The organism is Serratia symbiotica (Periphyllus acericola) (genome assembly GCF_964019515.1).
Lineage (GTDB): Bacteria > Pseudomonadota > Gammaproteobacteria > Enterobacterales > Enterobacteriaceae > Serratia > Serratia symbiotica_D.
On sequence record NZ_OZ026452.1, the window covers coordinates 807,400 to 865,070 of the forward strand.

The following is a 57,671-nucleotide window of genomic DNA, read 5'->3' on the forward strand; positions in this document are numbered from 1 at the left end:
GCCTGGTACCCTTGTTGGGGTCGGCACCGGTTCTACCGCCAGCCACTTTATTGATGCGCTTGGTTCTATCAAGCACCAAATTGAAGGCGCGGTCTCTAGTTCCCATGCTTCCACCGCCAAGTTGAAAAGCCTCGGCATCCCTGTTTTCAATAGCAATGAAGTGGACTCGTTGGATATCTATGTCGATGGGGCCGATGAAATAAACAGATATATGCAGATGATTAAAGGCGGCGGTGCGGCGCTGACGCGCGAAAAGGTGATTGCCGCCATCGCACGTAAATTTATCTGCATCGTCGATGCCAACAAGCAGGTCGATGTACTGGGCAAATTCCCGCTGCCAGTGGAGGTGATCCCGATGGCCCGATCCTATGTGGAGCGCGAACTGGTGAAGTTGGGCGGCCTGCCGGAGTATCGTCAGAACGTGGTCACCGATAACGGCAACGTGATCCTGGACGTGCATTATCTGATCATTACCGATGCTGTGGAATTAGAGAATAAAGTTAACGACATCGCTGGCGTGGTTACCGTAGGTTTGTTCGCCAACCGCTGCGCTGATGTGGCGCTGGTTGGTACGCAGGATGGCGTGAAGGTCATCGTATAAATCCCTGCGTTTTCCGGTGTTATGCGGCCTGGGAAATCTCCTGGCCGTATTATTCCTCGATTAAAATACCTTTTATTGAAATCGCTAAATTTATTTATTTATATAACTTTTTTGGTGTTGAAACCCTAAAATTGATGCATAAACCTTCCCCTTTGGTACTTTATACCAAAAAACGTCGGCATGGCTGTGCCTTGTGCTGGTGGCCAGGCAATCGTTTGTATTGCCGCCCGCGTTATTTTTGTTATGTTGGGTAGGGCTGCTTCACCGTAGCGACTTCTGAAGTCTGAACATAGTGTTGGGTAAATGGCAAAAGTATCATTGGAGAAAAAAAAGATTAAATTCCTGTTAATATAAGGGGTTAATAAAATTTCGCCGTTGCCGAAAAGCTGGTGGCAGTGGGCTGTTTTTGCATCGGTACTAATCAGGTTGAATTAAAAGCGGCGACTAAATGTGGTATTCCGGTGTTTAACGCGCCATTTTCCAATACCCGATCTGTGGCTGAGATCGTTCTGGGCGAATTGCTGCTGATGTTACGCGGTATTCCCGCCGCTAACGCCAAGGCGCACCGTGGCTTCTGGCACAAATTAGCCGTGGATGCATATGAAGCGCGCGGCAAGAAGCTGGGCATTATTAGCTACGGCCACATCGGCACCCAATGTGGCATTCTCGCAGAAGACTTGGGTATGAAGGTGTTTTTCTACGACATTGAGAACAAGCTGCAGCTGGGTAACGCTCAGCAGGTGCATCACCTGTCTGATCTACTCAATATGAGCGACGTGGTAACGTTGCATGTGCCGGAGACCCCGTCTACTAAGAACATGATTGGGGCAGAAGAACTGGCATTAATGAAGCCGGGTGCCATCCTTATCAACGCCTCGCGAGGCACTGTGGTGGATATTCCCGCGTTGTGCAAGGTGTTGGCTAGCAACCACTTTGCTGATGCGGCGATCGACGTGTTCCCAGAAGAGCCAGCGACCAACAGCCATCTATTCAACTTGCCGTTGTGTAAGTTCGATAACGTGCTGTTGACGCCGCATATTGGCGGTTCCACTTAGGAAGCGCAGGAGAACATTGGTGATGAAGTTGCTGGCAAATTGGCTAAATACTCCGACAACGGTTCGACCCTATCGGCGGTCAATTTCCCGGAAGTGTCGTTGCCGGCGCATGGGCCAAACGCCAGCCGTCTACTGCATATTCATCAGAACCGCCCTGGTGTGCTGACGCAGATTCACTAAATCTTCGCCGAAGAAGGGGCTAACATCGCTGCGCAGTATTTGCAAACCGGCTCGGAAATCAGCTATGTGGTGATCGACATCGAAGCGGAAATTGAACGTGCCGATATTGCTCTGCGACGCATGAAGGCTATCGAAGGCACCATCCGCAAACGTTTGCTGTTCTGATAGCGGAAGTGCGTAATGTAAAAGGCTGGGTTTATACGGCCTTTTGCTATTCGCTGTGCGGCCACGTCCAACTTCGTGTTGGGGTCAGGATCTCCGGCAGTGAAATATCCCAGTGTTCAGTCGGTAGTTGTGCCACTTGCTGGCAGTCGTGAGCTAGCCCTATAGGGTAAGGGCCGCCGCACCGCCAGTGGTGCAAAGTACGGTCATAAAAGCCGCCGCCCACACCCAGCCTTTGGCCGGTATCATCAAACGCCACCAACGGCGTCAGCATCACATCCAATTCGCCAAGCGGCAGCACGCCACGCAGTTCTAACTGCGGCTCCAGAATATTGAAGCGGTTGCATACCAGCGGCGTATTTGGGGTATAACGCAGGAATAACAGGTAGCCAGGGCTAAACGGGTGCAACACTGGCAGATAAATCTGCTTGCCCGATAGCCACAGCCGTTCGATCAGCGCAGTGGTGTCAAGTTCGCCATCGAAAGGCAAAAACACCGCAATGCTACGTGCAGCTAAAATGCGTGGGTGCACAGTTACGCATTCGGCTATTTTTTTGGCAGAGATGTGCTGTTGCTCGGACGTAATGTCACGTCGTCGTCGACGAATTTGTTGGCGAATAGTCTGGCGTTGCTGTAAAAAATGGGACTGAAAGGGCATGATGTCGTCAGGTTTGCTCAGTGTGGGTTTCAGCACACATAAACCGCTGAGGCTGAGGAAGAGGGATCTCCAAGATCCCGTCGCAGGTTGTAACCCTTGAACCCATGGTTTAAGGTGAACGTGCCATCGCAATCTTAAGGCTTCCCGGTGCACAGAGCATGCTCACCGATCGCAGAGTAACACATTCTATTTGTACTAAATATCGGCTCAGGGGATACCCGCTGATAAACATCTCAGAGAATTTTTACCCACTATCGAAAATTTTATATTTCAATAGACTAAGTTATTCAAACTGTGCATCCTGGCGCTCAGAGATACGGCCTTATTCAAGCAATGCTCGCTCAATTGTCTGTTGCAGCATACGAATGCGTTGCTCCATGTTGGATGCATACTCTTGGATTTTCAACTGCTCTTGAGCAAGTTCGTGACAGACGTTCAATGCTGCGATAAAAACCAGTTGCTCAGTATTTGTGACTCTAGTGCGAACTTTAAGATCTTGCAACCGTTGGTTAAGAGCATCCGCCGCCATGTTCAACGCATCTTGTTGTTCTGGCGGACAGTTGATTTTTAACGAACGGCCAAAAATTTGAATATCTACCGGTCGTGGAGACATGCCACCTTCCTGCCTAAATTTCACGCCAGCCCCAGCTTGCCTTTGTCGGCTTACCAAAACGGACGCCACTAAAATACCTCAGTATCAAGTATACAACCCCTTCCAGTTTATGGTTGTAATCTACCGCGGCGTAAGTTACCAGCTAAAACAAGGTTTCGAAATGCCTCATGACAGCCATTTTATCCCCGACTGACGCTGCGTGAGACTTGCCACATCAAGATGATAACTTACCACCGGGGTGTTGCGCTTATCTGGTATAACAATGGATCTTGGTGGTAGCATAACACGAACCTATCCTGCCAACGATGACGAATGTGCATGTCTACACATAACATATTTCCAAATTATTCATCTTTGACCGTGGTCCTCAACCAGCAGGCTGTAGCGCTGACTGCAGCAGAATTGCACGGCCCCTGATCAGTGGCCTGTCGTGCGGCTGTAGCCGTGACGCTAGCTGGCTGGCGTTAATTCACGATCTGACCAACGACGGTGTGGCTTTCCCGCAATCGCTCAGCCAGCCACTACAGCAACTGTACGAAATAACGCATAAAATGCTAGAAGATGACGGGTTTATGTTCCATCTGCTGCTGGCGGAAGGTGAAACCGTCAGAGTGTTTGAACGCGCCGATGCACTGGCTTGCTGGGTTAACCATTTCCTGCTTGGATTGGGCATAATGCAACCGAAATTGGCGCAGGTGAAAGGCGAAGTCGGCGAGGCCATCGATGATTTGAGCAATGTTGCTCAATTAGGCTATGACGAAGATGAAGATCAGGAAACGTTGAAACAGTCGCTGGAATAGGTGGTGGAATATGTACGGGTTGCTGCCATTCTGTGCCATACCGAGTTCACCCATCAGTCGCTGATAGCGCCAGAAAACATCAAACCGATGTTACATTGAACGTCATATTGCCGTTCTGCAGGCGGTGAACGCGGAAGGATTGATTTCAGGAGAAGGTTATGACTCAGCAGAAATTCAACACCCGCCGCCAGGCGTTGTTGGCGAAAATGGCTCCGGCCAGCGCGGCAGTTATTTTCTCTGCGCCGGAAATGACGCGTAGTGCAGATTCCAACTATCCCTACCGCCAGAACAGTGACTTTTGTTATCTGACCGGTTTTAACGAGCCGGAAGCGGTGCTGGTTTTGATCAAAAGCGACGAGACTCATAACTATAGCGTGCTGTTTAACAGAGTGCGTGATCTGACATCGGAAATATGGTTTGGCCGCCGCCTGGGACAAGATGCTGCACCGGCTACATTGGGGGTGGATCGCGCGCTGCCGTTCGATGACATTAACCAACAACTGCACTTACTGCTCAACGGTCTGGATGTGGTCTACCACGCGCAGGGTGAGTATGATTATGCCGATCGGATCTTGTATGGCGCGTTGGATAAACTGCGCAAGGGAAGCCGCCAAAGCTTTCAGGTGCCGCTGACACAAACTGATTGGCGTCCATGGTTGCACGATATGCGGCTGTTCAAATCGTCGGAAGAACTGGCGATAATACGCCGCGCTGGTGAAATTAGTGCGTCAGCTCATACCCGCGCGATAAAAAAATGCCGTCCTGGTATGTTTGAATACCAACTGGAGGCGGAGATCCACCACGAATTTACCCGCCTCAGTGCCCGTTACCCGTCTTACAATACCATTGTCGGCAGTGGCGAAAACGGCTGCATCCTGCATTACACCGAGAACGAATGTGTCATGCGTGATGGCGATCTGGTACTGATCGACGCTGGCTGCGAATATCAAGGATACGCGGGTGATATTACTCGCACCTTCCCGGTTAATGGCAAGTTCAGCCAGACGCAGCGCGCGGTGTACGACATCGTGCTAGCTGTGCACTTGCGTGCGTTGCAGTTGTTTAAACCGGGTACCAGCATCCGCGAAGTTAACGACCAAGTGGTGCGCATCATGATTACCAGGCTGGTGGAGCTAGGGGTGATGAAGGGCGAGGTGGAACGACTGTTTGCCGAGCAGGCACACCGTCAGTTCTACATGCATGGCTTGAGTCACTGGCTGGGCCTTGACGTGCATGATGTCGGTTCTTACGGCACGTCGAGCCGCGCTCGGGTGCTGGAGCCGGGCATGGTGCTGACCGTGGAGCCGGGGCTGTATATCGCGCCGGACGCGGACGTGCCAGCAGAGTATCGCGGCATCGGCATCCGCATTGAGGACGATATTCTAATCACCGCCGATGGTAATGAAAACCTGACCGCTGGCGTGGTGAAAGACGCCGCATCCATCGAAGCGTTGATGGCGGCGGCAAGGTAGAGCGAATGAGCGTAATTATTGCTGGCGGTGGTATGGCGGGGACGACCTTGGCGCTGGCTATTTCGGTGCTAACCCAGGGCTGCATGGCGGTGGATCTGGTTGAAGCTAAACGCCCGGATGACCGTAGCCACCCAGGCTTTGATGCCCGCACTATCGCGCTGGCGCAAGGCACCTGTCAGCAGTTGATGCGCATTGGCGTCTGGTCAGCGCTGCGCGACTGCGTCACGGCTATTACCCAGGTTCATGTTAGCGATCGAGGTCACGCTAGCTTTGTTAATTTGCATGCGCAGGATTTTCAGGTCGCTGCGCTCGGCCAGGTGATCGAACTGCACGATGCCGGTCAGCGGCTGTTTGCGCTGCTGGCTAGGGCACCTGGCGTGACGCTACACTGCCCGGCGCGGTTGGTTGATGTATTCCGCAGCGCTGAGCAGGTGGAGGTGCTGCTGGACAGCGGCCAGCGTATCAGTGGGCAACTGCTGGTGGCGGCTGACGGTTCGCGTTCTACGCTGGCACAGGCTTGCAATATGCAGTGGCAGCAGAGCGATTACCCGCAGTTTGCTACCATTGCTAATGTCACCACTTCGGAAGATCCACAGGGGCGCGCTTTTGAACGCTTTACCCGCTATGGGCCGCTGGCAATGCTGCCAATGTCGCAAGGCCGCAGTTCGCTGGTGTGGTGTCATGCGCGGGAACAACACGAGCAGGTTGATGCTTGGGACGATAAGCGCTTTATCAGCGTGCTACAACAAGCTTTCGGCTGGCGGTTGGGGCGTATCCTAAAATCTGGCAAACGTCATAGCTATCCGCTAAGCCTGCTGACAGCCAACCGGCACGTCAGTCACCGGTTAGCGTTGGTGGGTAATGCTGCACAGACGTTGCACCCGATCGCCGGGCAGGGGTTTAACCTCGGCCTGCGCGATGTGATGTCACTGGCGGAAACGCTGGCGGAAGCAGCGTATAATGGCGAAGATCCCGGTGGCTATGCATGGCTGAACCGTTATCAACAACGGCGGCAACAGGATCAGAAAGCCACAATTGCGGTGACCGATGGTTTGATCCGTTTGTTCGCTAACTGCTACGGTTCGCTGGTCGTTGGCCGCAATCTGGGTTTGCTGGCGATGGCGCGCTTGCCAGCGATGCGCAATGCCTTCGCCAAGCGCACGTTGGGCTGGGTGGAACGTTAGACTGACATCAGCGCGAGCGCGCAGCCCTGTGTGGTGCGCTATTTTACGCTATTTAAGGAAAGTAGCATGCAATCATTTGACTTGGTTATTGCCGGTGGTGGTATGGTAGGGCTGGCGCTGGCCTGTGGCCTAAAGGGCAGTGGTCTACGCATTGCGGTGCTGGAAAAGCGGCAGCCGGATATGACACCGCCGCAGGAATTGCCTGCGTTACGCGTCTCAGCCATCAACGCTGCCAGTGAGTGTTTTCTGCAACATATCGGTGTCTGGCAGGACATCCTCCAACTGCGCGCCAGCACTTACCACGCGATGGAGGTTTGGGATGGTGATAGCTTCGGCAAAATCACCTTTCGCGGTGATGAGTGTGGCTTCAGCCATCTCGGCCATATTATCGAAAACTCGGTGATCCAACAGGTATTTTGGAAACGTGCCGAAAGCTTTTCTAATATCACCCTGATCACCCCAGCCGCGCTCAAGCAGGTGGATCGGGGCGAAAACGACGCTTTTATCATGCTGGAAGACGGCCGTATGTTGAGCGCCCGGTTGGTGATCGCTGCCGATGGTGCCCATTCATGGCTGCGTCAGCACGCCGACATCCCGCTGACCTTTTGGGATTATCGTCACCATGCGTTAGTAGCCACCATCCGCAGCGAAGTGCCACATCTGGCCACGGCGCGGCAGATATTCCATGGCGATGGCATTCTGGCATTCCTGCCGTTCAGCGATCCGTATTTGAGTTCGATCGTCTGGTCAGTGACGCCGCTCAATGCAGAACGACTCAAGCAATTATCACCGGAGCAATTTAATCGCCAATTAGCAATGGCCTTCGACATGCAGATGGGCAATTGCCGCTTGGAGAGTGAGCGCCTGACCTTCCCGTTGACGGGACGCTATGCGCGCAGTTTCGCCGCGCATCGCTTGGCGCTGGTTGGCGATGCGGCGCACACGGTGCATCCGTTGGCTGGGCAGGGGGTGAATCTGGGCTTTATGGATGCTGCAGAATTAATCTGCGAACTGCGGCGCTTACAGCACCAAGGGAAGGACATCGGCCAGCATCTGTATCTGCGCCGCTATGAACGCCGCCGCAAGCACTGTGCGGCGGTGATGTTAGCCAGTATGCAAGGTTTCCATGAGTTGTTCGACGGCAATCATTCGGCAAAAAAGTTGTTGCGTGGCATTGGCCTACGGCTGGCGGATAGCCTGCCGGGTGTCAAACAGAAACTGGGGCGTCAGGCGATGGGTCTGAATGATTTGCCAGAATGGCTGGCCAAGAACCAATTCCAGTAGGCGTAGATTGTTGCAGCCAGTTTGGATAAAGGACAGCTTGGAACAAGCTGAGCGTACAGAGAGTCTGTGAGGATGGTGAGCATTGCCCAGGTTCAAAATGGGCTAACGGGATAGGTTCTTAATTTTTTCTAATCCGCAGGTCGGTTATCAAAAGGCGGAACTCTGCGTGTGGTCACCGGTATATTATATAACTCCGTATTTTTTCCTGCTGATTGTTGATTTTGTGCCTTTAAGCGCATTTTTTTAGTGAAAAACTCTACACACTAGCCCAGCATTTTTCTGTACCTGAACATTGTCGAGCCTATTCTAACTGATAGTTAATGGGGCCGATCAGTCGTAAGTTCGAGGACAGGTAACGTTTGCGTTATCAGGGTTGGCCGCAATTTTGGGTTGTACCAGCGCAGCGTTTCTGCTGAGCAGTCAGTGCGCCATGGCAACAGTGGCGTATTGCGTGGCTGCCCCCTATCTTCTAGCGATCAAATGGAAAAAGGGAAAAGATGACAAAGCAAACCCCATTGTACGACCAGCATATGACGTGTGGAGCGCGCATGGTGGATTTTCATGGTTAGATGATGCCATTGCATTATGGCTCCCAAATTGGGATGCTGGCATGTTAGATGTCTCCTATATGACTACGGTGGATCTGCACGGAGCCTATACCCGTGAGTTCCTGCGTTACCTGCTGGCGAACGATATCGCCAAGCTTACTCAACCCGGTAAAGCGTTGTATACCGGCATACTGAATGACTCCGGTGGTGTGATCGACGATCTGATCGTCTATTTCCTCGCTGAAGATTATTTTCGCCTGGTAGTGAACTCCGCCACGCGCGAAAAAGACCTGTCCTAGATCGAAGCGCATGCCGTGCCGTGATAGAGTATCGCTGACGGTGCTTGACGATCTGGCGTCGATCGCGGTGCAAAGTCCACAGGCTCAAGAGCGCGCTGCCACCCTATTTACCCCGGAGCAAAAAAGCGCGGTGGAAGGCATGAAGCCGTTCTTCGGCGTACAGACCGGTGATCTGGTTATCGCCACTACCGGCTACACCGGCGAAGCTGGTTATGAGATCCGCCATGCCTAAAGAGCAGGCGGCAGCCTTCTGTCAGCAGCTACTGGCCGCTGGCGGCAAGCCAGCAAGGTTGGGAGCACGTGACACCTTGCGTCTGGAAGCGGGCATGAACCTGTATGGTCAGGACATGGACGAAGGGCGTTTTACCGTTGGCCGCCAACATGTGTTGGACCATTACTTGGCTACCGGAAGATCGTCAGTTCACCGGCCGCGCTTCCCTGGAACAGCAGCGTGAGCTGGGCAGCGAATAATTGGTCGGCTTGATCATGACGGAAAAAGGCGTATTACGCCATGGGCTGCCAGTGCGTTTCACCGACGAAGTGGGGCAGACACGCCAAGGGGCGATCACCAGCGGTTTGTTCTCTTCGACTAGATCGATGGCGTGACCACCCAGCGGGGTGCAGTATCCGCAGCGCCGTTTGGCAGTGCATCGATCTTGCCAATCAGTTGGATGTACATCCGCATGATGGGGGCGGAGGGCTTGAAACAGGCCAGCCAGGTGGTGATCCTCAACGCTAACTTATAACGTTACCCGCCTGAAAGACGCCTATCCGGTGCTGTATACCGGCCGCGATCATCGCGTGGCGCACGAATGCATACTCGACATACGTCCACTTTAAGAAGAGACCGGCATCAGTGAAATGGATATCGCTAAACGTCTGATCGACTAAGGTTTCCATGCACCGACGATGTCGTTACCGGTTGCTGGCATATTGATGGTTGAGCCGACCGAATCGGAAAGCAAGGTGGAGCTGGATCGCTTTATCAATGCCATGCTGGCTATCCGCAGCGAGATCGACCGCGTTGCGCAAGGTGAATGGCCGCTGGGAGATAACCCGCTGGTGAATGCGCCACACGTTCAGGCGGAACTGGTCGGCGACTGGCAGCATGCTTACAGCCGTGAGCTGGTGGTCTTCCCAACCGTTAGCGTACGCGAAAACAAGTACTGGCCAAGCGTCAAGCGTCTGGATGACGTGTACGGCGATCGCAACCTGTTCTGTTCCTGTTTGTCAGTGTGCGAATACTAGGCTGTGCCTGGTCATTGACTGCCAGCAGCGCCTTACCTGCATAGCCTGATAACAGTTTCGGCGAAATTTGTATTCGGAGGGCATTGCATCATGCGGTGCCTTTTTGTGCGGCTTACCCACATTCACATTTTTATTTTAGCCTACACGTGTACACTGGAATTATTCTTAACTTAAGCCGCGATGCGGAAATCTTGAGCAATATAGGTTTGAAAGGATTTTGCTATATGGGAAAAAAGGGCATAGAAAAAATTGGCGACCAGAAAATCTCCGCCGTACCTTATCCTTGGGCTGAGGAGATTACAAACAGCATCAGCCACGGCATTGGGCTGGTGTTCGGCATTGTTGGCCTGGTACTGCTGCTGGTGCAGGCGGTGGACACTGGTGAAGACGTAACGGCCATCACCAGCTACAGCCTGTATGGCGGCAGCATGATCCTGTTGTTTCTCTCCTCCACGCTCTACCATGCTATTCCTCATCAAAAAGTGAAGCACTGGCTGAAAAAGTTTCACCACTGCGCGATTTATCTTTTGATTGCCGGGACTTACACGCCATTTTTGCTGGATAGGTTTGAACTCGCCGCTGGCCAATGGGCTGATGGTGGTAATCTGGGGGCTAGCTTTGCTGGGCGTATTGTGCAAACTGGTCTTTGCCCATCGCTTGAAGTGCTATCGTTGGTAACTGACCTGGCCATGGGCTGGCTATCGCTGATCGTGATTTATCAACTGGCGATACATCTGGCGCTCGGCGGTGTGACTTTGTTGGCGGTTTTTGGGGCGGTCTACACCCGGGGGGTGATTTTCTACGCCTCTAAGCGCATCCGTTTCGGCCGCGCAATCTGGCACGGCTTTGTTCTCTGTGGCAGTGTTTGCCACTTTATGGCTATTTACCTGTACGTTTGATCCCCGTTTTACGACCACCACATATCGTGTTGAACTCATACCTTATTGCAGCCAGTTTGCATACGGACAGCGTGCAACAATCGACGCGTACAGGGAGTACATTCGGTGCCCAGGTGTAAAATGAAAAATCAAATCGCCTAGCGGGATAGATTTCTAAGTGCCGCAATTACTCATCCAGCAAGCGTGATGTTACGGTTGCACTACGCCAGCTATCGGTTAATCACAGACTGTTACGCAGTATTGGATCGCTGGCCCATGCCTGGGTTAAGCATGCTAACGTCTAGGACTCCAGCTTATAGGGCAGCGGCTTGATCGCCAGCTGGCTGTTGGCGTCAGCACGCACTCGCAGCTTACTGTTGGCGTCTAGATCGTTATTCATCACCACTTGTACCCACAGCTTGCCATCGGCAAGTGTGCTGGCTGCCAGCACAGTGCCGGTACGCCGCCAGTTCTCACCCAATTGCAGTTCCAGATCCTCTGCCGCCTGCGGTGTGCGCCCAGCCATACCTTCTAGCCAGTACAGTGCGCGTTTGTTAGCACCGCGAAACTTGGCGCGTGCCACCATCTCCTGACCGGTATAGCAACCTTTGCTGAAGCTGATGCCCTGTAACGCTTGCAGGTTGGTGGCCTGGGGGATCAACTGTGCACTATTAGCGTTGTCGATAATCGGGTAACCGGCTTCGATATCTAGCGCTAGCCATTGGCGGCTGTCGTTCAACTCCGCCTGATCATGAAGTTTAGTCACTAGCTGCTCGGCAACGGCGGTGGTAGTCACCAGCAAGAAACGCTCAGCCGGTTCGGTGAACTGTAACAGGGTGGTATCACCTTCTTGCACCACCTGATGCTTGGCATCCGGCAAGATAGCGAAGGTAATTGCCAGTGCCGCGCGCGCCTGGAAACCGGCCACGCCCAGCAGTACCGCATCATTGTCGGCGGCGATGGTGACCTTGGAGAACACCGCGTACTTCTTGATTTCCGCCAGTTGATTGGCCAGCACGCTACGGCGCTCCAGATAGGCAAAGCCCTCCCCGCGATGGAAAAGGCGCAGGGTGCTCCACATTTTCCCCTTAGTATCGCAGTGGCCGCACGGCACATGCTGGTCAGCCGCCAGTGCATCAATGTCTGCCGTCACCTGGCCCTGAAGATATTTCACAGTATCCGGCCCCTCTAGCGTCACTAACGCCCAATCTTCCAACGAGATTAGCGTCAGGGGCAGATGCGAGGAGGCGACAGGCTGACGAGGTGGGAAAGAAATGTTATAGATCATAGTAAGTTCCTGCTCAGCGTTTAGCATAGAACCTATCCCAATAGGCTACTAAATTGCCCACAACAATTGCGCCTGTTCTATTGGGATGGTTCTCAGGTGTGTTTCACCATGGTAAAAGAGGTGGCGAGCTTTGCAAACTGTTATTCGCGTTTGCATCTCCAGCAGCGCTTTTTAGGATATTGAGCGCCTTAGAACATTTTCCGCTGAGAACGTCCTTCACGATGGTGATATCAAATTGTTATTTTAAAGCTTACGATCAAGGGGCATCCTTTGTCGCTCGTTTTATATCGCGATGGTAGCGCCACGAAGAAAAGAGGTGAGTCATAACAATATGGATATTAACAACAAAGCGCGCATTCATTGGGCCTGCCGCCGTGGCATGCGTGAGCTGGACATCTCCATCATGCCATTTTTCGAATATGAGTATGACCAACTAAATGATACTGACAAGGCACTGTTTATCCGCCTGCTAGAGTGCGATGATCCCGATCTGTTTAACTGGCTGATGAACCATGGCGCACCTGAGGACAGCCAACTGCAAAGAATGGTGGCCCTGATCCAGTCGCGAAATAAAGCCCGTGGCCGAGTGGCGATGTGATGTCCGCATTTCCAGGCGTACCCAATTATTCTCGTTGCTGACGTATGGCGTCCTGGTACTTGCTGATCCTGATTTCGCCTTGGCCAGCAGGCTACGGGCCGATCTCGCTGGTGCTGCTGATACTGGTGGTGTTGCAAGGTATCCGCAGCCAGAAACGCCTCGCCGCAGTGCAGGGCGAGTTGCGCCTGCTGGCGGACTGGCGCATCAGCTGGAATGGCTACGAGTGGCGACTGGTGAAAAACCTTGGATGCCGGATCACGGTATATTGCTGACACTGCACCCCATGGGGGGTAACAAGTACCAGCGGCTGTGGCTGGTTTTGGACAACATGGAGAGGGAAGAATGGCGCTATCTGCGCCAACGTCTGCTGTATCCACCAGTGAGCGATGATGAAGAAACCCGATGAAACTGATGCTCTGGCTGGTAGGTAGGGGATCAGTCAAAAATCGGAGGGACGCTGTTTCCTCCTGGCACGCTCCGCTGCTGTAACCGGAAGGTCATACGTTGGTGCTAGGAGCGGCGCTTCTGGCAAAGCTTGCGCGCTCGGTACGGTTACAGCAGTGGCTCCATCTCCAGCAAGATCTGTTCATACCACTGTTGCAGACGGTCTTCACTGATGTCGAACTGATTGACCTCATCAAGCGCCAAGCCGACAAGGTGCTTACCATCGGCGCTCAGTGCTTTGGGTCTGGTGAACTCGAAGCCATCGGTTGGCCAGAAGCCGATGAACTGTGCGCCTAGCGGGGCTATCTGATCGTTTAACATGCCCAGCGCGTCCAGGAACCATTCGCCGTAACCCAACTGATTGCCCGGGCCATACATGGCGACGATTTTGCCTTTTAGTTCAAGCGTTGTCAGTTGCGGCCAGATCGCCTGCCAGTCTTCTTACAGTTCGCCGAAATCCCAGGTTGGGATACCGAGGATCAAGATCGAGTATTCTTCCATCAGCTTGGGGTAGACGTCTTTCAAGTTATGCAGATCGACCAGGTCTTCATCTAGAATCTCGCGGATTTTTTCTGCCGCCATCTCAGTATAGCAGGTGCTTGAGCTGTAAAACAGACCCATCTTCATGTTTTAACTGTCATATTACCGTTGGTAGAATTGCACCTAGTATACCTGATTTGCCGCAGCTTAAGGCATAATGCCCAAAGAACAGGCTCCATGGACTTCAAGTTGCAACTGGCGGCAAGGGGGTAAATTCTTCCCGCGAGCAGATTTGAGCGCTGCTTGCAATGGCCCCGAAAACTCACCCGCAGCCAAAACGCGGCGGCTTGAAGACAAAAGGCGAAAGCGCAGAATAAGAGAGGATCGCGTGCAACAGCAAGACAATGCCGCAGGCAGATTGAGAAATTCCTGGATGCGCTGTAGCTTGAGCGCAATCTGGCGGAAAACACGCTAGTCTCTTACCGGCTGGATTTGTAGGCGCTGGCTAGTTGCCTAGCTTAACCATCAGAATATCACACTGTTGCAAGCGCAGGCGCTGGATCTACAGGCGTTTCTTGCCGAGCGAGTTGATAGCGGCTACAAAGCTACCAGTTCCGCGCACTTGCTTAGCGCCATGCGCCGCCCGTTCCAGTATCTTTATCGAGAGAAGCTGCGTGCGGATGACCCGACAACGCTGCTAGCCTCGCCGAAGTTGCTGCAGCGGCTGCCAAAGGATCTGAGCGAGACGCAGATCGACGCCCTGCTGAAAGCCCCTTGCGTTGATCAGCCGCTCGAATTACGCGATAAAGCGATGCTTGAAGTATTGTCTGCTACCGGTCTGCGGGTTTCAGAACTGGTTGGCCTGACCATCAGCGATGTCAGCCTGCAGCAGGGCGTGGTACGGGTGATCGGCAAAGGCAACAAAGAGCTGCTGGTGCCACTGGGCGAAGAAGCTGTATATTGGATCGAGAACTATCTGGAACATGGTCGCCCGTGGCTGGTTAACAGCCAGGCGCTGGATGTGTTGTTTCAAAACCAACGCTGCCAGCAAATGACCCGACAGACATTCTGGCATCGTATCAAACACTATGCGATCCTTGCCGGTATCGACAGCGAGCGATTGTCCCCGCATATGTTACGGCACGCATTCGCCACCCACCTGTTGAACCATGGGGCTAATCTCCGTGTAGTATAGATGTTATTGGGACACAGCGATCTCTCTACCACGCAAATTTATACTCATGTAGCGACTGAACGATTGAAACAGCTACATCAATAACATCACCCACGCGCCTGAAGGATTGAAAAAATGAAAAAAGGTTTAATGCTGCTATCTCTGCTGGTGGCTGCGGTGACCAGTGCTGCACACGCCGATGATGCGGCAATCAAAAAAGCGCTCGATAGCCTGGGCATTAAACAAGCTAATCTGCGGCCCTCATCGGTCAAGGGTTTGAAAACCGTGTTGACCGACAGCGGTGTGTTGTACGTGTCTGCAGATGGTAAACATATTCTGCATGGCCCGCTGTACGACATCAGCAGCAAGGTGCCAGTGAACGTCACCAATCAATTGCTGGTAACTCAACTAGAGACGCTGCGAGATCAGATGATCGTCTATAAGGCACCAAAGGAAAAACATGTGATAACCGTTTTTACCGACAGCACTTGCGGTTATTGCCACAAACTGCATCAGCAGATGCATGAGTATAATGATTTGGGCATCACCGTCCGCTATCTGGCCTTCCCGCGTCAGGGAAGGGGCTCCCTGGTCGAGAAAGACATGCAGTCGATCTGGTGCAGTGCCGACAAAGCTAAGGCTTTTGACGCCGCTATGAAGGGCGATGCAGTATCTCCGGCAACCTGCAAAACCGACATCAGCAAACACTATGCGCTCGGTGCGCAGTTCGGCATTCAAGGCACCCCGGCGATCATTTTGGAAAACGGCATGATGATCCCAGGCTACCAGGGCCCCAAAGAGATGGCCGCCATGCTGGGGGCGCATCAGGTTGCGACCAAGGTGGGTGGTTAATCGCGGGTGAGTATCAAAATGCAACTACGCCGCCGAGTGGCGGCGGATGAAAGCCATCTGCCTGCCAGCCTGCCCCCGTTGCTACGTCGTTTGTACGCGTTGCGTGGCGTTAAGGATGAGCAAGAACTGGAGCGTAGCGTCAAGGGCATGCTGCCTTGGCAGCAGTTGAGTGGCATCGACACCGCCGTTGGCATCCTGGAACAGGCATTGGTTGATCGCCGTAGTATCATGGTAGTGGGTGATTTTGATGTAGACGGTGCCACTAGCACCGCACTGACGGTATTGGCGCTTCGTAGCATGGGGGGTAGCGTTGATTATCTGGTACCGAACCGCTTCGAAGACGGCTACGGCCTAAGCCCCGAAGTGGTGGAACAGGCGGCAGCGCGCGGTGCTGAGCTGATCGTGACCGTCGATAACGGCGTTTCTTCTCACGCTGGCGTTGACGTGGCGCATGCCAACGGCATTCAAGTGCTGGTAACTGATCATCACCTGCCAGGTGAAACCCTGCCAGCGGCCGAAGCAATCGTTAATCCCAACTTGCGAGGCTGTAAATTCCCCTCCAAATCGCTGGCCGGCGTTGGGGTTGCTTTCTATCTAATGTTGGCACTACGCGCCCGGCTGCGTGACAGCGGCTGGTTTGCACAGCTCGCGTTGGCAACGCCCAATCTGGCGGAACTGCTGGATTTGGTGGCGCTTGGCACGGTAGCTGATGTAGTACCGCTGGACACTAACAACCGCATTCTAGTTTATCAGGGCTTGCATCGTATCCGTGCCGACAAGTGTCGGCCAGGTATTCGCGCGCTGCTCGAAGTGGCCAATCGCGATGCGCGGCAGTTAGTGGCCAGCGATCTCGGCTTTGCACTCGGCCCACGGCTCAATGCAGCAGGGCGGTTGGACGATATGTCGGTTGGGGTGGCGCTACTATTGAGCGATGACATCGCGCAGGCGCGCATGCTGGCTAACGATCTCGATACGCTGAATCAGACGCGGCGCGAGATTGAGCAAGGCATGCAGATAGAGGCGCTGCATCTGTGCGACCAGTTGGAACGCACCAGCACTGAATTGCCTTACGGATTAGCGATGTACCACCCAGAATGGCATCAAGGGGTAGTGGGTATTCTGGCTTCGCGCATTAAAGAGCGTTTCCACCGCCCGGTGATCGCCTTTGCCCCAGTAGGTGATGGCATCCTGAAAGGCTCTGGCCGTTCGGTGGCCGGGCTGCACATGCGTGATGCGCTCGAGCGGCTGGATATGCTAAGCCCTGGTTTGATGATGACGTTCGGTGGTCATGCAATGGCGGCTGGGCTGTCACTGGAAGAGGCCAAATTCGACGATTTTCGCCAGCGTTTTGGTGAACTGGTGGGCGAATGGCTTGATCCGGCAATGCTAGAGGGAGTTATCTGGTCTGACGGTGAGTTGTCGATGCAGGAGCTATCGCTAACCACGGCAGAACTGCTGCGCGATGGCGGCCCTTGGGGCCAAGCATTCCCGGAGCCGACTTTCAACGGTAGGTTCCGCATCCTGCAACAGCGGTTGGTGGGTGAGAAACACCTGAAGCTGATGGTGGAACCGCTCGGCGGTGGGCCGCTGCTCAACAGTATCGCCTTCAACGTAGACACCACGCTATGGCCGGACAGCAGCGTGGGCGAGGTAGAACTGGCCTACAAGCTCGACATCAACGAGTTTCGTGGCAACCACAACGTGCAATTACTGATCCAACATCTTTGGCCGCATTAGTCTTGCAGGTGGTGATCCGGGGTTGGGCAACGCAAACCCTGGCATCATTTCTGACCGCCACAAAAACCGACCAACTTGCTATAAACTGACGGTGAGATCCGTTAGAATCAGCAACTCTAATGGCATTTAGCCATCGACGACATCAACGTATAAGAACGCAAAACCATGTTTGAAATTAATCCGGTAAAAAACCGAATTCAGGATCTGTCCGAGCGTACTGCCGTTCTTCGGGGGTATCTTTGACTATGACGCTAAAAAGGAACGCCTAGAAGAAATCAACGCCAAGTTGGAACAGCCTGATGTCTGGAGCGAACCTGAACATGCACAGGCACTGGGCAAAGATCGTGCGGAGTTGGAAGCCATCGTAGCGACCATCGACCAACTGACGCAGGGAGGCGAAGATGTCAACGGTCTACTGGAATTGGCGGTGGAAGCCGAAGATGAAGAGACCTTCAACGAAGCAGTCATCGAGCTTGATCAACTGATGTTCAAGCTCGATCGGTTGGAATTCTGCCGTATGTTTTCCGGTGAATCCGACAGCTCGGACTGCTACCTGGATATTCAGGCAGGTTCCGGCGGCACCGAAGCACAAGACTGGGCCAGCATGCTGCTGCGCATGTATCTGCGCTGGGCAGAAGCCAAGGGTTTCAAGACCGAAGTAATCGAAGAGTCCGATGGCGACGTTGCGGGGCTGAAATCCGCCACCATCAAAATTATTGGTGATTACGCGTTTGGTTGGTTGCGCACTGAAACCGGTGTGCATCGCTTGGTGCGCAAAAGCCCTTTTGACTCAGGCGGCCGCCGTCATACCTCATTCAGTTCGGTGTTTATCTACCCGGAAGTGGACGATGATATCGATATTGAAATCAACCCGGCGGATCTGCGTATTGACGTTTACCGCGCCTCTGGTGCAGGTGGTCAGCATGTGAACAAAACCGAATCGGCAGTACGTATTACCCACCTGTCAACCAATATCGTAGTGCAGTGCCAAAATGACCGTTCTCAGCACAAAAACAAGGATCAAGCGTTTAAACAGTTGCGAGCCAAACTGTACGAGTTTGAAATGCAAAAGAAAAAAGCTGATAAACAGACGATGGAAGACAACAAGTCCGATATCGGCTGGGGTAGCCAGATCCGTTCTTACGTGCTGGATGACTCCCGTATCAAGGATTTGCGCACCAACGTTGAAACGCGTAACACGCAAGCCGTACTGGATGGCGATCTGGATAAATTCATTGAAGCAAGTTTGAAAGCAGGGTTATAAGGAACCGAAATGTCTGAGCAACAATCACAGGGCGTCGATCAGGCGCTGGATCTCAATAACGAGTTGCAATCCCGTCGTGAGAAACTGGCTGGCCTGCGTGAAAACGGCATGGCGTTCCCGAACGATTTCCGCCGCGATACCACCTCTGACAAGCTGCACGCTGCTTACGACGACAAAGAAAACCAGGAGTTGGAAGCGCTGGGTGTAGAAGTTACCGTTGCTGGCCGCATGATGACCCGCCGTATCATAGGCAAGGCATCGTTCGTCACTTTGCAGGACGTAGGTGGCCGCATTCAGTTGTACGTTGCGCGCGACGAACTGGCCGCAGACGTCTACAACGAGAAGTTCAAGAAGTGGGATCTGGGCGATATCGTTGGCGCACGCGGCAAATTATTTAAAACCAAGACCGGCGAACTATCGGTCCATTGCGTTGAACTGCGTCTGCTGACTAAAGCCCTGCGTCCATTGCCGGACAAATTCCACGGACTTGCTGACCAGGAAACCCGTTACCGCCAGCGTTATTTGGATTTGATCGCCAACGAAGGATCACGCAACACCTTCAAGGTGCGTTCTCAGATAATGGCATCGATGCGCAACTTCATGGTGGAACGCGGCTTCATGGAAGTCGAAACTCCAATGATGCAAGTGATCCCAGGCGGTGCCTCCGCACGCCCGTTCATTACCCACCACAATGCGCTGGATATTGACATGTACCTGCGTATCGCGCCAGAACTTTACCTGAAGCGTCTGGTCGTCGGCGGATTCGAACGGGTGTTTGAAATCAACCGCAACTTCCGCAACGAGGGTGTCTCGCCGCGCCATAACCCAGAGTTCACCATGATGGAACTTTACATGGCCTACGCGGATTACAACGACCTGATTGAACTGACCGAATCGCTTTTCCGTAGCCTGGCCGAGAAAGTGCTGGGCACCAGCTTGGTGCAGTATGGTGATAAAATGTTCGATTTTGGCAAACCGTTTGAAAAGCTGAGCATGACCGAGGTTATCAAGAAATACCGCCCAGAAACTGATTTGGCCGATCTAGCCGATATGGGCAAAACTGTGACTATCGCTGAATCTATCGGTATCAAGGTTGAAAAAAGCTGGGGGCGGGGCCGCGTTATAACCGAGATCTTCGAAGAAGTTGCGGAAAGCCATCTGATTCAACCGACCTTTATCACCGAGTACCCAGCGGAAGTGTCCCCTCTTGCACGCCGTAATGACCTGAAACCAGAAATTACTGACCGTTTTGAGTTCTTCATTGGCGGCCGTGAAATTGGCAATGGTTTCTCCGAACTTAACGACGCGGAAGATCAGGCGCAGCGTTTCGCTGATCAGGTGAACGCCAAAGACGCTGGTGACGACGAAGCGATGTTCTACGACGAAGACTATGTCACTGCGCTAGAGCACGGCCTACCGCCAACCGCAGGTCTGGGCATCGGCATCGACCGTATGGTGATGCTGTTCACCAACAGCCATACCATCCGCGACGTGATTCTGTTCCCGGCGATGCGCCCACAGAAATAACATCACCTAGCCTAAGCTAACCGCTGCACCTGCTTTTTCGCTGCCCATACTGCCCATTGCACGCTAATTGCTTAAAGAATAGATAGTTATGCGCCATCTCAGCTTGCCCGGTGCTGATAACTCGCTATAATGCCTGACGCACACAGACGCGGGTGTAGTTCAAATGGTAGAACGGCAGCTTCCCAAGCTGCATGCGAAGGTTTGATTCCCTTAATCCGCTCCAAACTGACTTCTCCTAACGTCTACCAAAGCCCACTCAATCTAGTAATCACCAGCCTCTCCGTAAAAACTCGTTATCTCAACGTCTACACACATCTACCCCAATCTATAAATCCGTGTGTATAGAGGACGTTTGATTCACCTCGGAGCTATACACAATGCCCCTCATAGACTATGAGCTAAGGCGCTCTGAGCCACAAGACAAGCCCTATACACTCAGTGATGGCGGTGGGCTTTCTATACTTATTGAGCCGAACGGTTCCAAAGACTGGCGTTTTCGCTACTGCTTCGACGGCAAACCAAAAATGCTTTCCCTTGGGACCATATCTACAGTTTTACTAACCGAGGCAAGGCAAAAGTGCAATGAGGCTAAAAAGCTGGTGGCATCGGGCATCAATCCCAGCTAAGCCAGGAAATAGCAGAAACGAAAGCGGCAAGATATAACTGAAAATACCTTCGAGGGGGATAATGTGGTAATGGTACGACAAGCGTCGCGACGCTATTCAGAGTCATACGTAGAAGGGATGATGAAAACGTTTCAGAGCGGTATTTTCCCATATATTGGCCAATTGCCGATATAAAGCCAATGTAGCTTATGGAGACGCTTTCAAAACTGGACGAATGTGGCGCAACAGAGAGATTATGCAAGGTGCGCCAGCGGTGCGGGGAGGTATGGAAATACGCCATAGTTACCGGCTGGGCTGAATATAACCCCGCCCCGGATCTTGCCAGCGCCTTCTCACCGCATAAGAAAGAACACTATGCCTTCTTATCAGTTGCCGAGTTGCCCGACTTTTCGCATCTTTAACGCTGTGTGATTTATAGACATCGTTTCACTATAATGACTCACCATGAACAGGAAAATTCAGCAGCCGCCACAGTGGGTAAAACTTTATAAAACGTCTGGTGATGCGGGACTTGTATGCCGTCACTGCGGCATTTCCCGCCCAAGATTGCATAAATAGTGGCGAAGGTATCTGGAACAGGGCAGGACTGGAAAGCCACAGTCGTCGCCCTAAAAACTCTCCATCAACGAAAACCAGTGCTGGCGAAGTCGCTCTGATTCTGGAGTTACCTTCCCGGCGAAATCTAGGAGCAAGACGCATTAAGAGTGAGTTAAAGCGGCTTCATTCCTTCTCTCTGGCGATAGCTACGATCCACAATGTTCTTTGCCAGAATCAGGTTAAGACAGTTGTTAAATTTCGGCGTAAAGCTGATTTCATTCGCGACGAACGCCCTGTTCCCGGTGATAGGGTTCAGATGGATACCTGTAAAATTGGCCCCGACTTATAACAGTAAACCTCTGTTAATGATTGCACTCGCTACAGAGGCTTGAGGCTCTACTCTCGTTGCACTGCTGCAAGCACACTGGATTTTATTGATTGTGTTATTGAACAAATGCCTTTCCCAATACAGCGCTTTCAGACCGACCGGGGAAGAGAGTTTTTTGCCGTTAAGGTGCAGGAAAGATTGAAAGAATGCGGCATCAAGTGTCGTCCAAATAAACCAGCTTCGCCTCATCTTAATGGCAAAGTTGAACGTTCCCAAAAGACAGACAAAGCTGAGTTTTACGCTACCCTAGACTTCTCAGCTGCTGACCTGGATAAACTGTTGGCAGAATGGCCGTATTAATATAACTGGGAACGTCCTCATAGCGCTTACAACGGTAAAATGCCGATGGAGCGCTACTTCTAACTTGCTGAGCAAACGCCATACTCTGATGCCGTTCACGCAAACTATCAGCCCAGTGACGAGCATATACAGGAACAGAATTACAAGCTTGAACTTGAGCTGAGAAAATTGAAACGATGTCTATGAATCACACACATTATCCGTCAGACGCGGAACGCGCTGCGCTGGTGGTAGACTGGCGTATTCCGGCTGGTTATACACGGTCAGTACCTGCTATTCCTCCACCTGCGTCAGTTTATTGACCGGGCGCGGACGTACTGAGCGGCGGGACGCCAGTCTTCGGCCTGCCTGTGCCATCTCCTTCCAGGTTATCAGGCTGATATTCACTTCCTAGCAGGCTGGATCCAGACGAGTCCCTGGCCTATAGCCTGCCGTATCCACTGGATAAATTGCACACGTTCGATGGCGGGCGTTAGTCGTCCTCGTCCTCCCCCCGTAGTAACGGTTGAGCTTTTTTCGCAGTACCAGCAGGCGGCAGCCTCCGCCAGCGCTTTTCTTTTCGCGCCAGCTCACGTTTAAGTTGTTTGTTTTCTTTAACCTGTTGCTTGAACTGCGCTTTATCCGTGGGGCTAACGTTATTCTGTTCTATAAAATCCTGCTTTCACCGTGCTATTTGCTGTGGGTAGAGTCTTTTGCGACGACAGTATTCCCCTAATTTCGCCTCACTGAGTGTGGCCGTTTCAACAATGATGGCAAAAGGCTTTGTTGAATAAATCTGATTTGGAATCTCGCAGCGACAGGTGACCACCAAATAGCTGCTTTACTCTGTACCTCGCTGTTGCCGCTATCGAACGTCGGTGGTAGCCTGCGATACTTTTCCACCGTGTGTTGTCTCCGGTAACGCACTGGTTCGCCACCGCTTGATTTCGCTCTGCATAGTCTGCCGACCAATAACGGGCTCCGCTGCTGGGCGGTATTAACGCCTTGAGCTTCTTGCCCCTTAACTCATAATCACACACTCGCGTATCCTAAGCCCGATCCGCCTAGGCGACTTTGATTTTACGGTACCTCTGACGGATGAGACCTGGGAAGGCTTCGGTATCGGTGATATTGCTCAAGGAAAGGTCAGCACAGATGACCTCATGTGTTTCTGTATCTACGGCCAAATGCAGTTTTCGCCAGATACGCCGTTTTTCCTGACCGTGTTTTTTTGCCATCCACTCGCCTTCACCCAACACGTTGAGCCCGCTAGAGTCGATAACGAGGTGCGCAATTTCACCCGGCGTTGCGGTTTTAAACGGGACATGGCCGGACTTCGCCCGCTTACTGATACAGGTGTCTTCCGGGCAGTTCAACAGCACTTTAATCAGTGTGACAATGGAGTCGACGAAGCCCTGTAGGGCGCGAAGTGTCAGGCCGAAAATCCGTTTCAGCATCAATACGCTGGTGATTGCCATATCGGAATAATGTGGTGAGCGACCACGCAGAGAAGGTTTTGCCTCGCAGTACCAGGCGTGAAGTGCCGTTTCATCCCCCCAGCAAGTGAGTAAACCCCGAGTGATAAGGGCGTTATTGTAAGCCTTCCAGTTGGTGATATTGAACTTTTGCTGGGCCACGGAATGTCGCTATTTTGACAGAAGGAGAGTGATCTGATCCTCGTCCCGGCCAAATGTTCGATTTATTCAACAACTCCTCTTTGAACCCTGAAAAACGAAGTGAGACACGCACCGGCATTGTTAGGCTGTATCCGTGCATTGACCGTGGCAACGTCGCAGTCTCAAAAGCCCATAATCAAGGCGCGGAGGGTGTACAAACCCGACAACGCGGAGACCGGCCTTTAGGCCGCAATCCGAAGGATTGAATCTATTTGAACACGCTCCTGGGGGACAAGCCGTTTATTTGGCCCACCATCTCACGGCACACGCCTTGCTGCGCGTTCAAATGACCGCCAGAGACACTCGCGAGCCATTAGCGGACACAGCTTAGTACAGGGGTTTACCGGAATTGTGTTTTATGTTGTCTTTCCACGCGGCGCGCACTTGCTCAACCACGCCTTTTGGCAAAGTGGCATAATCCAGATCGTTAGCTTTTTTTTCACCGATTTTATACGCCCATTCGAAGAACTTAAACACTTCGGCACCCTGAGCAAAGTTCTGCTGCTGTTTATGCATCAGGATAAAGGTAGTAAAGGTGATTGGCCACGCATCATCGCTTTTCTGGTTAGTCAGATCCTGAGCAAAAGTCTTGCTCCAATCCACGCCTTTAGCAGCGGCGCTGAAGCTCTCCTGGATGGGACTCACTGGCTTGCCTTCAGTAGCGATCAGCTTGGTATATGCCAGTTTGTTTTGCTTGGCGTAGGCATATTCCACGTAGCGAATGGAACTAGGAATACGCTGTACGAAGGTAGCAATGCCATCGTTGCCTTTTCCACCCAAGCCGGTTGGCCAGTTAACGGTATCGCCATCGCCGATTTTCTCTTTCCACTGTGCGTTAGCTTTGGCCAGGTAGCGGGTGAAGACGAAAGAAGTGCCAGAACCGTCAGCGCGGCGCACCACGGCGATATGTTGAGCAGGCAGCTTCAAACCTGGGTTCAGCTTAGTGATCACCGGATCATTCCATTTTTTGACGTTGCCCAGGTAGATATCGCCCAAGGTTTTACCGTCCAAATGACGGCGAGGCAGTGGTACGATTAACACTTTGAGTAGAAATCTATTTCACATGCAAAATAAGATGCCGTGGCACCCTGAGTTATCTCCTAAATAATGCGGTCATGTATTCAATATGTTAATCATGTTGTAAAATTGCTCCTTTACAGAGAGCATCTGATGGGTAAAGTTGACGTAAAACGCCCGTTTTGTGGGCAGATTGAGTCGCTTAAAAAGCATGGACTGGGCAAGGCTAAATACCAGCGCTATCGCTGTCAGATATGCCACAGTAGATTATAAAGCCAGCGCGGGCGAATATTAGGCCAGTTACAACTATTACAACTATTTCCAGCATTGCTGCAGTGTCGGCGCAATATCGGGCAATAATTGCCCAGGTTCCCGCGGTTGGGTAGATGGCATTTACACTGCCGATGATCATCCCAATAATCACATACTTTGCTCAGTGAATGGTATATCCGCTAATCAGCCCCTCACCAGGCGGGCGATGATTACTTTTTACAAGACGTCACCCACCACCGGTTACCCAAAGCCCTCTGGGCATGAGTGCATGCTCCCATCCACACAGCAAGGTTAAAAAAGGCAGACAACCGATATAAAACACATAGATAAATCAATTGAACTCATCCGAAAATTCTATTGGTAAAAATTCATGTGGCGCGGCACCCTGGGGGAGATTATCATGCTAGCCATGATGCTTATCTTTGCCACCCAGTGAAAACCTTATGTTTCTTAGCGTTCTTTATACTATCGGTATTACTGCTGAAGCCATGACCGGCGCGCTAGCGGCTGGCCGCCGCCAAATGGATATGTTTGGCGTGATCATCATCGCTTCAGTTACAGCGATCGGCGGTGGATCGGTGCGCGATATGCTACTCGGACATTTCCCGCTTGGCTGGGTCAAACATCCAGAATATGTGGTGATTGTCGCCATTGCGGCGATAATCACCACTTGGGTGGCACCACTGATGCGCCACTTACACCGCCTGTTCCTAGTGTTGGATGCCATCGGCCTGGCCGTGTTTTCAATCATCGGTGCGCAAGTCTCGCTGGATATGGGGCACAGTGCGATTATCGCCGCGATTGCCGCCGTGATCACAGGTGTCTTCGGCGGCGTGCTGCGCGATATGTTCTGTAACCGCATCCCGCTTGTGTTCCAAAAGGAAATTTACGCTGGCATCTCCTTCGCCGCTGCCTGGCTGTATATTGGCCTGCAACATCTCAGCATGCCGCATAACCTGGTGATGGGAATCACCTTGATCGCCGGGCTAAGCGCACGCCTGATAGCCCTGCGTTTCCGCCTTGGCCTACCGATCTTCAACTACCCACATCCAGATCACTGATCCTGCGGCGCGGCACGTAAAACACGTAAAAAGTGCCGCTTGGTGGTGTAAAACCGCAAAAATTTGCTAATTCGCCACGTAAATCCGCCATTCTGATGTTTTTTCACCATCCAGCCACGGGCAAAATGCGTACTAACGCTGCATCCGGCACGTTAGCTATGTATACTGCGTAGAGAAAATACGCATCGCTATTATTGGCATACCAACCGCTATCAACGAACATCATCATGGCTCAAGGCACGCTTTATATTGTCTCTGCTCCCAGTGGCGCAGGTAAATCAAGTCTGATTCAGGCTTTGTTAAAGACACAACCGCTGTACGACACACAAGTTTCGGTTTCGCACACAACCCGCGCTAGCCGCCTAGGTGAACATTATGGAGAGCATTATTTCTTCGTCTCAAAAGATGAATTCCGTCAGATGATTGAGCAGGATGCGTTTCTTGAGTACGCCGAAGTGTTCGGCAACTATTATGGTACCTCGCGCGCCACCATTAAGCAGGTGTTATCGACTGGCGTAGACGTCTTTCTAGATATCGATTGGCAGGGTGCGCAGAAAATCCGCGCCCAAATGCCACAGGCACGCAGCATCTTTATTCTGCCTCCATCAAAGGAAGAACTGGACCGCCGCCTGCGCGGCCGTGGGCAGGATGCCGAAGAGGTGATCGCCAAACGTATGGCTCAGGCTGTGGCCGAAATAATGCACTACGCGGAGTACGATTATTTAATTGTGAACGATGATTTTGATTTGGCGCTGTCCGATCTGAAAACCATTATTCGCGCCGAACGTTTACGTTCAAGCCGTCAATTACTGCGGCATGACGCTTTAATCAGCAAACTATTGGCAGACTGAAAGCAGTTTCAGTATTATGCCCCGTCTTTTCGTCACCTGTGGAGTAGCACAAATATGGCACGTGTAACTGTTCAAGACGCTGTAGAAAAAATTGGTAACCGTTTTGACCTGGTGTTGGTCGCTGCTCGTCGGGCGCGTCAAATCCAGACCGGCGGCAAAGATGCATTGGTTCCAGAAGAGAACGATAAGTGCACCGTTATCGCGCTGCGTGAAATCGAAGAAGGCTTGATCACCAGACAGATCCTTGATGTGCGTGAGCGTCAGGAGCAGCAAGAGCAGGAATCCGCTGAAATTCAGGCTGTTACCGCAATTGCTGAAGGCCGTCGTTAATTAGACTGCGAGTCTGTCTTGTATCTGTTTGAAAGCCTAAAACTACTGACTCAATGTTACCTGCCTGAGGAGCAGATTAAGTGCCTCAAACAGGCCTACCTCGTTGCACGTGATGCTCACGAGGGACAGACACGTTCCAGCGGTGAGCCTTACATTACTCACCCGGTTGCTGTGGCTTGTATTCTGGCGGAGATGCGTCTTGATCATGAGACGCTAATGGCCGCCCTGCTGCATGATGTCATCGAAGACACCCCAGCCACCTACCAAGATATGGATCAGCTGTTCGGAAAATGCGTCGCCGAACTGGTTGAAGGTGTATCTAAACTCGACAAGCTGAAGTTTCAGGACAAAAAAGAAGCACAGGCGGAAAACTTCCGCAAAATGATCATGGCGATGGTGGAGGACATCCGCGTTGTGCTGATCAAGCTGGCTGACCGCACGCACAATATGCGCACTCTTGGCTCACTGCGCCCCGACAAACGGCGGCGCATCGCGCGTGAAACCTTGGAAATCTACAGCCCGTTAGCCCACCGCTTGGGTATTCACCACCTAAAAACCGAGCTGGAAGAGTTGGGCCTTGATGCGCTGTACCCTAACCGCTACCGCGTGATCAAGGAAATGGTAAAAGCCGCACGCGGCAACCGTCAGGAGATGATCCAGAAAATTCTCTACGAGATTGAAGGACGGTTGACCGAAGCCGGCATTCCCTGCCGCGTCAGTGGACGGGAAAAACACCTCTACTCCATCTATCTCAAGATGCATCTCAAAGAACAGCGTTTCCATTCGATTATGGATATCTACGCGTTTCGGGTAATTGTGAAAGAGGTGGATACCTGCTACCGGGTGCTCGGCCAAGTTCACAACCTATATAAACCGCGTCCGGGGCGGTTCAAGGACTATATCGCGATTCCCAAGGCCAACGGCTATCAATCGCTGCATACGTCACTGATCGGCCCGCATGGCGTGCCGGTTGAGGTCCAGATCCGCACTGAAGACATGGATCAGATGGCCGAGATGGGGGTCGCCGCACATTGGGCTTATAAAGAAGAAAAAGAACAGGGCGAAACCGGCACCACCGCACAGATCCGAGCACAGCGCTGGATGCAGAGCCTGCTGGAGCTACAGCAAAGCGCTGGCAGCTCATTTGAATTTATCGAGAGTGTAAAATCTGATCTATTCCCGGATGAGATTTACGTTTTCACCCCAGAAGGCCGCATCGTCGAGTTGCCTGCGGGGGCCACGCCAGTTGATTTCGCCTTTGCGGTGCACACTGATATCGGCCATGCCTGCGTTGGCGCACGCGTCGATCGCCTGCCGTATCCGTTATCGCAGTCGCTGACCAGCGGGCAGACGGTGGAGATCATTACCGCTCCGGGCGCATGGCCAAATGCCGCCTGGTTAAATTTTGTCGTTAGCTCGAAAGCACGCGCAAAAATCCGCCAGATGCTAAAAAACCTCAAACGCGACGATTCTGTCAGCCTCGGCCGTCGTCTGCTGAACCATGCGTTGAGCGGCAGCCGTAAGCTGGCCGAGATCCCGCAGGAAAATATCCAGCACGAGCTGGAACGCATGAAGCTGGCGACATTGGACGATTTGCTAGCGGAAATCGGCCTCGGCAATGCCATGAGCGTAGTGGTGGCCAAAAACCTACAAGGCGATCAATCCAGTCTGGGCAGCACCTCCCCTGGCGGGCGCAACCTGGCTATCAAAGGCGCAGACGGTGTACTTATCACCTTCGCCAAATGCTGCCGCCCCATCCCCGGCGACCCGATTATCGCCCACATAAGCCCAGGCAAAGGGCTGGTGATCCACCATGAGTCCTGCCGTAATATCCGAGGCTACCAAAAAGAGCCCGAGAAATTCATGGCGGTCGAGTGGGATAAAGAGATTGAGCAGGAATTCATCGCTGAGATCAAAGTGGATATGTTTAACCATCAGGGGGCGCTAGCCAACCTAACGGCTGTCATCAACGCGGCCAAGTCTAATATACAGAACCTGAATACCGAAGAAAAAGATGGCCGGGTTTATAGCGTCTTTATCCGCTTGACCACCCGTGATCGCATCCATTTGGCAAACATTATGCGTAAAATCCGTATCATGCCAGATGTGATCAAAGTTAACCGCAACCGAAACTAGCGCTTATGAGTCCTGAACGCTATGCGCGGATTAGTGAAATACTTGCTACCCGGCAGCCACATCTGACGGTCTACCTGGAGCAGGTACTCAAGCCACATAACATCTCCGCTATTATCCGCACCGCCGATGCCATTGGCATACATCAAGTGCATGCCGTGTGGCCAACCACACGCATACGCACGCTGGTTTACTCCGCCGCTGGCAGCAACATCAAAACCCACCACACCATCTCTGACGCAGTGAACCATCTGAAAACCCAAGGCATGCAAGTGCTGGCAACCCACCTTTCTTTCCGCGCGGTCGATTTCCGCGAGGTGGATTATACCCGCCAGACCTGCGTGCTACTCGGCCAGGAAAAAACGGGGATGACCGTTGAAGCACTAGCGCTTGCCGATAAAGACATTATCATTCCGATGATCGGTATGGTGCAATCACTCAACGTTTCCGTGGCTTCCGCCTTTATCTTGTATGAAGCGCAGCGCCAGCGGCAAATCGCTGGCCTGTACCAACGCGATCGCAGCATGCTGGACGAAGAAGAACAGCAGCGCTTGCTATTTGAAGGCGGCTATCCCGTGCTGGCCAACGTAGCCAAACGCAAAGGGTTGCCGAGACTGCATATTGATGATCGGGGCCAGGTGGTTGCCGAGACCAAATGGTGGGCGGCCATGCAAGCAACGGTGCGCCAATGAAAGGCCGCCTACTGAATGCTGTACCACTCACCACGCTTTCTGGGGTTGGTGCCAGCCAGGCCGGCAAATTAGCTAAAATCGGCTTGGAAACCATTCAGGATCTGCTGTTGCACCTGCCGCTGCGCTACGAAGATCGCACTCGGCTGTACCCGATAAATGACCTGCTGCCAGGCATCTACGCCACGGTAGAAGGGGAAATACTGCGCAGCGACACCAGCTTTGGCCGCCGACGCATGCTGACCTGCCAAATCAGCGATGGCACGGGCATTCTTACCCTGCGCTTTTTCAATTTTAATGCGGCGATGAAAAATAGCCTGACCACCGGCCGCCGCGTGACCGCCTACGGTGAGATAAAACGCGGCAATCACGGCACGGAGAGCATCCATCCGGAATACCGCATTCAGGGAGAAAGCAACGAAATTGATTTGCAGGCATCACTGACCCCAGTCTACCCGACTACCGAAGGCATCAGGCAAGCCATGCTGCGCAAGCTGACCGATCAGGCACTGGAATTGCTGGATACCTGTACCATAACCGAACTGCTGCCACCAGAGGTAAGAGGTGAGCTAATGAGCTTACCGCAAGCACTGCACACCCTGCACCACCCACCGCCAGCTATCCAGCTAACGGATCTGGAACAGGGCAAGCATCCCGCGCAAAGACGCCTGATCCTCGAAGAACTGCTGGCACACAATCTCAGCATGCTGGCAGTGCGTGCCGGTGGGCAAAGTTATCAGGCGCTGCCATTGCTGCCAGATAATCGATTAAAAAAACCCTTCCTTGCCCAGTTGCCATTCTCACCGACCAGCGCGCAGGAACGGGTAGTAGCCGATATCGAAGCCGATATGCAAAAGGCCTTTCCGATGATGCGACTGGTGCAAGGTGACGTTGGCTCAGGCAAAACGCTGGTGGCGGCACTGGCAGCCTTGCGCGCCATCGCACACGGCAAGCAGGTGGCGCTGATGGCACCGACCGAGTTGCTGGCCGAGCAGCACGCCACCAATTTCCGCCAGTGGTTCGAGCCATTGGGCCTGGAAGTCGGCTGGCTGGCTGGCAAACAGAAAGGCAAAGCACGCATCGCACAACAGGAAGCCATCGCCACTGGCCAAGTGTCGATGGTGGTCGGCACGCACGCTATTTTCCAGGAACAGGTGCAGTTCAACTGCCTGGCTCTGATTATCATCGACGAACAACACCGCTTTGGCGTCCATCAGCGGCTTGCACTGTGGGAAAAGGGCGAAGATCAAGGCTTCCACGCCCACCAGTTGATCATGACCGCCACGCCGATCCCGCGCACGCTGGCGATGACCGCCTATGCCGATCTTGATACCTCAGTCATCAATGAGTTGCCACCGGGCAGGACGCCGGTCACCACCGTCGCTATTCCCGATACCCGGCGCACCGACATCATCCAGAGGGTGAAAAGCGCCTGCATGGAGGAAGGCCGACAGGCTTATTGGGTCTGTACGCTGATCGAAGGATCCGAATTGCTTGGAGCGCAGGCGGCAGAAGTCACTTGGCAAGAGTTGAAAGCCTCGTTGCCTAAGCTGAAAGTAGCGCTGGTGCATGGTCGCATGAACGCACAGGAAAAACAGGTGGTGATGCAGTCTTTTAAACAGGGCGAGCTACAGCTTTTGGTTGCTACCACTGTGATCGAAGTCGGCGTAGATGTGCCGAACGCCAGCTTGATGATCATTGAGAACCCGGAACGGCTGGGGCTGGCGCAGTTACACCAGTTGCGCGGCCGTGTAGGACGTGGCGCTGTGGCCTCACACTGCGTGCTGCTGTACAAGACGCCGCTGAGTAAAACGGCGCAAAAGCGCTTGCAAGTACTGCGCGATAGCAACGATGGCTTTGTGATCGCCCAGCGTGATCTGGAAATTCGCGGCCCCGGCGAGCTGCTCGGCACCCGTCAGACCGGTAGCACCGAATTCAAGGTGGCGGATTTGCTGCGTGACCAGGCAATGATCCCGGAAGTGCAACGCATCGCTCGCCATATCCATCAGCAGCACCCGGAACTCGCCCGTGCGCTGATCGATCGCTGGCTACCAGAAAAGGTGCTCTACTCTAACGCATAAAAGATCCTCCGCAGACAAGACAAGAAAAAGGAAATCAAAATGCAACCTCTACCGCCAAGGCGTTGCACAATATTTAGAACCTATCCTATAAGGCTATTTTATTCGTCATTTTGGCTCTGGACAGTGCTCACCCTCCTAACGTACTCCCTGTACGCGCCAGTTGTTGCGCACTGTCCCTGTGAAAGCAGGCGGCAACAATGTATGCCGACTGGGATAGGCTGTTAGGCGCAACCGTTTGCTTTTACACAGCGGTTCATTAAAATACCCTCTTTAACTTTCAGGAAACGCTACACCATGACCTTGTCATCTTCCGAGCTTTATGCTGCGCAAAAAGACGCCGCTCCCCCTCGTACCAGTTAACTGATTTATCGACTGGAAGATCGCCCACCACTGCCGCAAACGCTGTTTGCCGCCGGTCGGCATCTGTTGGAGATGTTTGTGGCGGTGATCACCCCGGCTCTACTGATCTGTCAAGCACTGGGTTTACCGGCACAGGATACTCAGCACATTATCAGCATGTCGCTGTTTGCTTCTAGTCTGGCGTCTATACTGCAAATCAAAACCTGGAAGCCGGTGGGTTCCAGCCTGCTATCGATTCAAGGCACCAGCTTTAACTTTGTTTCGCCGCTGATCATGGGTGGCCTGGCGTTGGAAAACAGCGGTGCCGAACAGCGCGGCCATGATGGTCGCGCTGTTCGGCACGCTGATGGTCGCCTCCTGCACCGAGATCATGCTGTTAAGGGTGCTGTATCTGGCACGCCGCATCATTACTCCATTGGTCTCCGGCATCGTGGTAATGATTATCGGCCTGTCGTTTATTCAAGTAGGGCTGACCTCCATCGGTGGCGGCTATGCCGCAATGAACAATCATCGTTTCGGCGCGCCGGAAAACCTGCTACTAGCCGGTGTAGTGTTGGTGGTGATTATCCTACTAAACGGGCAGTGCAATCCCTACCTACGCGTTGCCTCGCTGGTAATCTGCTACCTGCTGGCTTGGGCGATGGACATACTACCAGCCCGTGAACGGGTGTCCCAGACAGCAGCCATCACCCTGCTAACACCGCTTTACTATGGCCTGGGTTTTGACTGGAACTTGCTGTTGCCGCTTATGAGGTTACTTCGCTAGAAAACATCTGAGACATCACTGCCACCTCCGATGTCTCCGAACAGCCAGTCAGTGGCCCGCTGTGTATGAAGCGTCTGAAAGGCGGTGTGCTCGCCAACGGACTAAATTCTATGTTATCGGCGGTGTTCAACACCTTCCCAAACTCTTGCTTCGGCCAGAACAATGGGGTGATGCAACTGACCGGCGTTGCCAGCCGCTAAGTTGGCTTTGTGGTGGCGCTGATGCTGATGGCATTAGGGCTGTTCCCGGCAGTAGCGGGTTGCGGCCAGCATATTCCTGAACCCGTGATCGGCGGTGCTACCATCGTGATTTTCGGCACCATCGGTGCCTCCGGTGTACGTATTGTGTCACGCGAACGCCTGAACCGCCGTGCCATCATGATCATGGCGCTGTCGCTGGCCGTTTGCATAGGCGTATCCCAGCAACCGCTGATCTTGCAATTCGCGCCGGATTGGCTGAAAACTTTGCTGTCTTCCGGCATTACCGCCATCGTGCTAAACCTGGTGTTCCCGCACGAGCACAAAAACCCCGATTTTGATTAATCGGCCGCTCACCGACCATTTTCTTATTTTTTTATCAGATTATTGCCCTTGAGCTGCCCGACCAATTGCGGCATAAACAGGGTATCTTTTTGACCGCTACGGGTGTAGGCCATGAAGTTTATCGGGAAACTATTGTTGACGTTGCTGCTTCTCGCGCTGCTGGCCATCATGCTGCTATTCATGGTTGGGCAAACCCGCTGGGCGGCAGGCTGTCTGAGCAGTTGGATCAGCGACAATAACGAATACCGCTTTTCAGTAGGGAAAATTTCGTACTCGTGGTAGCAAACGGACCAAATTAGGCTGGAGGACGTCCAACTGACGGAGAGCAACCAAGCGTTGGGCGCCAAACGGATCGATCTTGGCATCAGCCTGCGCCAGATCACCGAACCGCGCTATTTTCACCACGTCACGCTACACGATGGCACCCTTAACATCCAATCACAGGCGACAGCGCTACCGCTGCAAGCTGATGTGCTACAACTGAGAAACATGGCGCTGCAATCTAGCGATGAGTACTGGCAGCTCAAAGCACAAAAGGTCAATGCCGGCATCACGCCCTGGCAACCTAAGGCCAACCATTCATTTGGGGAGAACAACCAATTTCAATTTAGCGCTGGCTCGGTGACGCTAAACGGCATCCCGGCCTCGCAGGTGTTAATACAGAGTGAACTGAAGCACAACCAGCTCCAGCTAAACAACGTCGGTGCTGATCTGGCACAGGGCAACCTGACCGGAGCCGCAAGCCGCGCCGCCAACGGCAGTTGGCAGGTAGAACGTCTGCGGTTGAGCCGTGTGCGTATGCAAACGCCGCTGATACTGGAACAGTTGATGCAACGCTTCAGTACGTTGCCAGCATTCACCCTCTAACACATTGACCTGATCGATGCACGCTTGGAAGGTAAGGAATGGGCGTTCAATAACGTCGACCTTTCTCTGCAAAATATCAGCGTTGGATAGGGCGACTGGCGCAGCCAGGATGGTTCGCTGAACTTTAATGCCAGCTATATGATCAACGGCGATTTCCACCTGATCGATCCCATCATAACTCTGCGGCTGTCATCTGCTGGCATCGCTATCCAACAATTCATCACCCGCTGGGAAGGGGCCCTGCTCACCTTACCCATCAACTGGCGCGAATTGTGGCTGCAACCGTTGACAGCATGGCTGGCGGAGGTTTATGTCAACAAGCTGACCACCAACCGCAACCTGATCATCGATATCAATCCTTATTTCCCATTCCAGATCACTGCGCTGGATGGCTACGGCAGTCACTTACTGTTGGCACGCAATCATCAGTGGGGCTGGGGTAGCGCGCTGAACCTGAACGGTAGCGAGGCCACCTTCAACAAAGTCGACGTGCGTCACCCTTCGCTAGCGTTGAACACCGACATTGGGCAGATCAACGTCACCGAGCTTAGTGCCATCATGGTGCCGCAAGGATTGTTGGGGGCCGAGGCCACGGTAGATAAGCGGCCGGGCAAGCCGTTTCAGTTATCGCTGAACGGCCGCGCGGTGCCGATGAATATTTTGCAACAGTGGGGATGGCAGCCGGTGCCGCTGACCGGTGACGGCAACCTGCAACTGCGGCTGAAAGGGTTATTGAACAGCGAGCAGCCATTCAAAAGCTCACTGCAAGGTACACTGATGGTCACCGCCAGCGACGGCCAAACGGTCAATCAGCCGTTGCCGTAGCGCAGAAACGATTCTCCGCCGGTGACACTAGGTAAGTACCTTCAAATAGCGCGCCTTTGTTATCGTCACCGAACAAATGCACTTCGGCCTGCACGCGAGCGCGGAGGCCGCGCGCAAGGCGAGCCAGATCGCCACTCAACCAGCCAAGATCCGCCACCGCCCGTGGTCGTCCAGTGATTGGTTTGCTGTAGCGGATATGCGCATCCGCCAGAATAATGGTACCGCCCAGATGGCATTCGCGCAGCAGCAGCCAGATAAGCCCCCAGGCGGTCAAGGTAGCCAACGAGAACAAGCTGCCAGCGAACAGCATATGGTGTTGGTTCTGGTTGCCAATCTCCGGCATGGTGGTAACAAAGCGCTGGCCGGTGTACTGGTTGATGCGCACACCCATCTTTTAACTCAACTGAATGTAATCATACCAAGCCTGCTGCAACTGGCCGCACCATTCGGGGCGGTGCAGTTTATCGTCCAGCGTCGCCACCGGTTTGATCAAAAGTGGCGGATCGGGGTAGCTTGCAAAGTGGTGATATCACCCTGCTTGACAAAGCCCAGCTTGGCGAAAAAGTCCACTCCGTCCTCGCGGGCACTACACACCACCCGCTTTACGCCTTCCTGACGTGCAACCGACTTGAAGGTCATCGCCACCAGTGTACCTAGGCCTTTATTTTGCACTGTTGGGTTTACCGCCAGGAAGCGGATCGCCACTTTGTTATCGGCATTGATAGACAACCGTCAAATAGCGAAAATTTTCCAGACCTCGTCCACCACCATTCGGTGATGTGCCATGGCGTCATAGGCATCTTTTTCTGACCCCACCGGCTGGTGTAGCGGTTTGCGCAGCATTTCCCAGCAAAATTGGTAATATTCCTTCAGTTCTTGTTCTGACACTGGAACTCGTAGCTGATACATAGACGCTTTTTCTCTCTGAATGCTTATACCTGTAGCCAGAATGTCACTGGCCCATCGTTCACCAACGCCACTTGCATGTCGGCGGCAAACTCGCCGGTCTGAGTCTCTATACCGCGCTCGCGGCACTGACCAACAAAATGCAGATACAAGCTTGCGGCTTCCAGCGGCACCGCACCGCGCGAGAAACTGGGCCTCATGGCTTTCTGGGTATCCGCCACCAGAGTAAACTGCGACACCACCAGCACGCTCCCCCCCGCCTGCTGCACGTTGAGGTTCATCTTGTCGTTCTGATCGACGAAAATGCGATAACCTAACACCTGTTCGCACAGGCGGTCTGCTTTTTGTTCGTTATCGCCTTGCTCCACACCCAGCAACACGAGCAACCCGGAACCTATCTTGCCGACCGTCTCCCCCTTAACCACCACGCTGGCGCTTAACACCCGCTGAATTAACGCGATCATATATCCCTGCCCTTCTTGTTGCCGCTGCTGTTGTTCCGCCTTTGCGGTTCACGATATTCCCCGCAGGAGTCGGTGATTTCCGCGCCGAGTAACACGATACACCAGCAAACAACACTAACACCACCATGACCAAATACCTGCGCCTAATACCGCTCCACTTTCGTTAAGCCAGGTTTATTGCCTGGGAATGGTGAGGCGGCTTTCATAAAATGACGGCTTTGTTGAATAAATCGGATCTGGAATAAAGAGTCCCGTGAATGGGCAGCTTTCAGGCAAGGCGTACACTTTCTGGCATACCGGCGAGCGGCATCTTGTTTAATGCACAGATCATGGCCAGCGCCTCTGCTTGCCCATCATAATCTCGCAGAGACAGGTGACCAAATAGCTATTTTACTCTGTACCTCGCTGTTGCCGCTATCGAACGTCGGTGGTAGCCTGTGATACTTTTCCACCGTGTGTTGTCTCGGGTAAGGCGCTGGTTCGCCACTGCTTGATTTCGCTCTGCATAGTCTGCCGACCAATAACGGGCTCCGCTGCTGGGCGGTATTAACGCCTTGAGCTTCTTGCCCCTTAACTCATCATCACACACTCGCGTATCCTAAGCCCGATCCGCCTAGGCGACTTTGATTTTACGGTACCTCTGACGGATGAGACCTGGGAAGGCTTCTATATCGGTGACATTGCTCAAGGAAAGGTCAGCACAGATGACCTCATGTGTTTCTGTATCTACGGCCAAATGCAGTTTTCGCCAGATCCGCCGTTTTTCCTGACCATGTTTTTTTGCCATCCACTCCCCTTCACCCAACACGTTGAGCCCGCTAGAGTCGATAACGAGGTGCGCAATTTCACCTGGCGTTGGTGTTTTAAACGGGACATGGCCGGACTTCGCCCGCTTACTGATGCAGGTGTCGTCCGGGCAGTTCAACGGCACTTTGATCAGTGTGACAATGGAGTCGACAAAGCCCTGGATGGCGCGAAGTGTCAGGCCGAAAATCCGTTTCAGCATCAATACGCTGGTGATTGCCATATCGGAATAATGTGGTGGGCGACCACGCAGAGAAGGTTTTGCCTCGCAGTACCAGGCGTGAAGTGCCGTTTCATCCACGGAGAAAGTGAGTGAACCCCGAATGATAAGGGCGTTGTTGTAAGCCTTCCAGTTGGTGATGTTGAACTTTTGCTGGGCCACGGAATGTCGCTATTTTGAAAGAAGGAGAGTGATCTGATCCTCGTCCCGGCCAAATGTTCGATTTATTCAACAACGCCCCTATTTGAACCAGGACAGCGCGCAACAACCCGCGCGTATAGGGAGTATGAGAGGATAGTGAGCACTGCCCAGGTCAAAAATGGCAAATAAATAGCCTAATGGGATAGGTTCTTAGGCGGAGCGTGAATTGTATCGCCATACCGCGTGGCGTAGCCTCAATATGCGGCGATCACAAAATAAGGAAGACGATGAAAAAGGTAGCCATTATAGGTTTGGGTTGGTTAGGCATGCCGCTGGCCTTGTCGCTGATGAGTCGTGGGTATGAGGTGGTAGGCAGCAAAACCACGCCGGACGGCGTCGGGGCGGCGCGCATAAGTGGCATTGAATGTTATCAGTTGGTGCTGACACCGGAACTGCTCTGCGAGCCGGGCGATTTGGACTCGCTGCTGCGCGTTGATGCCCTGGTGGTGACGTTGCCCGCCCGGCGCAGCATTGCAGGCAGCGAGAACTACTGCAACGCGGTGCGTATGCTGGTGGACAGCGCTCTGGCCAGCGGTGTGCCGCGAGTGATTTTCATTAGTTCTACCTCAGTGTATGGCGAAACCGTCGGCATACTGCGCGAGGATTCGCGGCTACGACCGAGCACGCCATCGGGGCGGGTATTGGCCGAACTGGAACGCTGGCTGCATGTACTGCCTCACACCTCGGTGGACATTCTGCGGTTAGCGGGATTGGTGGGAGTTGATCGTCATCCTGGCCGTTTCCTGGCGGGCAAAATTGATGTCAAGGGGGGATCGCAGGGGGTTAACCTGGTGCATCAAGATGATGTGATCGCGGCAATTCAACGGCTGCTGAAACTACTGAAGGGGGGACATGTGTATAATATGTGCGCACCGAACCACCCCGCCCGGCAGGATTTCTACCCAGCGATGGCTCAACAGCTACATCTGGAACCGCCGCAGTTTGCCGACGAAGCGGAGCACGGCGCACGGCTAGTAGATGGTAGCCGTATTTGCGACGAACTGGGGTTTGAGTACCAGCACCCCGATCCCGCGCGTATGCCGGTCAGTGAATGACTTAGATCCTAATGGGGTAGTAGCTTAGGCGGTGTCCCGTCATCGTCCAATACTGGCTCACAGGCAATTGCCGGATACAACCTAACGTTTCTTGTCTGCTCAGCGTTGCTAGCGGCACACCTGCCGACCGTGCTCTGCCGCCAACGCACCCAGTTCCTTGTCGGGGTTGATCACCGTAGCGCTATCGACGTATTGCAGCGTCGGCTGGTCGTTAATTCAATCGCTATAGCCGTAGCTTTGTTCGAACTTCAGCGTTGGCTGCTGCGCCAGCCATTGCTGTAGGCGGATAACCTTGCCCTGCTGATAGGTCAGAGTGCCGTAGATATTGCCAGTAAACCAGTTATCGACCACCTCAACGCCGATCGCCAGCGCACCCTTTGTGCCAAGCTGTTCGGCGATCGGTGCCACCAAATGTTCGCCGTTAGCAGAAATCACCAAGATGTAATCACCACGCTCGCGGTGCCATTGTAAGCGTTGGCTGGCGGCGGGGTGAACGCGCTGCAGGATATCGCTGCAGATATAGCGTTGCACACAACCGGCCACCATCTGGGTGTTCAGGCCGATCAGCGGTGCCAGCGTAGCGCTCATGTAATCTTCCATTGATAGCTTGCCCTGATAATAGAGCCGCATCAGTTGCTGTTCCTGTAATTCCAGCTCTGCCGGTGCGACCCCCTGAGCAACCAGCCAGCGGATCTACAGGCTGGCGCTGTCAGTATCAATTAGGGTTTCATCCAGATCGAATAAGGCTAAATTCATCAGTATTTCTCCGTCATGTCAGTGAAGGGGGCCACATAAAGACTAGCGTATATCACACGTTACTAACCCCCAGCACCGGTGAAAGGATCAAATTAAGCAGGCGCTATAAGGTTGAAGGTATGCATTACCGAGTGCGTCACACCACTCACTGAGCGGCTGATTGACGCCACTAGCACTTGCTGCAAATCGGCGATTAGATCATCTGCATCCTCAATCTCTAGTGATAGCCGCAGCAATTTTTTAACAAAGGTGATTAGCCGATCAGGCTGAACAAGATAGCGGAGATGGCGATTAACCCCATCATAACCACAAACAGATTGCTGATGTGGCCGCGGTACTTGCGCATGGCGGGCACTTTATGGATAGCGTACATCGGCATCAGGAACAGCAGCATGGCGATGATCGGGCCACCGAGAGTTTCGATCATACCCAGGATGCTGGGGTTCAGGGTAGCGATCAGCCAGGTGGTCACCAACATGAAGATGCCGGTAATGCGGTTAAGCTTGGTGGTGCTGATGGTTTTGTTGTGGCTTTTTATCGATTTGTTTATCAGGCCGTTGAAGCCTTCACGTGCTCCCAGGTAGTGGCCGAGGAAGGATTTGGTGATGGCGACGAAGGCGATAATCGGTGCAATGTACTCGATCATCGGGTTGTTAAAGTGGTTGGCCAGATAAGACAGAATCGAAATGTTCTGTGCTTTGGCTTCCGCCAGGTTTTCCGGCGACAAGCTCAGCACACAGCTAAATACGAATAACATCACGGTCAGCACCATCATAATATGTGCATAAGCCAGGATGCTTGAACATTTTTTCTCGGCGTTTGTACCGTATTCTTCACGCTTGGCGACTGCAAAGGCAGAGATGATCGGTGAGTGGTTGAAAGAGAACACCATGACCGGGATCACCAGCCACAGCGTCATGATCAGGCCATTGCCAATAGTATTGATTGAGACAGAAAGCGAAACGTTCTCGAAGATAGCACCGCTCCAGTGAGGGATCAGGTACAGAGCCAGCAGCATTAGCACGGCAACAAATGGGAATACCAGGATGCTCATGGTTTTCACAATGGTTTGTTCACCGAAGCGCACGATGGTCATCAGAGCGACGATCAACATCAGCGACAGGATGGCGCGTGGTGGTGCGGGCACACCCAACTGGTGGACGATGAAACTATCGACAGTGTTGGTGATTGCTACACTGTAAACCAGCAGGATCGGATAGATAGCGAAGAAGTACAGCAGGGTAATTAATTTGCCTGCGCTGATGCCGAAATGCTCTTCCACCACTTGAGTAATGTCTTCACCGGGGTTTTTACCGGACAAAACGAAACGGCAAAGGCCACGGTGGGCAAAGAAGGTCATTGGGAAGGCGATGACTGCCATGATCAGCAGGGGAATCAAACCGCCGATACCTGCGTTGATTGGCAAGAACAGTACGCCGGCACCGATGGCGGTGCCATACAGGCCCAACATCCACATGGTGTCCGTTTTACGCCAGGCACGGGTGGAGCGATAAGCCGCAGAGCCAAGGGGGCCGGTCTGTGTAGTGTCCATAAATATCTCCGAAGTGAACACGTTAATTTAAGGGTAAGAGCGCCTAAGGCGATACGCAATATCAGATAATGTTCTACGGTAAGATATTGATTTACAGTATAAAAAATGGTAATGCTGCATTTCAAATGCGCGATATGGGCATTTATCTACCTTTTTATCAGTTTTTCATGCCTGTGCTGTGGGTTTGTGCAATATAATATGTTGTGCTGAAAGCACCTCTAGGCAACGGTAGGTCGATCCGATGTGGTCAGTCAGTAACCTGGTAAAACGTTGCTCGCCAAATCAGCCAAGCAATATATTTTAAGAGTGATTTATGATCTAGCTAAAAACCCGAATTAATTGGGTTTAGTGATGCGAGTCACATTCAATTTTAGTTAAGGCTCCATGCATCTCATTGCTTTTAGATGTTTTTATAGGAGATTTCATCATAGCGGATGATTTGGCGACAGGGCGAAAGGAGTAGCCACGCCTAATTCAATTCACTACGGGTTGGGTGTGATAAACAGCGGACGGTAACCCCCCTGCTACGTTGTACAGCTATGCTTTCACCCAACCTTTGCGGATGGCGAAGATAAACAGGAAACGGTACAAACGCGTCAGTTTGGCAGCGATAATGCCGCCAAACAGGTTCCATACCCATTGGGCAAGCAGACAGCCGACCAGACCTAACAGAAAACCACCGACCATGTCTAATGGCCAGTGTACGCCGAGATAGATGCGTGACCAGGCGATGCCCATCGCGACGATCATCAGCAGCCCGCCGAGCCAGATCCGATACCAGAATAGGAGTGCCAGCGCAAAGGTAAAGATGGCGGTACCATGATTGCTGGGAAAGGAACTGTCTGGCGCGTGTGCTAGGAAGAGATAGCCGATGCCAGCGACGAACGGCCTTTCGTGCGGCAACAGCTTGCCGATAGCAGCGGCGGCAAGCATGGCAAATAACAGCGCAATTGTCGTTTTGGCTACCACTTCACGTTGTGATATCAGTTGGCTTTGCGGCCCCCATAGCCATAAGCCGACGAGCAACGGTGGCACTAGGGCGATCGTATCGCGCGCCAGAAAGGTGGCGACGTCGAGAAGCCATTTGGAAGACGCTGGGCTAGCATTGATCCAGGCGAAAAGAAGATAATTCAACCGATCCAAAACCTTTACCGTCCTATTAATTGCCAATTGACCAGGCCAAAACTACCCACCTGCTGATAACCCGTAGGATAAAACCTTTCAATTCTAAAAGGATACAACCAAGGAGTAAAGTCAGGTACTTTTATTTGGGCATGTTGTTAATACTTTATTTAAAGCTTATCCCAGTAGACGCATATTGTTGCAGTCAGTTTGCATAGGGACAGCATGCAACAACCGGCGGGTACAGGGAGCATATTAGGAGGGTGAGCACTGCCCAGGGGCGTTGTTGAATAAAAAGTAGCTAGGATCGTAGGTGGAGATCTCCAAGGGTTTACCCACCAGCGGTTGTGGTTCTGCTAGTGGCAGCACAAATTCCAGCACCGCCTGATTGCCCCTTCGCGATAGGTGGTATTCAGTCGGCAAATTGAGGTATTTCACCGGTTTACCATTGCGATAAATATCGGTGAAATAATGTTGGCCTAGTACGTTGGCCATGACTTGCGCAGCCAGCTTTTTCCGAACGACTGAATCACTTTTGGCGTTCTTTGCATCATACAGCAAATCCGCTGAGGTGATTTCATCCATTACCCACACCATTTTCAACCCGACCAGCCGTTGATCCTTAGCCACAAAGGTAGTGTTCATATCAATAAAGCTGTGCGGGTGAGCAGCAGCGTTGGCACTGAACAATAGGTATACCCCAACCAGAGCACCATGTAACTTCATCGTCAAAGGATTTTCACCCTGTTATCAAAGCGGCGCTCATCTCGAATATCGATGAAAACACTGCGGACTGGACATCTTCCTGTATGCTCAAAGGGGAGAGAATGGCTCCCCAGAAATGAAACGGTAAAACAGGATTTGCATAGAGCGCGCTTACTTGTAAAGCGAGCAGCACGGGATGCCACAATTAACTGCCTCGCCAAAACCTGTCCCAATAGGGTGCTGGTCTGTTAACACTGATTAACTCAGCGCCGAGGCAGTTTCACTGTGAGTTTGGAACTATGCGCGTAAACCGGCAAGCGGGCGCAGATATCCAACACTTTCTTCTTGGTGCGTTCGATGGTGGCGTCGTCGTTGATGTTGTCTAGTACATCACAGATCCAACCGGTCAGTTCACGCACTTCAGCCTCTTTGAAGCCACGGCGCGTCACCGCCGGGGTGCCGATACGCACGCCAGAAGTCACAAACGGGCTTTTCGGATCGTTTGGCACACTATTTTTGTTGACGGTGATATTTGCGCGCCCCAGAGCGGCGTCAGCTTCTTTACCAGTCAAATTTTTGTCAACTAAATCCAGCAAGAACAAGTGGTTGTGGGTACCGCCGGAAACCACTTTATAGCCGAGTTGCAGGAACACTTCCACCATCGCCTTGGCGTTGTCGGCTACTTGCTGCTGGTAAATTTTGAACGCTGGCTCCATTGCTTCTTTCAGCGCCACCGCTTTGCCGGCGATCACATGCATCAGTGGGCCGCCCTGGCCGCCAGGGAATACTGCTGAGTTCAATTTCTTATACAATGCTTCATCGCCCCCCTTCGCCAGGATCAGGCCACCACGTGGGCCTGCCAGGGTTTTGTGGGTGGTAGTGGTAACGATGTGTGCATGCGGCACGGGGTTCGGGTAGACGCCTGCGGCGATCAGACCAGCAACGTGTGCCATGTCAACAAACAGGTAAGCGCCAATGCTGTCAGCGATTTCACGCATTTTTGCCCAATCGATGATGCCGGAGAAAGCAGAGAAGCCGCCGATGATCATTTTTGGCTTGTGGGCCTGTGCTTGCTTAGCCAGATAGTCATAATCGATCTGGCCTTTTTCGTCGATGCCGTAAGGCACCACGTTGTACAGTTTGCCGGATAGGTTGACCGGAGAGCCGTGGGTCAGGTGGCCGCCGTGCTCCAGGCGCATACCCAGAATAATGTCGCCTGGCTGCAACAACGCAGTGTAAACAGCGAAGTTAGCCTGGGAGCCGGAGTGCGGTTGTACGTTGGCGTAATCTGCGCTGAACAGTTCTTTTGCGCGGTCAATAGCCAATTGCTCAACAATATCCACATATTCGCAGCCGCCGTAGTAACGATTGCCTGGATAGCCTTCAGCGTATTTATTGGTCAGTTGTGAACCCTGAGCCTGCATGACGCGCGGGCTAGTGTAGTTCTCAGACGCAATCAGCTCGATGTGTTCTTCCTGACGCACTACTTCTTGCTCCATTGCACGCCACAGTTGTGCATCGTAATTGGCAATGTTCATTTCACGTTTTAACATCCGGAATATCCTAACTTTAATCTGCTAACTAAAAAATCACCCAATAACACCCCATGTGGGTACTGAACCACAGTGTAAACTGTTTCCCTCTAGCGAGGATAGGGCTTGACAGAGGTTTTTACGCAAACGATTGGCATAGGATTCCACAAGATTTGGATCCGATAAATCTCCCCTACCAGCAACGAACTTTTCCTCATGTTCAGGATGCGGTTTTTTCATATTCTGTGCGCCTGATCGTTGGCTGGAAAAAACCGTAATAAAAACAGGGTAATTTACCTGCGCAGCCAAATCTAATAACTGTGCAGCCAAATATAATTATATGCATTTAAAATACATTATTAAAAATCGCCTTTAAGGAGCGCTTCCGTTCTGGACAGCCAAACCATCGCCACCGTCAAATCCACTATTCCTTTGCTGTCTGCCACCGTGCCAAAGTTGACCGCCCATTTCTATGATCGCATGTTCGCGCATCACCCTGAATTGAAAGATATTTCAAATATGAACAACCAACGTAACGGCGATCAGCGCCAAGCGCTGTTCGACACCGTCTTCGCCTATGCCAACAATATCGAAAACTTGGCGCTGCTGCTGCCAGCAGTGGAGCGCATCGCACAAAAACATACCAGCTACAACATTCAGCCCGATCAGTATGATATTGTCGGCAGCCACCTGCTGGCCACGCTAGACGAGATGTTCAGCCCAAGTCAGGAAGTGCTGGACGCCTGGGGCAAAGTATATGGCGTGCTGGCCAAGGTCTTTATCCAGCATGAAGCGCAAATTTATCAGCAAAGCTAGACCGACAACGGGGGTTGGCGCAATCTGCACACCTTTTGCATCGTCAAAAAACAGCCACAGAGCAATGTAATTTGCAGACTTCAGCTAGCACTGGTCGATGGCGGCCAGGTGGTTGACTTCAAACCAGGCAAGTATCCGGCAGTCTACATCAAGCACGACAGCCTGGAGTACCAAGAAATCCGCTAGTACTCGCTGACCACCGCGCCAAACGGCAATTTTTATCGCATCGCGTGCAAGCGTGAAGATCAGGGTAAGGTATCCAACTATCTGCATCAGCAGGCATAGGAAGGCGATGTGATTTATATTACCCCGCCACACGGCGACTTTTTTCTTTAAGCCTAAGCGGAAACGCCGATCGCGCTGATCTCCGCCGGCGTTGGCCAGACGCCGAGGCTCAGCATGTTGCATGCCTTGCACGACAGTCAGCATCAGGCGGAAATCCACTGGCTACACGCGGCAGAAAACGGTGCCGTTCACGCCTTTGCCAGCGAAGTGGTAGATATCGCCGGGCGCATGCCACATCTGGTATCGCCAACCGGGCGCAGACGATGTGGAAGGACGCGACTATCACCGCCAGGGATTGATGGATCTCAATGCCCTGAGTGGCGCGCTGAGCAACCCGCAAATGCACTACTATTTCTGCGGCCCGGTACCGTTCATGCAGCACCTGGCTAAACAGTTGCTGGCGATGGGTGTGGAGGCCGAACGTATCCACTATGAATGCTTTGGCCCGTATTAAAGTGCTGTAATCAATCAGGGCGCGGTTTGCCAACCGCGCCCTGTCATTATTTCTGTTGCAGCCTGCGCATCTCCTGCGCCAACGGCTCGATTATCGACGCAACCTGGTTGCCCCCATTCCCCGTAAATAGCCATCAGATCAGTGGCCTACTGGTCGTTCAATGCCCAGCCGTAGCCCGCGTCGTCGGCATTCAGCCCTCCACCTACAGCGTGGTCAGCAGGTTGTCTTGTCATCACCGTCGCAGTCGGAATGGGGTTGAAGTATTTTGGCCGTACAACGCGTACATCTCTTCTGCGCTCATCTTGACGTGCGAGGTAATACACCAGGAGGCCGAGAACTACCCACGTTCTCGCTGGCCGCGCTAGATAGACAATCGCATTAGATCGCTTCTTCGTCTTGTTCGCCGGTTCTAATACGCACTACACAGGCCACATCGAAGACAAAGATCTTGCCATCACCAATCTTGCCGGTTTGAGCGGTCTGCATGATGGTTTCCACGCAGGTATCGACGATATCGTCAGCCACTACGATCTCAATTTTCACTTTAGGCAAGAAATCGACCATGTATTCAGCACCTCGGTACAGCTCGGTGTGACCTTTTTGACGGCCAAACCCTTTCGCTTCAGTCACTGTCATGCCGGTAATGCCGACTTCAGCTAAAGCTTCTCGGACATCATCCAATTTGAACGGTTTGATAATCGCATCGATCTTTTTCATCTTCCTTTTTCCTCCCTTTCATTACCAATTTTTGTGGCCAAAACCCGATGTGATGGGATAGCGGCGGTCTTTGCCGAAGTTACGGGCAGTGATACGCGGCCCAACAGCAGCCTGACGCCGCTTGTACTCATTGATGTCCACCAGGCGGATCACTTTACGCACGATAGCCTCATCGAACCCTTCTGCCACCAGATCGGCGACCGATTTGTCGCCCTCGACATAGCCCTCAAGGATCGCGTCCATAATATCGTAAGGCGGCAGGCTGTCCTGATCGCGTTGATCCGGTGCCAACTCGGCGGAAGGCGGACGCTCAATTACCCGTTGCGGGATCACGTAAGAAACGCCGTTACGGTATTCTGACAGCTTGAACACCAGCGTTTTCGGCACGTCTTTCAGCACATCAAAGCCACCAGCCATATCGCCATACAGCGTGGCGTAGCCCACTGCCATCTCACTTTTGTTACCGGTGGTCAGCACGATGATGCGGCGCTTATTGGATAGTGCCATCAGTATCACACCACGACAGCGCGCCTGGAGATTTTCTTCGGTGGTTTCGCGTTCGGTACCAGTAAACATCGGCGATAACTGCCCGATAAAGGCATCGAACATCGGTTCGATGGAGACAATGTCAAATTCCACGCCAAGAATTTCGGCTTCCTCTTTGGCATCGGCGATGCTGATATCTGCCGTGTAGCGGAACGGCATCATCAGCGCCTGCACGCTATCTTTGCCCAACGCATCGACGGCGATCGCCAGCGTCAGTGCTGAGTCAATACCGCCTGACAGCCCCAGTACCACGCCATTGAAACCGTTTTTGGTCACATAATCGCGTACCGCCAGCACCAGTGCTGCATACACCTGAGCCAATTGAGGCAACTGGGTAGCCAGTGCGCTCATCGGCACCACATCTAACTGGTTGAATTCAAGCTGAGCCACCTGCTCTGTAAAAGCGGCCAAGCGGTGGGTCATGTTGCCAACGGCGTCAAATACCTTGGAGCAGCCGTCAAAAATCAGTTCATCCTGCCCGCCGATCTGGTTCAGGTAGACCAGTGGAAGATGAGTGCGCTGGCAGTGACCAACCATCAGCATATGGCGGATGTAAGGCTTCTCGTAATGGTACGGTGAGGCGTTGATCGATAGGATCATTTCAGCACCGGCAGCCTTGGCAGCGTCAATCGGCTCCGGGAACCACAGATCTTCGCAGATTAGCAAGCCCAGACGGTAGCCCTTCAGCTCCACCACGCATGTTTCGCTACCGGCATGGAAATAGCGCTTCTCGTCGAATACGCCATAGTTCGGCAATTGTTGCTTGAAGTAACGGTTCAGCAAACGCCCCTCGGCAAATAGCGACAACGCATTGTATAGCTTGTCGCCTTCACGCCACGGGTGGCCGACCAGGATCGCTACATCACTCGCAGCCTGCTGCAAACGCTGCAACTGCGCGGCACAGCGCTGATAGAAATCGTTGCGATATAGCAGATCTTCCGGTGGATAACCACACAGCGCCAGTTCGGTGAACATGATCAGATCAGCGCCCGCCTCCTGCTGCTCTTGCGCGATTTGCAACATACGTTCGGTGTTGCCTTCAATATCGCCGACCAGCAGGTTAAGCTGGGCCAATGCGATGGAAAGTGATCTGCTCATTGTTTACCATCCCGCTTAATATGTTACATAGGGTTCTATGGTGGATGTTGCCACGAAAAAGAGGACGGAGTGTAGATCATTCCGCCCGGTTTGTTGAGATGCCTGCATGGGAAGGCGCTCGCAAGAAAACATCATTCTTTAAAATCGTTAGCGTCCAGGTCATGACGCGACAGCAATTTATAGAACTCCGTGCGATTACGGCCTGCTATGCGCGCGGCTTGGGTCACGTTACTTTTTGTGATTTGTAGCAGCTTGCGCAGATAGTGCAATTCAAACTGATTGCGCGCCTCGACGAGGTGCCGAGGTCAACGCTACGCAACGCTAAATGACGTTCACCAATTGGCGCACATTGCCCGGCCAACTGGCTGTGATCAGCCGTTTCATGGCACCAGAAGAGAAACTACGCACCAACGGTTTGTGGCGAAGGGAGGACATGCGTAGCAAATGGTTAGCCAACAGTGGGCTATCTTCGGTGCGTTCATTCAGTGCCGGGATCTTTATGTTGACTACGTTCAGACTGTAGTAAAGGTCTTCACGGAATTCATTTTTCGCCTTCGGCAGATTGCGATGGGTGGCGGAGATAATACGCACGTCGATGTCCAGATCGCGGTTGCGGCGCAGTGGGCCTACTTTGCGTTCTTTTAGTACGCGCAGTAACTTGACCTGTAACGATAACGGCATATCACCGATTTCATCAAGGAACAGCGTGTCACCTGTCGCCGCCTGGAATAGTCCTTCTCGGTTGCTGACTGCACCGGTAAAAGCCCCCTTGAAATGACCAAATAATTCCGACTCCAACAGTTGTTCCGGCAAGGCAGCGCAGTTAATAGCGATAAAGGCTTTCTTGGCGCGTGAGCTAGCACCGTCGATAGCCTGGGCTAGCACTTCTTTGCCAGTGCCACTCTGGCCGTTGATCAATACGCTGACGTTGGACAGCGCCACCATTTTCGCCTGATCCAGCAGGCGCAGAATCAGCGGTCTGCGAGTGACGATGTCTTCACACCAACTGTAATCGCTAACCGGTGCCGACTGAGACAGCGCTTCATCGATGGCCTGGTACAACGCATCCAGATCCACCGGTTTGGTCAGGAAGCTGAATCCCCCAGGTTGGGTAGCAGCCACCGCATCCGGGATCGAACCGTGGGCGATAAGAATGATCACCGGCATGCCCGGCTGATGTTTCTGGATCTCAGCAAACAGAGCCATGCCGTCCATCTCGTCCATCCGTGGATCGCTTATCACCAAATCAATCTGTTCACGCGATAGCAACCGCAACGCTTCTTGGCAGCTTTCCGCTGTGGTGACGTGAAAACCTTCGCTGATCTAGCGCATGCCCAGCAGTTTGAACAGGCTGGGATCGTCGTCAACCAATAGCAGATTGGCCGATTTGCATGCTGTCATTGCGCGTGAGATCCGTTGTTGGCAGGGGGCGGGACGGCGGTATCTTCTGGTGCCACTGGCAGTGCGAAGCTATTTTCCGGCGAGCTTTTTGGATCAGCGCCCCTCACGGGAGCGCTGTTGTTAACTGTGGCATCGGCCTTTAGTTGTACGGTGCTGCTCTCTGGGATTTCTCCCTGTAGCTGTTTGCACGTCGAAAGCTTGCGTTCGATATCACAGCTTGCGTGACGTGTCTTGCAGCTCAGCTTGCAGGCGAGCCAATGCCTGATGCAGCGTGTCGATCCGACTATCGGCGCTTTCTTGCAAACGCTGATAATGCGCCTTTTCGTCAAGCAGGGTAATTTGCAACACCTGCTGCTGACGCCACAGTTGCAGCAAGGGTTGTAGCGAGTTTCGTAACGCCAACTGGGCGCTGTTCAAGCGATCGATCATCTTGCGGCGTTCACTCGTGGTCGGCTCGGCGCTGCCCAACAGAATTCTTTGCTTAAAAATGCCGAACCCGCTGTCGTCCGGCAGGTTTTTCGCTAGCGCTCGCGCCTGAGTTGGTTCCTATAGCCCGCAGCCAGTACAGCGAGTTATCCAGCGCCTCTTCTTCGTTCAACTGCCACAGGGTATCGCAAAGCCGCCAGGCGGTAATCCACCACTTTGATGCGAGGGATCGCTTCTTGTTGCTGCTGGCTCAGGTCATTGCTGGTAGCATTTTGCACGCAGCCTGTCAGGAGCAGCGGCATAACAAAAGCGGCGCTTAAAAAAGACATGGGGCGCTTGCCGAGTAGCGCTCTCCGCATGGCATGCAGCGAAGGTTCGGTCTGTGGTAGACGAAGACATTTATACCCTGTGTATATTACTCATTCTCGGCAGTTATTAATAGCAATTCGATGCGGAAGCAGACGTCTGCATCGGCAACCAAAGTCACCGTGCATACGGCGAATACATTCTTTAGCGATGCTCAGCCCCAGACCACTTCCTTTAACCGCCCCTTTTCGTTGGTGGCTACCCTGAAAAAAGGCTTAAAAATCATGTTTCGTTCGGCTTCCAGGATCGCTATGCCGGTATTGGCGATATCAATCTGCACCGGTTGCACAACCTGACGGCTACGGAACCAAATATTACCGGATCCCTCGCCGTAGTACACCGCATTGGAGTAGAGATTATCCAGCACACGCATTAATAGCCTAGGCTCTGCCCAACAAATCTCCGCTTCCAGTGCGATCTCAGTGCCGATCATTTTTGCCCGTTCTGGCAAGCTGTACGCGGCGACCACCATTTCAATAATCTCGCGTAACTGAACGTTCTGATGTTCAGACGGGCCATCGGCCAGCTTGCGGTTGTAATCCAACAGTTGCTCAATCAGTTTTTTCAGGTGTCGGCTACTGTGATCAAGAATAGCCACAACGTCTTTTTGATCACCAGTGAGCGGCCCCGCCACCTCATCAGCCAGCAATTAGGTGCCTTCACGCATACTCGCCAGCGGCGTCTTAAGTTCGTGCGAAATATGACGTAAAAACTCATGGCGCTGCGACTCCAGCCATGCCTGGCGTTCGCTCAACCAGATAATGCGCTGCGCCAACGAACGCAGCTCGCGCGGCCATTTGAACACTGCGCTGCTACCGGGCGTGCGCGCCCCGCCCCAAAGTGGTTAATCATCCGTTCCACGGCTTTCACTGGGCCAATAATCATGCGAGTAAATAGCACCACCAGCAGCACGCTGACCAGAAACAATAGTAGCGCCTGCAAACCGTTCTGGCATGTGATCGCCGCTAGCTGGGTAAGCAGATCGCGCAACCTCTGATAATAACGTTCATTTAGCAGAATAGGGGCGTGGGCATTCAACATCTGGGACTATTGCTTGCGCTGATTTTGGTACAGTCGCGCCAAGGTAGGATCGACCAGCACATAATATTGGCGATAACTGTGCTCCATCTCCAGCGCCACACTGACCATCGCCTCGCTGCGGCGCGCATCCGCTAAGGTAGTGTGGTTGATGTCTGCCGCCTGCGCACTAAGCTGATACAAACTCTGGTATGCCTAATAAGCCAATAGCCACAGTGGCAACAGCACCAGCAAAAATGCCATCAGCACCAATATCACACCACGACAGCGCGCCTGGAGATTTTCTTCGGTGGTTTCGCGTTCGGTACCAGCAAACATCGGCGATAACTGCCCGATAAAGGCATCGAACATCGGTTCGATGGAGACAATGTCAAATTCCACGCCAAGAATTTCGGCTTCCTCTTTGGCATCGGCGATGCTGATATCTGCCGTGTAGCGGAACGGCATCATCAGCGCCTGCACGCTATCTTTGCCCAACGCATCGACGGCGATCACCAGCGTCAGTGCTGAGTCAATACCGCCTGACAGCCCCAGTACCACGCCATTGAAACCGTTTTTGGTCACATAATCGCGTACCGCCAGCACCAGTGCTGCATACACCTGAGCCAATTGAGGCAACTGGGTAGCCAGTGCGCTCATCGGCACCACATCTAACTGGTTGAATTCAAGCTGAGCCACCTGCTCTGTAAAAGCGGCCAAGCGGTGGGTCATGTTGCCAACGGCGTCAAATACCTTGGAGCAGCCGTCAAAAATCAGTTCATCCTGCCCGCCGATCTGGTTCAGGTAGACCAGTGGAAGATGAGTGCGCTGGCAGTGACCAACCATCAGCATATGGCGCATTGCGCGAGGAAATAAACGCCATTTTTTCAACGGGATCTTCTCATCTTATCAAACCTGTTCCGATGCTAACTGACTCGCCGATAAGAAAAAAGCCCAACGACGGATAATCACGCATACCCGTAAGCTGCCAGCAGCTTGATGCTGTCGCCAAAAGGAGAAGCGCGGCGTTCGCGAGCCGTCAGGCGGTATGCGGGCCTTGAGACTGGGTCAAGGGCATAGACATGAATAAATACAAGGTGGGCCCAGAGTTTGGGAATTGAAGCTGGGGCAAAGCATGCAAGAACGTGGATGCCAAGTGACCTCGTTCTTGGGTGAAGTCGCCTAAGGCTGTCATCACCCCGTTAGAGATAGGCGATGCCTCACTCCACGTGTCGCCCAATGCTTGATAAAGTCACTTGCGTGAGCTGTTATCGGTTTGGTTGGACGATAGGCACCCTTTCTTTCTTTGGCATCATTTGGAGGCTTATGAGGGTTTAAATAAGCAACCATCATAAAAACGTGAATGAGCAACAGGAATGATAATGCATGTAGCGTGCCAACTTTAAAAAAATAAATCAATATATTGATTTTAAAACATTTAATTATTTAATGGATTAATCAGGCTGAACTGCATGGCATTGGAAAAAATGGCCAGCTTGTCGTCAGATCTAGACATCCTAAACAAACATCACAAAATAATTTAAAATCAAATAGTTAAATTTCTCCTTTTAGAGACAAAAAAACAGTCTTTGTCGCAGAATGCACACAGTAAAAGGGGCGCAATCGCTTGCGCCCTCTGATACCACTGCGATATCTAGCCGCTTAACCCAACTGTTTACGGGCGTTGCGGAACATGCGCATCCACGGGCTATCTTCACCCCACTCTTCCGGGTGCCAGGAGTTGCTGACGGTGCGGAAGACGCGCTCTGGATGCGGCATCATCACCGTCGCCCGTCCGCTGGCACTGGTGACGGCGGCAATACCGTTTGACGAACCATTCGGGTTTGCTGGATAATCTTCCGTTACTTGGCCGACATTATTGACGAAGCGCAGTGCCACCAAACCATCGCTTTCCAGCGCGGACAGGTGCGCCGTATCGCGTACTTCGACACGACCTTCGCCGTGGGAAACGGCGATCGGCATGCGTGAACCTGCCATGCCCTGCATGAACAGCGATGGACTGTCTGCCACTTCCACCAGGCTGAAACGGGCTTCAAAACGATCTGACAAATTACGCACAAAGCGCGGCCAGTGTTCAGCACCGGGGATCAATTCACACAAGTTAGACATCATCTGGCAGCCGTTGCACACCCCCAATGCCAAGGTGTGCGGACGATGGAAGAATGACTCGAACTCATCGCGTACCCGATAATTGAACAGGATCGATTTCGCCCAGCCTTCCCCAGCCCCCAACACATCACCGTAAGAGAAGCCACCGCAGGCCACCAGCGTGTGGAAGTCCTGCAAATTACGCTGCCCTTCCAATAGATCGCTCATGTGTACATCCAGCGCATCAAAACTAGCGCGATGGAATGCCGCCGCCATCTCAACGTGGGAGTTCACCCCCTGCTCACGCAGCACCGCCACTTTCGGACGAGCGCCCGTCGCGATGTATGGCGCGGCGATGTCTTCCTGTGGTGGGAAGGTAAGCTTCACGTTTAGGCCAGGATCTTGCTCATCCTGCTTGGCATGGTGTTCCTGATCGGCACACGCCGTGTTATCACGCAGGCGCTGCATCTGCCAAGTGGTCTCCGCCCACCAAGTGCGCAACCTATTGCGGCTCTCACTGTACAGCGCCTTGCCATTCTGGCTAATCACTAAGCGATCGCCCGTCTGCACACTACCGATGTGATGTATGTTGTCGCTAAGGCCATGCTGGGCGAACACCTGCTTCACCGCCTCAGGATGGGCGGCAGTCACCTGGATCACCGCGCCTAGCTCTTCATTGAACAGCACTGCCAGAGCATCGTCACCCAGGCCGTCGATAGTGATGGTAACGCCACAGTGGCCAGCAAACGCCATCTCCACCAGCGTGACCAGCAGGCCACCGTCTGAACGGTCGTGGTAAGCTAGCAGGGCGCGATCGGCCACCAGTTGCTGCATGGCGTTGAAAAAGCCCGCTAATTGCGCCACGTTACGCACATCGGCGGGCTTGTCACCCAGTTGACGGTAGACCTGCGCCAATGCGGTTGCGCCCAGCGCGTTATGGCCGTTACCCAGATCGATCAGCAGCAACGTGGTGTCGCCTTTGTCGGTGCGTAACTGTGGCGTCACGGTGTGACGCACATCTTCCACACGGGCGAAAGCGGTGATCACCAGCGACAGCGGAGAGGTCATTTCGTGTTGTTCGTTGCCTTCCTGCCAGCGGGTTTTCATCGACATCGAGTCTTTACCAACCGGGATAGTGATGCCCAGCGCCGGGCAGAGTTCTTCGCCCACTGCCTTCACAGCCGCATACAGGCCAGCATCTTCGCCTGGGTGGCCAGCAGCGGCCATCCAGTTAGCGGAAAGCTTCACACGCTTTAGCGCACCGATTTCGGTGGCGGCTAAGTTGGTCAAGGCTTCCCCTAACGCTATGCGGCCGGAAGCGGCGAAGTCCAGCAGAGCAACCGGCGCACGTTCGCCAATCGACATCACTTCGCCGTAATAGCTGTCCAAGCTGGCAGTGGTGACCGCACAGTCGGCCACCGGGATCTGCCATGGGCCGATCATCTGATCGCGTGCTACCATACCAGTCACGGTGCGATCGCCAATGGTGATCAGGAAAGTTTTTTCCGCCACCGTCGGCAAATGCAGCACGCGTTTTACCGCGTCGGCCAGGGTGATGTTCTCACGTTGCAGTGCCTGGCCGTTGGCCTGTTGACTGGTGACATCGCGCGTCATTTTCGGCGTTTTGCCCAGTAGCACGTTCAACGGCATATCGATTGGCTGGTTGTCGAAGTGACGATCGTTTAACGTCAGATGCTGCTCTTCAGTGGCTTCACCGATCACCGCATAAGGCGCACGCTCGCGGCGGCAAATGGCAGCAAACTGTGCCATCTGTGCTGGCGCAATCGCCAGCACGTAACGCTCCTGCGATTCATTACACCATACTTCCAGCGGGCTCATGCCCGTTTCGTCGTTGAGGATGTCGCGCAGTTCGAAACGCCCGCCACGTCCACCATAGCTCACCAGTTCTGGCATCGCGTTGGACAGGCCGCCCGCGCCAACATCGTGAATAAATAGGATCGGGTTTTGCTCGCCCATTTGCCAGCAGCGGTCGATAACCTCCTGACAGCGGCGCTCCATTTCTGGGTTATCACGCTGCACCGAGGCAAAGTCTAGATCGGCATCAGACTGGCCGGAATCCATAGAGGAAGCGGCACCGCCGCCCAAGCCAATATTCATCGCCGCCCCCCCCAGCACGACCAACTTGGCCCCGACGGTGATTTCTCCTTTCTGCACATGGCCAGCACGGATGTTGCCGATGCCACCCGCCAACATAATAGGCTTGTGATAGCCGCGCAGCTCGACACCGTTGTGGCTGTTGACCTGCTCTTCATAGGTGCGGAAGTAACCGACCAGTGCCGGACGACCGAATTCGTTGTTGAACGCCGCACCACCCAAGGGGCCTTCGGTCATGATGTCCAGTGCTGTGACGATGCGTTCCGGCTTGCCAAAATCCTGCTCCCATGGTTGTTCGAAACCGGGAATGCGCAGGTTAGATACCGAGAAACCCACCAGACCGGCTTTCGGCTTGGCACCACGGCCAGTGGCACCCTCATCGCGGATCTCTCCGCCGGAGCCGGTAGCGGCACCCGGCCATGGGGAGATCGCCGTCGGGTGGTTGTGAGTCTCCACCTTCATCAGGATATGCGCCTGTTCCTGATGGTAATCGTACTGACCGTTTTCCGGCGTAGCAAAGAAATGGCCAACCTGAGAGCCTTCCATCACTGCGGCGTTGTCTTTATAAGCCGACAGCACGTAGTCCGGCGTCTGCTCGAAGGTGTTCTTGATCATGTTAAACAGCGACTTCGACTGCGGTTCACCATCAATGATCCAGTCAGCGTTGAAAATCTTGTGGCGGCAGTGCTCAGAATTGGCCTGCGCGAACATGTACAGTTCGATATCCGTTGGGTTGCGCCCCAGAGCGGTAAAGGCATTCAGCAGATAGTCGATTTCATCCTGTGCCAGCGCCAGACCCAGCCCGACATTAGCATGTTCCAGCGCGCTGCGCCCTTCGCCCACTACGTCTATCACCTGATAATGCGCCGGTTGATGGTGTGCGAATAACTGTTCAGCCTGTTGCAGTTCGCTAAAAACGGTTTCCATCATGCGATCATGCAGCAAGGCGGCGAACTGCTGCCACTGGACCCCCGTCAGAGTGGGTGCCTTGACGTAGAATGCCAAGCCGCGCTCCAACCGGGATATCTGCTGCAAACCGCAGTTGTGGGCGATGTCGCTTGCTTTGGAGGACCAGGGTGAAAGGGTGCCCGGACGCGGTGTCACCAACAGCAGGTACCCTTCAGGGGCATGTTCGGCAAGAGCGAGAGAAGGACCATACTTAAGCAGACACTGAAGCTTGGCGTGTTCTTCGGCACTTAGCGGTGCGCTCACATCAGCGAAGTGGACGTATTCAGCGTAGATATCATTAACCGGGAGTTGAGCATCCTGGCAGCGGGATAGCAGTTTGGTAATGCGCAAAGCCGACAAGGCGGGCGAACCACGCAGTATTTCCATAATCAAAATTCTCTCGTCTTTG

32 protein-coding genes, 1 tRNA gene, 1 other RNA gene and 21 pseudogenes (1 of these 55 running past the window's edge) are annotated in these 57,671 nt (G+C 53.0%); 30 read left to right on the forward strand and 25 right to left on the reverse strand.

Going from position 1 to position 57,671, the window contains the following annotated elements:
* Both rpiA and serA read left to right on the forward strand, forming a co-directional pair.
* Window positions 1–601 carry the 3' portion of a ribose-5-phosphate isomerase RpiA gene (rpiA, locus tag AACL06_RS04560; protein ID WP_339038089.1) on the forward strand. Its footprint begins 56 nt before the window's first position, so 601 of the gene's 657 nt are visible here — the last part of the coding sequence; its start codon lies off the left edge, out of view; it ends in the stop codon at window positions 599–601.
* A gap of 377 nt (window positions 602–978) precedes the next feature.
* Window positions 979–2,001, forward strand: a pseudogene (gene serA / locus AACL06_RS04565) (phosphoglycerate dehydrogenase); the annotation flags it as partial.
* A 46-nt stretch (window positions 2,002–2,047) separates the two neighbouring features.
* On the opposite strand, the gene AACL06_RS04570 reads toward serA, so the two are convergent.
* From AACL06_RS04570 to zapA, 3 genes are all read right to left on the reverse strand, one after another.
* Window positions 2,048–2,656 (reverse strand): 5-formyltetrahydrofolate cyclo-ligase, encoded by a 609-nt coding sequence (locus AACL06_RS04570; protein WP_339038288.1) that lies wholly within the window; start codon window positions 2,654–2,656, stop codon window positions 2,048–2,050.
* Window positions 2,657–2,718: 62 nt separating this feature from the next.
* A non-coding RNA gene (ssrS, locus tag AACL06_RS04575) (6S RNA) lies at window positions 2,719–2,899 on the reverse strand.
* A 79-nt stretch (window positions 2,900–2,978) separates the two neighbouring features.
* Complete coding sequence (gene zapA, locus AACL06_RS04580; RefSeq protein WP_339038290.1) at window positions 2,979–3,269, reverse strand: cell division protein ZapA; 291 nt, start codon at window positions 3,267–3,269, stop codon at window positions 2,979–2,981.
* Between the two features lie 318 nt (window positions 3,270–3,587).
* Between zapA and AACL06_RS04585 the strand changes: the two are divergent.
* From AACL06_RS04585 to trhA, 7 genes and pseudogenes are all read left to right on the forward strand, one after another.
* Window positions 3,588–4,168: pseudogene (locus tag AACL06_RS04585) on the forward strand (YecA family protein).
* Between the two features lie 59 nt (window positions 4,169–4,227).
* On the forward strand, window positions 4,228–5,541 hold the full coding sequence (gene pepP / locus AACL06_RS04590) for a Xaa-Pro aminopeptidase (RefSeq protein WP_339038091.1): 1,314 nt from the start codon (window positions 4,228–4,230) through the stop codon (window positions 5,539–5,541).
* Window positions 5,542–5,546: 5 nt separating this feature from the next.
* Window positions 5,547–6,725, forward strand: a complete 1,179-nt coding sequence (ubiH, locus tag AACL06_RS04595) for a 2-octaprenyl-6-methoxyphenyl hydroxylase (RefSeq protein WP_339038093.1) — start codon at window positions 5,547–5,549, stop codon at window positions 6,723–6,725.
* Window positions 6,726–6,791: 66 nt separating this feature from the next.
* Window positions 6,792–8,009: an FAD-dependent 2-octaprenylphenol hydroxylase gene (ubiI, locus tag AACL06_RS04600; RefSeq protein WP_339038095.1), complete on the forward strand. Its 1,218-nt coding sequence runs from the start codon at window positions 6,792–6,794 to the stop codon at window positions 8,007–8,009.
* A 497-nt stretch (window positions 8,010–8,506) separates the two neighbouring features.
* Window positions 8,507–9,447 (forward strand): annotated as a pseudogene (gene gcvT / locus AACL06_RS04605) (glycine cleavage system aminomethyltransferase GcvT); the annotation flags it as partial.
* Window positions 9,448–9,464: 17 nt separating this feature from the next.
* Window positions 9,465–10,104 (forward strand): annotated as a pseudogene (locus AACL06_RS04610) (glycine dehydrogenase (aminomethyl-transferring)); the annotation flags it as partial.
* A gap of 83 nt (window positions 10,105–10,187) precedes the next feature.
* On the forward strand, window positions 10,188–11,003 hold the full coding sequence (gene trhA / locus AACL06_RS04615; protein WP_339038097.1) for a PAQR family membrane homeostasis protein TrhA: 816 nt from the start codon (window positions 10,188–10,190) through the stop codon (window positions 11,001–11,003).
* A 280-nt stretch (window positions 11,004–11,283) separates the two neighbouring features.
* Here trhA and ygfZ read toward each other — a convergent pair whose 3' ends face one another.
* On the reverse strand, window positions 11,284–12,270 hold the full coding sequence (gene ygfZ / locus AACL06_RS04620; RefSeq protein WP_339038099.1) for a tRNA-modifying protein YgfZ: 987 nt from the start codon (window positions 12,268–12,270) through the stop codon (window positions 11,284–11,286).
* A gap of 331 nt (window positions 12,271–12,601) precedes the next feature.
* Here ygfZ and sdhE point away from each other — a divergent pair, with 331 nt between their 5' ends.
* The gene (sdhE, locus tag AACL06_RS04625; RefSeq protein WP_339038292.1) at window positions 12,602–12,868 is read left to right on the forward strand and encodes an FAD assembly factor SdhE; all 267 of its coding nucleotides are present in this window, start codon (window positions 12,602–12,604) and stop codon (window positions 12,866–12,868) included.
* Window positions 12,849–13,274 (forward strand): annotated as a pseudogene (locus AACL06_RS04630) (protein YgfX). Before sdhE ends, AACL06_RS04630 begins: the two are co-directional and overlap by 20 nt.
* Window positions 13,275–13,420: 146 nt before the next feature.
* On the opposite strand, the pseudogene fldB reads toward AACL06_RS04630, so the two are convergent.
* Window positions 13,421–13,939: pseudogene (fldB, locus tag AACL06_RS04635) on the reverse strand (flavodoxin FldB).
* A 309-nt stretch (window positions 13,940–14,248) separates the two neighbouring features.
* On the opposite strand from fldB, the pseudogene AACL06_RS04640 reads away from it, so the two are divergent.
* The 9 genes and pseudogenes from AACL06_RS04640 (at window position 14,249) to AACL06_RS04675 (ending at window position 22,383) form a co-directional block, all read left to right on the forward strand.
* Window positions 14,249–15,071, forward strand: a pseudogene (locus AACL06_RS04640) (site-specific tyrosine recombinase XerD).
* 30 nt (window positions 15,072–15,101) lie between these two features.
* Window positions 15,102–15,818, forward strand: coding sequence for a bifunctional protein-disulfide isomerase/oxidoreductase DsbC (gene dsbC, locus AACL06_RS04645; protein ID WP_339038101.1), 717 nt, complete (start codon window positions 15,102–15,104; stop codon window positions 15,816–15,818).
* Window positions 15,819–15,824: 6 nt separating this feature from the next.
* Window positions 15,825–17,555 carry a single-stranded-DNA-specific exonuclease RecJ gene (recJ, locus tag AACL06_RS04650; protein WP_339038103.1) on the forward strand — a complete coding sequence of 577 codons (1,731 nt, stop codon included), beginning with the start codon at window positions 15,825–15,827 and terminating at the stop codon, window positions 17,553–17,555.
* Window positions 17,556–17,720: 165 nt separating this feature from the next.
* Window positions 17,721–18,819, forward strand: a protein-coding gene (gene prfB, locus AACL06_RS04655) for a peptide chain release factor 2 (RefSeq protein WP_339038105.1) whose coding sequence is annotated in 2 segments (ribosomal slippage) — window positions 17,721–17,795 and window positions 17,797–18,819 — 1,098 coding nt in all. Because the reading frame shifts where the segments join, the coding sequence is not laid out codon by codon here.
* Between the two features lie 9 nt (window positions 18,820–18,828).
* Window positions 18,829–20,346: a lysine--tRNA ligase gene (gene lysS / locus AACL06_RS04660; RefSeq protein ID WP_339038107.1), complete on the forward strand. Its 1,518-nt coding sequence runs from the start codon at window positions 18,829–18,831 to the stop codon at window positions 20,344–20,346.
* A 148-nt stretch (window positions 20,347–20,494) separates the two neighbouring features.
* A tRNA-Gly gene (locus AACL06_RS04665) sits at window positions 20,495–20,569 on the forward strand.
* 154 nt (window positions 20,570–20,723) lie between these two features.
* Window positions 20,724–20,972, forward strand: coding sequence for an Arm DNA-binding domain-containing protein (locus tag AACL06_RS04670; protein WP_339038109.1), 249 nt, complete (start codon window positions 20,724–20,726; stop codon window positions 20,970–20,972).
* Window positions 20,973–21,160: 188 nt separating this feature from the next.
* Window positions 21,161–21,373, forward strand: a complete 213-nt coding sequence (locus tag AACL06_RS10545) for a phage integrase central domain-containing protein (protein ID WP_425336932.1) — start codon at window positions 21,161–21,163, stop codon at window positions 21,371–21,373.
* A gap of 43 nt (window positions 21,374–21,416) precedes the next feature.
* Window positions 21,417–22,383 (forward strand): annotated as a pseudogene (locus AACL06_RS04675) (integrase core domain-containing protein).
* A 599-nt stretch (window positions 22,384–22,982) separates the two neighbouring features.
* Here AACL06_RS04675 and AACL06_RS04680 read toward each other — a convergent pair.
* Window positions 22,983–23,813, reverse strand: a pseudogene (locus AACL06_RS04680) (IS5 family transposase); the annotation flags it as partial.
* A 366-nt stretch (window positions 23,814–24,179) separates the two neighbouring features.
* Window positions 24,180–24,863 (reverse strand): annotated as a pseudogene (gene pstS / locus AACL06_RS04685) (phosphate ABC transporter substrate-binding protein PstS); the annotation flags it as partial.
* A gap of 722 nt (window positions 24,864–25,585) precedes the next feature.
* On the opposite strand from pstS, the gene AACL06_RS04695 reads away from it, so the two are divergent.
* From AACL06_RS04695 to AACL06_RS04725, 7 genes and pseudogenes are all read left to right on the forward strand, one after another.
* Window positions 25,586–26,203 carry a trimeric intracellular cation channel family protein gene (locus AACL06_RS04695; RefSeq protein WP_339038111.1) on the forward strand — a complete coding sequence of 206 codons (618 nt, stop codon included), beginning with the start codon at window positions 25,586–25,588 and terminating at the stop codon, window positions 26,201–26,203.
* A gap of 227 nt (window positions 26,204–26,430) precedes the next feature.
* A complete protein-coding gene (gene gmk, locus AACL06_RS04700; RefSeq protein ID WP_339038114.1) occupies window positions 26,431–27,054 on the forward strand; it encodes a guanylate kinase in 624 nt (207 codons plus the stop codon).
* 54 nt (window positions 27,055–27,108) lie between these two features.
* Entirely contained in the window at window positions 27,109–27,384 is a 276-nt protein-coding gene (gene rpoZ, locus AACL06_RS04705; RefSeq protein ID WP_339038116.1) for a DNA-directed RNA polymerase subunit omega, read from the forward strand.
* Between the two features lie 18 nt (window positions 27,385–27,402).
* The gene (gene spoT, locus AACL06_RS04710) at window positions 27,403–29,520 is read left to right on the forward strand and encodes a bifunctional GTP diphosphokinase/guanosine-3',5'-bis pyrophosphate 3'-pyrophosphohydrolase (protein ID WP_339038118.1); all 2,118 of its coding nucleotides are present in this window, start codon (window positions 27,403–27,405) and stop codon (window positions 29,518–29,520) included.
* 5 nt (window positions 29,521–29,525) lie between these two features.
* On the forward strand, window positions 29,526–30,209 hold the full coding sequence (gene trmH / locus AACL06_RS04715; protein WP_339038120.1) for a tRNA (guanosine(18)-2'-O)-methyltransferase TrmH: 684 nt from the start codon (window positions 29,526–29,528) through the stop codon (window positions 30,207–30,209).
* Window positions 30,206–32,287 carry an ATP-dependent DNA helicase RecG gene (gene recG, locus AACL06_RS04720; protein WP_339038294.1) on the forward strand — a complete coding sequence of 694 codons (2,082 nt, stop codon included), beginning with the start codon at window positions 30,206–30,208 and terminating at the stop codon, window positions 32,285–32,287. Before trmH ends, recG begins: the two co-directional genes overlap by 4 nt.
* A gap of 360 nt (window positions 32,288–32,647) precedes the next feature.
* Window positions 32,648–33,955 (forward strand): annotated as a pseudogene (locus AACL06_RS04725) (nucleobase:cation symporter-2 family protein).
* 23 nt (window positions 33,956–33,978) lie between these two features.
* On the opposite strand, the gene AACL06_RS04730 reads toward AACL06_RS04725, so the two are convergent.
* Window positions 33,979–34,191, reverse strand: a complete 213-nt coding sequence (locus AACL06_RS04730; protein ID WP_339038503.1) for a hypothetical protein — start codon at window positions 34,189–34,191, stop codon at window positions 33,979–33,981.
* A 58-nt stretch (window positions 34,192–34,249) separates the two neighbouring features.
* On the opposite strand from AACL06_RS04730, the pseudogene AACL06_RS04735 reads away from it, so the two are divergent.
* Window positions 34,250–35,647, forward strand: a pseudogene (locus tag AACL06_RS04735) (AsmA family protein).
* Here the strand turns inward: AACL06_RS04735 and fabY are convergent.
* From fabY to AACL06_RS04755, 4 genes and pseudogenes are all read right to left on the reverse strand, one after another.
* Window positions 35,628–36,556: pseudogene (gene fabY / locus AACL06_RS04740) on the reverse strand (fatty acid biosynthesis protein FabY). The pseudogenes AACL06_RS04735 and fabY sit on opposite strands and share 20 nt — an antisense overlap.
* 23 nt (window positions 36,557–36,579) lie before the next feature.
* Complete coding sequence (dtd, locus tag AACL06_RS04745) at window positions 36,580–37,017, reverse strand: D-aminoacyl-tRNA deacylase (protein WP_339038122.1); 438 nt, start codon at window positions 37,015–37,017, stop codon at window positions 36,580–36,582.
* Between the two features lie 268 nt (window positions 37,018–37,285).
* Window positions 37,286–38,182, reverse strand: a pseudogene (locus AACL06_RS04750) (IS5 family transposase).
* Window positions 38,115–38,276, reverse strand: a complete 162-nt coding sequence (locus AACL06_RS04755; protein WP_339038125.1) for a hypothetical protein — start codon at window positions 38,274–38,276, stop codon at window positions 38,115–38,117. The pseudogene AACL06_RS04750 and the gene AACL06_RS04755 overlap by 68 nt, the downstream one beginning before the upstream one ends.
* 193 nt (window positions 38,277–38,469) lie before the next feature.
* Here AACL06_RS04755 and AACL06_RS04760 point away from each other — a divergent pair, with 193 nt between their 5' ends.
* Window positions 38,470–39,297 carry an SDR family oxidoreductase gene (locus AACL06_RS04760; protein WP_339038127.1) on the forward strand — a complete coding sequence of 276 codons (828 nt, stop codon included), beginning with the start codon at window positions 38,470–38,472 and terminating at the stop codon, window positions 39,295–39,297.
* 108 nt (window positions 39,298–39,405) lie between these two features.
* On the opposite strand, the pseudogene AACL06_RS04765 reads toward AACL06_RS04760, so the two are convergent.
* The 5 genes and pseudogenes from AACL06_RS04765 to glyA all read right to left on the reverse strand — a co-directional run bounded on the left by AACL06_RS04765 (window position 39,406) and on the right by glyA (window position 44,985).
* A pseudogene (locus tag AACL06_RS04765) lies at window positions 39,406–40,053 on the reverse strand (HAD family hydrolase).
* A gap of 253 nt (window positions 40,054–40,306) precedes the next feature.
* Window positions 40,307–41,605 carry an HAAAP family serine/threonine permease gene (locus tag AACL06_RS04770; RefSeq protein WP_339038129.1) on the reverse strand — a complete coding sequence of 433 codons (1,299 nt, stop codon included), beginning with the start codon at window positions 41,603–41,605 and terminating at the stop codon, window positions 40,307–40,309.
* 537 nt (window positions 41,606–42,142) lie between these two features.
* Window positions 42,143–42,748 carry an undecaprenyl-diphosphate phosphatase gene (gene ybjG / locus AACL06_RS04775; protein WP_339038131.1) on the reverse strand — a complete coding sequence of 202 codons (606 nt, stop codon included), beginning with the start codon at window positions 42,746–42,748 and terminating at the stop codon, window positions 42,143–42,145.
* A gap of 270 nt (window positions 42,749–43,018) precedes the next feature.
* Window positions 43,019–43,453: pseudogene (locus AACL06_RS04780) on the reverse strand (DUF1007 family protein); the annotation flags it as partial.
* A 242-nt stretch (window positions 43,454–43,695) separates the two neighbouring features.
* The gene (gene glyA / locus AACL06_RS04785) at window positions 43,696–44,985 is read right to left on the reverse strand and encodes a serine hydroxymethyltransferase (RefSeq protein WP_339038133.1); all 1,290 of its coding nucleotides are present in this window, start codon (window positions 44,983–44,985) and stop codon (window positions 43,696–43,698) included.
* 369 nt (window positions 44,986–45,354) lie between these two features.
* Between glyA and hmpA the strand changes: the two are divergent.
* Window positions 45,355–46,519 (forward strand): annotated as a pseudogene (gene hmpA, locus AACL06_RS04790) (NO-inducible flavohemoprotein).
* A gap of 378 nt (window positions 46,520–46,897) precedes the next feature.
* Here the strand turns inward: hmpA and glnB are convergent.
* The 8 genes and pseudogenes from glnB to purL form a co-directional block, all read right to left on the reverse strand.
* On the reverse strand, window positions 46,898–47,236 hold the full coding sequence (gene glnB / locus AACL06_RS04795) for a nitrogen regulatory protein P-II (RefSeq protein WP_339038135.1): 339 nt from the start codon (window positions 47,234–47,236) through the stop codon (window positions 46,898–46,900).
* Window positions 47,237–47,257: 21 nt separating this feature from the next.
* Window positions 47,258–48,880, reverse strand: a complete 1,623-nt coding sequence (locus AACL06_RS04800) for an NAD+ synthase (RefSeq protein WP_339038137.1) — start codon at window positions 48,878–48,880, stop codon at window positions 47,258–47,260.
* 131 nt (window positions 48,881–49,011) lie between these two features.
* Window positions 49,012–50,281 (reverse strand): annotated as a pseudogene (locus AACL06_RS04805) (sigma 54-interacting transcriptional regulator).
* 210 nt (window positions 50,282–50,491) lie between these two features.
* Window positions 50,492–50,879 (reverse strand): annotated as a pseudogene (locus tag AACL06_RS04810) (hypothetical protein).
* Complete coding sequence (locus tag AACL06_RS04815) at window positions 50,854–51,036, reverse strand: hypothetical protein (RefSeq protein ID WP_339038139.1); 183 nt, start codon at window positions 51,034–51,036, stop codon at window positions 50,854–50,856. The pseudogene AACL06_RS04810 and the gene AACL06_RS04815 overlap by 26 nt, the downstream one beginning before the upstream one ends.
* An 86-nt stretch (window positions 51,037–51,122) precedes the next feature.
* A pseudogene (locus AACL06_RS04820) lies at window positions 51,123–52,354 on the reverse strand (sensor histidine kinase).
* Window positions 52,349–52,951, reverse strand: a pseudogene (nadE, locus tag AACL06_RS04825) (NAD(+) synthase); the annotation flags it as partial. The pseudogenes nadE and AACL06_RS04820, both read right to left, overlap by 6 nt.
* Before the next feature lie 801 nt (window positions 52,952–53,752).
* A complete protein-coding gene (purL, locus tag AACL06_RS04830; RefSeq protein ID WP_339038296.1) occupies window positions 53,753–57,652 on the reverse strand; it encodes a phosphoribosylformylglycinamidine synthase in 3,900 nt (1,299 codons plus the stop codon).
* Between the last annotated feature and the right edge of the window lie 19 nt (window positions 57,653–57,671).

What these genes read in the sequence shown, in the direction of transcription:
- glnB (WP_339038135.1), bottom strand. Translation starts at nt 47,236, where the DNA reads ATGAAAAAGATCGATGCGATTATCAAACCGTTCAAATTGGATGATGTC.
- dtd (WP_339038122.1), bottom strand. Translation starts at nt 37,017, where the DNA reads ATGATCGCGTTAATTCAGCGGGTGTTAAGCGCCAGCGTGGTGGTTAAG.
- rpoZ (WP_339038116.1), top strand. Translation starts at nt 27,109, where the DNA reads ATGGCACGTGTAACTGTTCAAGACGCTGTAGAAAAAATTGGTAACCGT.
- glyA (WP_339038133.1), bottom strand. Translation starts at nt 44,985, where the DNA reads ATGTTAAAACGTGAAATGAACATTGCCAATTACGATGCACAACTGTGG.
- lysS (WP_339038107.1), top strand. Translation starts at nt 18,829, where the DNA reads ATGTCTGAGCAACAATCACAGGGCGTCGATCAGGCGCTGGATCTCAAT.
- ubiI (WP_339038095.1), top strand. Translation starts at nt 6,792, where the DNA reads ATGCAATCATTTGACTTGGTTATTGCCGGTGGTGGTATGGTAGGGCTG.
- trmH (WP_339038120.1), top strand. Translation starts at nt 29,526, where the DNA reads ATGAGTCCTGAACGCTATGCGCGGATTAGTGAAATACTTGCTACCCGG.
- AACL06_RS10545 (WP_425336932.1), top strand. Translation starts at nt 21,161, where the DNA reads ATGGAGACGCTTTCAAAACTGGACGAATGTGGCGCAACAGAGAGATTA.
- pepP (WP_339038091.1), top strand. Translation starts at nt 4,228, where the DNA reads ATGACTCAGCAGAAATTCAACACCCGCCGCCAGGCGTTGTTGGCGAAA.
- AACL06_RS04800 (WP_339038137.1), bottom strand. Translation starts at nt 48,880, where the DNA reads ATGAGCAGATCACTTTCCATCGCATTGGCCCAGCTTAACCTGCTGGTC.
- AACL06_RS04760 (WP_339038127.1), top strand. Translation starts at nt 38,470, where the DNA reads ATGAAAAAGGTAGCCATTATAGGTTTGGGTTGGTTAGGCATGCCGCTG.
- recG (WP_339038294.1), top strand. Translation starts at nt 30,206, where the DNA reads ATGAAAGGCCGCCTACTGAATGCTGTACCACTCACCACGCTTTCTGGG.
- AACL06_RS04570 (WP_339038288.1), bottom strand. Translation starts at nt 2,656, where the DNA reads ATGCCCTTTCAGTCCCATTTTTTACAGCAACGCCAGACTATTCGCCAA.
- ygfZ (WP_339038099.1), bottom strand. Translation starts at nt 12,270, where the DNA reads ATGATCTATAACATTTCTTTCCCACCTCGTCAGCCTGTCGCCTCCTCG.
- dsbC (WP_339038101.1), top strand. Translation starts at nt 15,102, where the DNA reads ATGAAAAAAGGTTTAATGCTGCTATCTCTGCTGGTGGCTGCGGTGACC.
- AACL06_RS04670 (WP_339038109.1), top strand. Translation starts at nt 20,724, where the DNA reads ATGCCCCTCATAGACTATGAGCTAAGGCGCTCTGAGCCACAAGACAAG.
- AACL06_RS04695 (WP_339038111.1), top strand. Translation starts at nt 25,586, where the DNA reads ATGTTTCTTAGCGTTCTTTATACTATCGGTATTACTGCTGAAGCCATG.
- AACL06_RS04770 (WP_339038129.1), bottom strand. Translation starts at nt 41,605, where the DNA reads ATGGACACTACACAGACCGGCCCCCTTGGCTCTGCGGCTTATCGCTCC.
- ubiH (WP_339038093.1), top strand. Translation starts at nt 5,547, where the DNA reads ATGAGCGTAATTATTGCTGGCGGTGGTATGGCGGGGACGACCTTGGCG.
- zapA (WP_339038290.1), bottom strand. Translation starts at nt 3,269, where the DNA reads ATGTCTCCACGACCGGTAGATATTCAAATTTTTGGCCGTTCGTTAAAA.
- AACL06_RS04815 (WP_339038139.1), bottom strand. Translation starts at nt 51,036, where the DNA reads ATGTCTTTTTTAAGCGCCGCTTTTGTTATGCCGCTGCTCCTGACAGGC.
- sdhE (WP_339038292.1), top strand. Translation starts at nt 12,602, where the DNA reads ATGGATATTAACAACAAAGCGCGCATTCATTGGGCCTGCCGCCGTGGC.
- gmk (WP_339038114.1), top strand. Translation starts at nt 26,431, where the DNA reads ATGGCTCAAGGCACGCTTTATATTGTCTCTGCTCCCAGTGGCGCAGGT.